Here is a 56,975-nt window from a genome sequence, read left to right as displayed (position 1 = left end):
GGCGGCGAGGCGCAGGCGGTGCTCGAGGCGCAGGCCATGATCGCTCAGGACCCGGAGCTGATGGCCGACGTCGACCGTCGGATTGCTGTGGGCAGCACCGCTGAGCGCGGTATCTACGACGCGTTCTCGCACTACCGCGAGCTGCTCGCGGGTGCCGGTGAGTACATGGCCGGTCGTGTGGCCGACCTGGACGACGTGCGGAACCGTATCGTCGCGCGTCTGCTCGGTGTGCCGATGCCGGGCGTGCCGGACAGCGACAAGCCGTACGTACTGATCGCCCGTGACCTGGCGCCGGCGGACACCGCGCTGCTCGACCCGGCGCTCGTGCTCGGCTTCGTGACCGAGGAGGGCGGGCCGACCAGCCACAGCGCCATCCTCGCGCGTGCGCTCGGTGTGCCGGCCGTCGTCGCCCTGCCGGGCGCCGGTGAGCTGCCCGAGGGCACGGTCGTCGCGGTGGACGGCAGCACCGGTGAGATCTTCGTCGACCCGACCGCCGAGAAGCGTGCGGAGCTGGAGGCCGCTGCCGAGGAGCGCAAGGCCGCTCTGGCCGCTTCTTCCGGTCCTGGTGCCACCTCCGACGGGCACAAGGTCCCGCTGCTCGCCAACGTCGGCGGTCCCGCCGATGTGCCGGCGGCCGTCGAGGCGGGTGCCGAGGGTGTGGGTCTGTTCCGCACCGAGTTCCTGTTCCTCGACGACAGCAAGAAGGCGCCGTCCGAGGAGAAGCAGGTCGAGGCGTACCGCAAGGTGCTCGAGGCCTTCCCCGAGGGCCGTGTGGTCGTGCGTGTGCTCGACGCCGGTGCCGACAAGCCGCTGGACTTCCTGACGCCGACCGACGAGCCCAACCCGGCGCTCGGTGTCCGTGGTCTGCGCACGCTGCTCGAGAACCCCGAGATCATGCGGACGCAGCTGACGGCGCTCGCCAAGGCGGTCGAGGGTCTGCCGGTGTACCTCGAGGTCATGGCGCCGATGGTGGCCGACCGCCAGGACGCCAAGGCGTTCGCCGACGCGTGCCGTGAGGCCGGGCTGCAGGCGAAGTTCGGTGCGATGGTCGAGATTCCGTCGGCCGCGCTGCGGGCGCGTTCGGTGCTTCAGGAGGTCGAGTTCCTCTCGATCGGTACGAACGACCTCGCGCAGTACACCTTCGCCGCCGACCGTCAGGTCGGTGCCGTGTCGCGTCTGCAGGACCCGTGGCAGCCCGCGCTGCTCGACCTGGTGGCGCTGTCGGCCGAGGCCGCCAAGGCCGAGGGCAAGAGCTGTGGCGTCTGTGGCGAGGCCGCTTCGGACCCGCTGCTCGCCTGTGTGCTGACCGGTCTCGGTGTGACCTCCCTGTCCATGGGTGCCGCGTCGATTCCTTACGTGCGCGCGACGCTTGCCAAGTACACGCTCGCCCAGTGCGAGCGCGCCGCTGCCGCCGCGCGTGCCGCGGAGTCCGCGGAGGAGGCCCGCGCTGCCGCGCAGGCCGTGCTGTCCGGCGAGTGAGCTTGAGCTGATCGCTGTCGAAGGGGCGTCCCACCGCAAGGTGGGGCGCCCCTTCGGCGTTCCTCAGTGCGGATGCCCCTCGAATGGCCCCAGGTCGGGTGCCGTGCAGTAGTCGACGCCGGATTCCGGGGGCAGGGGTTCGCCGGAGAGGGTGTCGGTGCAGTAGGCGTCGAACACCTCCGCGGCGGTCAGCGCCTGGAGCAACTCTCCCTGGAGGCGCCAGCCTTGGACCCGGTCGCGGTGATCGGGGCTGCTGGTGCGCATCACCAGGCCTCCGGGGCTCGTGGTCGCGATCGCGACGGCCAGGACCGAGGCGAATTCCATGGCGGCCTGCTCGTCCAGCTCGATACGGCCGTCCGGGTCCGTGGCGGTGTGCAGGGCCGCGGTGAGGTCATGGGTGGGCAGCGAGGCGCTGCACACCAAGTGGTGGGCTCCCGGCCCCACCGTGTCGAGGACCCGGGTCAGGAGTCGGGCGGCGGCGGCGAAGGCCGCGCGGCCGATGTCCTCGCCGCAGTCGGCGCACTCTCCGATGCCGGCCAGGACGGAGCCCGTGTACTCCCAGGTGGACTGACGGAGCGACTCCTCGATGAGGTCGGGGACGAGGGCGTCCAGTGGGCGGCCGTCGTAGGCGATGGTGGCGCCGGTGGCCGCGAGGTCGGCGGCGAAGCGGCTCCGGCTGGCGGAGCGGTCCGGGTCCAGGCCCGTGTCGGCGCAGAACTCCTCGTACTCCTCGGGGTCGAAGAGTGCGAGGGTGGTGTGTCTGCCCTGGCCGTCCCGTGCTTTGAGCAGGCCCTCGACCTGCTGCAGATAGACGGCGTGGTCGTCGAAGGCGAAGCTGCGGTAGTGCCGCATCTCCGCGAAGTCGGCCTCGTCGGCGAGCAGGCCGATCGTGCCGGCGACCTCACGGCGCAGTGCGCGCCGCATCGTGTCCTGCTTGGTGTGCGCCATGCTTCCCCCTGAACACATTCCGACCACGGATGGTCATTGCGCACTCACCGTAAGTGGTGGCACTGACATCGGCGTTCAGGGGGAAGCGGGGCAGGTCAGCGGCGGTTGCGGGCCAAGTCGGCGTAGAACTCGAGCAGTTCCAGGTTGTCGACCGAGCCGGGGTTGACCGCCTTGTCGAGCGGGGCGCCCTGGAACAGGCGCTTGACCGGGACCTCGATGCGCTTGCCGGTGAGGGTGTGCGGGACGCCGGGGGCCTCGATGATCTCGTCCGGGACGTGGCGCGGGGAGAGCTGTTCGCGGATGGTCTGCTTGATGCGCGTACGGAGGTCGTCGTCCAGGACCGCGCCGGGGGCGAGGTGGACGAAGAGGGGCATCCAGTAGCCGCCGTCGGGCTGTTCGATGCCGATGACGAGGGATTCGCGGATCTCCGGGAGGCGTTCGACGGCCTCGTAGATGTCGGCGGAGCCCATGCGGACGCCGCCGCGGTTGAGGGTGGAGTCGGAGCGGCCGTGGATGACGACCGAGCCGCGGTCGGTGATCGTGATCCAGTCGCCGTGGCGCCAGACGCCGGGATAGGTGTCGAAGTAGCTGTCGTGGTAGCGGCTGCCGTCGGGGTCGTTCCAGAAGTGGATCGGCATGGACGGCATGGGGTTGGTGACGACGAGTTCGCCGACCTCGCCGGTCAGGGGCTTGCCCTGGGGGTCCCAGGACTGGAGGTCCGTGCCGAGGCAGGGGGCCTGGAGTTCGCCGATGTGGACGGGCAGGGTCGGGACGGCGCCAGCGAAGCAGGAGCAGACGTCGGTGCCGCCGCTGACGGAGGCGATCCACAGGTCCGCGCCGTCGACGGCGACCTCGTCGTGCAGCCAGCGGAAGCCGTCGGGCGGGAGCGGGGAGCCGGTGGTGGCGACGCACTGGATACGGGAGAGGTCGTGGTCGCGGCCCGGGTGGACGCCGGCCTTGCGGCAGGCCATCACGTAGGCGGCGGAGGTGCCGAAGAGGGTGGCGCCGGTCTGTTCGGCGATGGACCACTGGGCACCCGTGTCCGGGTAGCCGGGGCTGCCGTCGTACAGGATCACCGTGGTGCCGGTGAGGAGGCCGGAGACGAGGAAGTTCCACATCATCCAGCCGGTGGAGGTGTACCAGAAGAAGCGGTCCTCGGGGCCGAGGTCGCAGTGCAGGCCGAGCTGCTTGACGTGCTCGACGAGGATGCCGCCCTGGGACTGGACGATCGCCTTCGGCAGGCCCGTGGTGCCGGAGGAGTACAGGACCCACAGGGGGTGGTCGAAGGGGACCTGCTCGAAGACCGGCTCGGTGTCGGAGGAGGTCAGGGCCGACCATGCGAGGGCGCCTTCGGGGGGCTCGCTGCCCAGGAGCGGGATGTGGACGACCGCGCGCAGGGAAGGCAGTTCGCGGCGGAGTTCGGCGACGGTGTCGCGGCGGTCGTGCTCCTTGCCGCCGTAGCGGTAGCCGTCGACGGTGAACAGGACGACGGGTTCGACCTGTTGGAAGCGGTCGAGGACGCTGCGGGCGCCGAAGTCGGGGGCGCAGGAGGTCCACACCGCGCCGACGGCGGCGCTGGCGAGGAGGGCGACGACGGCCTGCGGGATGTTGGGCAGGTAGCCGCTGACGCGGTCGCCCGGCCGGACGCCGAGGGCACGGAGTTCCGCGGCGAGGGAGCCGACCTGGCGGCGGAGTTCGGACCAGGAGACGGGGCTCTGCTCGTGGGTCTCGTCCACATAGAGGAGAGCGGGTTCGTCGGGGCGGTCCGCGGCCGCGCGCAGGGCGTGCTCCGCGTAGTTGAGGGTGGCGCCCGGGAACCACTGGGCGCCGGGCATCGAACGGTCGCCGAGCACGCGCTCGTACGGCGTGGAGAAGCGGATGTCGAACCACTCGACGACGGCCTGCCAGAAGGTCTCGAGGTCGGTGACCGACCACCGGTGCAGGGCCTCGTAGCCGCCTTCCGCGGGCGCGCCGTGGTGTGCGGCGGCCCAGTTCTGGAAGCGGGTGATCCGGGCGGCGGCGATCCGGGCCTCGTCGGGCTGCCACAGGGGGTGCGGTGCGGCGGTGGACATCGTGCGGCTCCCAAGCGGTACGCGGTGTGGACGCGGTGGGCGTGGGCCGCACCCGTACCGGGTCCTGCGGAACGATGTGCGGCTCACAGGGACGATGCCACGTGATCGACTTCCGCACCATAGTGGTCTCCCACACGTCCGGGGATCGCGGGGCGTGCGGGGGTGGTGATGCACCACAGCACCGGCCGCGGCGGACGCCGCGTGAAGATGTGGGCCCGCGCCGGGTGAACGGCAGTTGAACGCCCCTTGTGCGCCCCTTGTGTGGTGGCAGGGTGAGCCGCATGAACGGTCATGATCTGGTGCGATCCGTACGAGCGGTCGGCATGGTGGGGGCGGCACAGGGGCTGCGGACGGTGCGCGCGGCGTGGCGCAGGCAGCGGGCGGACGCGGCCGGGCTGCCGCGGCGCGGCGCCGAGCGGGCGCGGGTGCCGGGTCCGGTGACCGGGGTCGAGCCGGGCCCCGGTGGAGGGGTCGTGCGGTTCGCGCGGTCGGAGCTGCGGGTGTGCGTGACCGGGGGCGGCGCCGTGTTCTGGGGGTGGGACGGTGCGGGTCCCGAGCCCTCGTACGCGCTGACGGGTCCCCGGCCCGAGCCGGATCCGCGGGCGTTCCTGGAGCCGGACAAGGACGGCGGCTGGCGGGTGGTGTCGGAACGGGTCATGGTCGTGGTGTCCCGGCACGGCACGGTGGAGGTGCGCACTCCGGGCGGGGTGGTGCTGCGGCGGGATCTGCCGCCGCGCTGGTGGGAGCCGGCCGGCGGGGGCGGTGCGCGGTGGGTGCAGCGCTCCGAAGTGGGCGCCGACGCACGGTTCTTCGGGCTCGGTGGGCGGGCGGCGGGGCCGCGGCTGCCGGACGGTACGTACCGGCTGTGGAACACCGATCCGGGCGGGTCCTTCGCGCCGGGTGACGATCCGTTGTATCTGACGATGCCGGTGCAGATGGTGGTGGCGGACGCCGGGACGCACCTGGTTTTCCACGACAACAGCTGGGACGGGACGGTCTCGCTGCGCGAGGGCGAGGAGGGCGAGGGTTCGGGGCACGACCGGCCGGGGACGGTGGAACTGCGCATGGACGGCGGGCCGTTGCGGTGCTGGGTGGTGGTGGGGACGCCGGCCCGTGTGCTGCATGCCTGGGCGGGGCTGACCGGGTCTCCTGCCGTACCGCCGGCGTGGGCGCTCGGGTATCAGCATGCGCGGTGGGGGTTCGGGTCCGCCGCGGAGGTGCGCAGGGTCGTCGACGGGTACCGGGAGCGGGGGCTGCCGCTGGCCGCCGTACATCTGGACATCGATCACTATGACGCGCATCAGGTGTTCACGGTCGATCGCGAGAACTTCCCCGAACTACCCGCCCTGGCGCAGGAGTTGCGCGAGCAGGGGACGCGGCTCGTGTCCATCGTGGATCCGGCGGTGAAGGCCGAGCCCGGGAATGCGCTGTTCGATGCGGGCAGGGCCGAGGACGCCTTCGTACGGGATGCGAAGCGGCGGCTCGTACGAGGAGTGGTGTGGCCCGGTGAGTCCGTGTATCCCGACTTCACGGCGCCGCATGTGCGGGACTGGTGGGGGCGGCAGTACGCCGAGCGTCTCGGGCAGGGGTTCTCCGGGTTCTGGCATGACATGAACGAGCCGGTGTCGTTCGCCGCGTTCGGCGACCCCTCGCTGCCGCGGTCGGCGCGGCACGCCCTGGACGGGCAGGGGGGCGATCATCGCGAGGCGCACAACGTGTACGGGCTGTGCATGGCGCGTGCCGCGTACGAGGGGCTGTGTGAACTGCGGCCCAAGGAGCGGCCGTTCCTGTTCTCGCGCTCGGGGTGGGCGGGGTTGCAGCGCTATGGCGGCACCTGGTCCGGGGATGTGGAGACCAGCTGGGCGGGGCTGCGGGCCTCGTTGTCGCTGGTGCTTGGTCTGGGGCTGTGCGGGGTGCCGTATTCGGGGCCGGATGTGGGCGGGTTCGACGGGCGGCCGTCCGCCGAGCTGTATCTGCGGTGGTTCCAGCTGGGGGCCTGGCTGCCGTTGTTCCGTACGCACTCGGCGATGAACGCGGGGCGGCGTGAGCCCTGGCAGTTCGGGGCGGAGGTGCTCGGACACGCACGGGCGGCGTTGGCGGAGCGGCAGCGGCTGCATCCGTATTTCGTGACGCTCTCGCAGCTCGCGGCGCTCACCGGGGCGCCCTATGTGCGTCCGCTGTGGTGGTCGGCGCCGGAGGACCGGGCGCTGCGGGACTGCGACGACGCGTTTCTGCTGGGTGATGCGCTGCTCGTGGCGCCGGTATTCGAGCCCGGCGCGGACCGGCGCGCTGTGCGGCTGCCGCGGGGGCGGTGGTACGACACGGTCGGTGAGCAGGCCTATGACGGGCCGGGGCAGGTGCTGCTCGACGCTCCCTCATCCCGTATTCCGGTGCTTGCACGGGCGGGGACCGTCGTGCCGGTACGCGGGGACGACGGCGAGTTGGAGCTGGAGGTGTGGGCGCCGCTGCGCGGGCGTACCGGCGGCGGCCTGGTCGTACGGGATCCCGGGGACGGGTGGGGGCGGGCCGAGGTCGAGCGCTATGTGACGCGGTGGAAGAACGACCGGGTGGTGGTTGTGCGGGAGACGGACTCGGGGGTGGAGGAGGTCAGGGAGAGGGTGCGGGTGCGGGGGGTGTGAGGGTGGGGTCCGGTGTGGTGGTCGGTGGCATGTCGAGCGTGGTCGCCGGTGGCATGTCGCATGTGGTGGTCGGCGGCACGTCGCCAGCACGAGGGTGGTGAGGGCCGGTGCGTCGGCCGGTACGGCTCGGCGGATGGTCAGCGGATCCATACGGATGAGTACAGGGGTGGGTGCAGGTATTGCCCCTTACACCCCTTACCCCTTACGTCCCTTACCGCTTAGGCCCCTTGCCGCTTACACCCCTGCTCTGGTCACGCGTACCGGCCTTCGAACCACGCTGCTGCCGCGACCGTATGGAGGGGGAAGCCGAGAGCGGCCGGGGCGCGCAGGAGTGAGCGGGCGGTGGTTTCGGCGGTCGGCTTGAAGGGCGGGAGCTCCGCGGCGGGGCGCGGTGGCAGGACGCCGAAGAGAAGGAGATGGCCGTCCGGGGAGCTCAGGGCGTCCGCCAGACGGACGTCGCGGTCGTCGGCCTCGATGCCGGTCTCCTCGCGCAACTCCCGTACCAGCGCGTGCCGCCAGTCCTCGGTGTGGTCCACGAAGCCACCGGGCAGGGCGAGTTGGCCGTGGGCGGGCTCGATGCCGCGGGTGATCACGAGCAGGCCCATGCCCTCCGTGTCGTGCACGGGCTGCAGGGCGACCGCAACCGGAATCGGGTTGCGGTACGCGACGGTGCCGCAGGCAGGACAGGTTCGAGGCCAGCCGGAGACGCTCCCGTACGGGGCGCCGCAGCTCGAACAGTGGGAGTCCTGGGCGGACTTGGCGGGGAAGGATACAGGGTCGGACACGGGCGGGACTGTAGCGGAACGCCGACACGCCCGTGCAGGCGCCTCCCCCGTCGGCTGAGGTACTCGCCTCATCGGGCCGTCCCGATCGGCAGGGCGGCGGCCCGCTTCGGGCTCCGTTCGCTCAACTCGCCCGCGGGGCCCCACCCTTCCCATGCGCCCCGTCCGGCTGATAGATGGATGGGGCATGACTCGCCTTTCGCGTACGCGCACCATGTGGCGCACCCTCGCCGTCGCCGCTGCCGCCCTGCTCGGTGTGACGGCGGTGCCGGCCACGGCCGGCGCCGAGCCGGAGCCCAAAGCGCCCTCGGAGTTCGTGGCGCTGGACCGGGTGGATCCGACGATCCTGCAGGAGATGCGCTACACGACGCCGCACAACTTCGTGGGCGAGCGCATCGACGGATACCGCCAGCCCGTCTGCATCCTGACGAAGCCGGCCGCGATGGCCCTGCGCAAAGCACAGCGCTCGCTCCTGAAGCAGGGCTACTCGCTGAAGGTGTACGACTGCTACCGGCCGCAGCGGGCCGTGGATCACTTCGTGCGGTGGGCGGAGGATCTGGCGGACGAGCGGATGAAGACGGAGTTCTATCCGAACGTCGACAAGTCCCGCCTGTTCGCGGACGGTTACATCGCCGAGAAGTCGGGGCACAGCAGGGGCTCGACCGTCGACCTCACGCTCGTGAAGCTGCCTGCGCAGCCGACGCGGCCGTACGTGCCGGGCGAGCCGCTTGTGCCGTGCTTCGCGCCGGCGGATGAGCGCTTCCCGGACAGTTCGGTGGACATGGGCACGGGATACGACTGCTTCGACACGCTGTCGCACACGGATGATCCTCGGATCACGGGGGTGCAGCGGGCGAACCGGGATCTGCTGCGCGGGACGCTGGCCGAGGCGGGGTTCGTCAATCTGCCGGAGGAGTGGTGGCACTTCACGTACAAGCCGGAGTTGTTCCCCTCCACGTACTTCGACTTTCCGGTGAGCCGTAGGTCGGTGGCCGGGAATCGGTGAGGGCGGACCCCAGGCCCCTGCCCGGTGCCGGGCAGGGGCCTTGTGCTGTCAGAAGCCCAGGGGTTCGCGGAGCAGCAGGACCGTGGCGCGGCCCGGGTGGGGTTCGGCGTTGAGGATGAGGAGTTTGTTCGGGGCGCTGGGGACTCCGTAGGCCTCCAGGGCGCGTTCGTTCTCCAGGGGCAGGCAGTGGTCCACGATGCGGCGCAACGCGGTGGGGAGGTCGGGGACCACCTTCTGGGCGCCGATGACCAAGATCATGTGTGGTGCCGCACCCGCATAGCCCGCGAGTTGGCTGCCGCTGGCCGAGGCGGCCACCAGGGAGCCGGTCTCGGTGACGGCGGCGACGCTGCCGAGGATGACGTCGGGTGTGGCGATCATCTGCCACATCTCGGTGAGCTGGGTGGCGCGGTCCATGGTCCTGCTGCGCGCCTTGACGGAGTCGTAGCGTCCGCTGTCGTTGATGTCCTCGTCGATGCCGGTGAGGCGGAGGGTTTCGCTGGCGCCGGTGAAGACCGTGGCGCCCTCCGGGATGAGGTCGGCCACGCGGGTGCGTGCGGCGGGGGCGTCGTCGAGGATCTCGGCGGCGAAGTGGTGTTCCCTGAGTGCCGCGGCCGCGCGTTCCAGGCTATCGGACGAGGCCGGTGCGGTGTACGGGGTGGCCGGGACGATTGTGGGCATCGTGCCTCCTGAGCAGGGGCGGGGGTGTGGCGGGCGCTGTTCCCCGCGCTTCGTCCGTACGACCACGCAGCGCGCCGGAATGTGAGGCGCGGTGCTGTCGACGGTGGCGGCGATGGCGGGCGATGGCGGCTGCGCCGGCGCCAATGACAACGTCACATTTGTGGCCGCCGTCTCGTCGTAGGGGGGACAGCGGCTACGGCGGAGGGACGGGTGGCGGGATGGGTATCACGGAGACGGGGAACGGGCAGCACGAGAGTGGAGTGGGCGAAGTCGTCGCCGAGCGGCGGCAGTTGACCAACATTGCTTATCGGCTGCTCGGCTCGCTGGCCGACGCCGAGGACGCCGTACAGGAGGCCTACGCGCGGTGGTACGCGATGACGCCGGGCGAGCGGGCCGCCATCGCCTCCCCTGGCGCCTGGCTGACGACGGTGACCAGCCGGGTCTGCCTCAATGTGCTCGGCTCGGCGCGGGCGCGCCGCGAGAGGTACGTGGGCGACTGGATCCCCGAGCCGGTGCCCGACGGTGCGGAGTGGGGCGCCGGGCGCGGCGGGGCGGTGGATCCGGCCGAGCGGGTCACGCTCGACGAATCGGTCGGCATGGCCTTCCTCGTCGTGCTCGACGCGATGACTCCGGCCGAGCGGGTGGCCTTCGTGCTGCACGACGTCTTCCGGTACCCGTTCGGCGAGGTGGCCCGGATCGTCGGCCGCACACCGGCGGCCTGCCGGCAGCTGGCCTCGTCGGCACGGCGCCGTATCCACGCCGCCGCTCCCCCGGTGCCGCCCCGGGACGAACAGGCCGCCGTGCTACGGGAGTTCAAGCAGGCGTGGGAGGCCAAGGACATCGCCGGGCTCGTCGGCCTGCTCGATCCCGAGGCGACGGCGATCACCGACGGCGGCGGTCTCGTCCAGGCCGTGGGTGAGCCCGTCGTGGGCGGCGCGCAGATCGCGAACGCGTGCGTGCGGCTCGCCGAACAGGTGGAGCTGACACTTCTCGAACGCACCGTCAACGGCCAGCCCGGCCTGGTCAGCGTGCAGGACGGGGTCACGGTGGCGGTGCTCGCGTTCGAGATCGCCGACGGCCGGATCCGGCGTATCTGGTCGGTGCGCAATCCCGAGAAGCTGCGGGCCTGGGCACGATGACCGGCCGTGACGCGGGACTGCGGAGCGGCCTCGGGCGGAGCAGCCGCGAGCGGAGCAACCGGCAGTACGGAAGCAAGTCGGCGCACCCGCCGAGGTGGGGCGCCACGTCCTGCCGACCGCGGACGAGTCGTCGGTGCGCGGCGCCGCCCGTGCGGTGAGCGAGCGGCACACCTGGATGAAGATGCCGGCCGAGCCCGGGGACATCGAGGCCTGGCTGGCGCCGGGCTGGGTGGCGCAGGCGGCCAGGACCACCCCCGTGGATCCTGGCCGCCTGGCGTGGTGAGGGGCTCCGGCTCTGCCTCAAGCGCCTCACCTCATCCGAGACGCAGTCGGACCGTTTCCGGTTCTCGCGGGAGCCGAATCCCTTCTGCCGCGGGTGCCGGATCCCTTCTCACTCGGGCCCCGATTCCCTTCTCGCGCGCATCCCGACTCCCTCCACAGAGGCAGCGCGGAGGACGTCCGAGCGGACGGCCGGGTGACGGGACCCCCCACCCCGTGGCAGACTTCTGACGTTCCGTCAGATCCGGTGCCGGGGAGGGGTCTTGTCTCGTACACGCACACCAGTGGTGGCCGATTGGTTCAGCGGCGAGGGGGAGAACTTCCGGCTGCTCGGTACGCAATGCGGCGACTGCGGTGCGGTGTTCTTCCCGCGCGAGGACGCCTTCTGCCGCAATCCGGGCTGTACGGGCGGTGAGCTCGCCGAGGTGCCGCTGTCCAAGCGCGGACGCATCTGGTCCTACACGGACGGGCGCTATCGCCCGCCCCTCCCCTACGTGTCCGATCCGGACGCCGCCTGGGAGCCGTACACGCTGCTCGCCGTGGAGCTCGAGGCCGAGCGGATGGTGGTGCTCGGGCAGGCGGTCCCCGGTGTGACCACGGCCGATCTGGAGGTAGGCATGGAGGTCGAGGCCGTGCCCGGCGTGCTCAACGAGGATGCCGACACCACCTGGACCACCTGGCACTTCAAGCCGGTGAGCACCCGATGAGCCGCGACGTGGCAGTCCTCGGCGCGGGGATGCACCCCTGGGGCAAATGGGGCCGGAGTTTCATCGAGTACGGAACGATCGCAGCGCGCACGGCACTTGAGGACGCAGGCGTCGACTGGCGTGATGTGCAGTCGATCGTGGGCGCGGACACGGTGCGCGGCGGCTACCCGGGCTATGTCGCCGGCGCCACGTTCGCCAAGGCCCTCGGCTGGCAAGGAGCGCGGGTCACCAGTGTGTACGCGGCCTGTGCCTCGGGTGCGCAGGCCATCAACACCGCCCGTACGCAGATCCTTTCGGGCCTCGCCGACGTGGTGCTCGTGGTCGGTGCGGACGCCGCGCCGAAGGGGTTCTTCCGGCCCGCGGGCGGCGACCGGCAGGACGATCCGGACTGGCTGCGCTTCCGGGTGCTCGGTGCCACGAATCCGGCGTACTTCGGTCTGTACGCGCGTCGGCGGATGGCCGTGCACGGGGACACGCTGGAGGACTTCGCGCAGGTCAAGGTGAAGAACGCGGCCTCGGGCGCGCTCAATCCGTATGCCCGTTACCGCAAGACGGTCACCGCGGACGAGGTCGCGGCCTCCGCGGTGGTGGCCGATCCACTGCGGCTGCTCGACATCTGCGCGACCTCCGACGGTGCGGCGGCGCTCGTCCTGTCCAGCATGGACTTCGCGCGCCGGCACGGGCAGCCGGATCCGGTGCGCATCCGGGCCGTCTCGACGGTCACACCGCAGTTCCCGCAGACCGTCCTCGATCTGCCCGACATCGCCACCGACTCCGCCGCGGCCGTGGAGCCGCCCGGGCGGACCTTCCGCGCCTCGATCGCGCATGCCGCGTACGAGGAAGCGGGGATCGGGCCCGAGGAGCTCTCGCTCGCGGAGGTGTACGACCTGTCCACGGCCCTTGAGCTGCAGTGGTACGAGGACCTCGGTCTGTGCGCCGCAGGCGAGGGGGCCAAGCTGCTGCGGGAGGGCGCGACCTCGCCAGGGGGCCGGGTGCCGGTCAACTCCAGTGGTGGGCTCGCCTCGTTCGGCGAGGCGGTGCCGGCGCAGGCCATCGCGCAGGTCTGCGAGCTGGCCTGGCAGCTGCGCGGGACGGCAGGAGAGCGTCAGGTGGCGGGAGCGCGGGCCGGGATCACCGCGAATCAGGGGCTGTTCGGGCACGGGTCCGCGGTGGTCGCGGTGCGGTGAACACCGCAGCGGCGCGGCGGCGCCAACGGCTTGATACGGCTGCGCGGACGGGACCGGAGCGCGAGGAACCGTTCCCGTCCGCGACCTTGACGCTCCTGCGGGCGCGGTGAACACTTCCGGGTGTCAGTCGGCATCGCCGCACGATGATGTCAAGCCGCCTTCAGGGCATCTGCCTGGTCAATTGGGCCTCCCCCACGGGCGATTCGGCTGCTACGGCACGCTCGTCACGGACGCCGAGCGGGGCGGACTCCCCCTGCCTTCGGCGCAGTAGTGGACACCGCACCCTGCACGGAGGACCGGGGCGTCAGGCTCCGGCTTGGGCCAAGGGAGCCGCCATGTACTCGAATGGGGACGTCTTCGTCGGTGAGATCATCGGCACCGCGATTCTGATTCTTTTCGGCGCCGGTGTGTGCGCCGCCGTCACACTGCACCACTCCAAGGCGAAAGCCGCCGGATGGGTCGTCATCGCCTTCGGCTGGGGTTTCGGTGTGCTCGCGGGTGCGTACACCGCGGCGCCGCTCTCCGGCGGGCACCTCAACCCCGCGGTCACCGTCGGGGCCGCTGTCGACAGCGGAGACTGGGACCAGGTCCACCTCTACATCCTCGGGCAGATGATCGGTGCCATCCTCGGTGCCGTCCTCTGCTGGCTGACGTACTACGCGCAGTTCCAGGCCAACGCCCAGGAGGACAAGGCGCAGCCGACCCTCGGGATCTTCTCCACCGGTCCTGAGATCCGCAATCCGGTGGCCAACATGGTCACCGAGATCATCGCGACCATCGGTCTGGTGCTGCCGCTCCTGGCGTTCGGTATGACCAAGGGCCTCGGGGATTCCGGAACGCTCGTCCTCATCGTCGCGTTCCTCGTCGTCGGCATCGGCCTCTCGCTCGGCGGCCCCACGGGGTACGCCATCAACCCCGCCCGTGACCTGGGTCCGCGCATCGCCCACGCACTGCTCCCGATCCCCAACAAGGGAACGTCCGACTGGGGCTACGCCTGGGTGCCGGTGGCCGGCCCGCTCATCGGCGGTGCGCTCTCGGGGCTCATCTTCAACGTGGCGTTCTGAGCAGCTTCATGAGCCGCTGCTCGCACAGCCTGCTGGGCCGCTGTCCGAGCAGCCATCCGAAAAGGGGAACCCATGCCGGATCGTAAGCACGTAGCGGCGATCGACCAGGGCACCACCTCGAGCCGCTGCATCATCTTCGACCAGGACGGCGCGATCGTCGCCGTCGACCAGCGAGAGCACCGCCAGATCTTCCCGAAGCCCGGCTGGGTGGAGCACGACGCGACCGAGATCTGGTCCAAGGTGCAGGCCGTGGTGGCCGGCGCGCTCGCCAAGGCCGGGCTGCGCGCGAGCGACCTGAGCGCGCTCGGCATCACCAACCAGCGCGAGACGACGGTCCTTTGGGACCGCGCGACGGGCAAGCCGGTGCACAACGCGATCGTGTGGCAGGACACGCGCACCTCGGCACTGTGCAACGAACTCGGCGGCACGGACGGCCAGGACCGCTTCCGTGACGCCACCGGGCTGCCGCTCGCCAGCTATTTCTCCGGGCCCAAGGCGGCCTGGCTGCTCGACAACGTGCCGGGGCTCCGGCAGCGGGCCGAGCGCGGCGAGATCGCCTTCGGCACGATCGACTCGTGGCTGATCTGGAACCTCACCGGCGGCACGGACGGCGGTGTGCACGTCACCGACGTCACCAACGCCGGACGCACCATGCTGATGAACCTCGAGACCCTGCAGTGGGACACGTCGATCCTGTCGGCGATGAACGTCCCGCAGGACGTGCTGCCCGAGATCAAGTCCTCCGCCGAGGTGTACGGCACGGCGGTGGGCCAGCTCGCCGGCGTGCCCGTGGCTTCGGCGCTCGGCGACCAGCAGGCCGCGGTGTTCGGGCAGGCCTGCTACGACACGGGCACCGCGAAGAACACGTATGGCACGGGCAGCTTCCTGCTGCTCAACACCGGTAACCGGCCGGTGCCTTCGAAGAGCGGGCTGCTCACGACCATGGGGTACCAGATCGGCGGCGAGGCGCCGGTCTACTGCCTGGAGGGCTCGATCGCGATCACCGGTGCGCTCGTGCAGTGGTTCCGCGACCAGCTCGGCATCATCCGCAGCGCGGACGAGATCGAGACGCTCGCGGCGAGCGTGGAGGACAACGGAGGCGCGTACATCGTGCCCGCGTTCTCCGGTCTGTTCGCGCCCTATTGGCGCTCGGACGCCCGGGGTGTGATCACGGGTCTGACGAGGTATGTCACCAAGGCGCACCTCGCGCGCGCGGTGCTCGAGGCGACGAGCTGGCAGACGCGTGAGGTCGTGGACGCGATGTACCAGGACTCGGGTGTGCACATCACGACGCTGAAGGTCGACGGCGGCATGACCAAGAACAATCTGCTGATGCAGCACCAGGCGGATGTGCTCGGTGTGCCCGTCGTCCGTCCGAAGGTCTCCGAGACGACCTGTCTCGGCGCGGCCTATGCGGCAGGGCTCGCGACCGGGGTGTGGAACGACCTGGACGAGCTCAAGGCGCACTGGCAGAAGGACGCCGAGTGGACTCCGCAGATGGGGGCCGAGGCACGCGACAAGGAGTACGGCAACTGGCGCAAGGCGGTGGAGCGCAGCTTCGGCTGGCATGAGGACGGCGAGGCCTGAGAGCAGGCGGAGCACGAGGACAGGCGAGGCATGAGGACGGCGAGGCCCGAGGCCTCGTAGCGCCCTGGTCTCGGTGGCTCGCACCCCAGTCGGCGGGGGTGCGGGCCGCCGGTCTGTCTGCGCTGTCAGGTCGCGGCCTGCGCTGTTACGTCGCGGCGGGCTCGCGGGTCTCCGACACCCTCGTCATGGCGTGCTCGACCAGGCTGATCAGTACGTTCTTGGCCGATTCGCGCTTACGGGCGTCGCAGAGCACCACCGGTACCTCTTCGTCGAGGTCGAGAGCCTGGCGGACCATGTCCGCGGGGTAACGGGTGGCGCCCTCGAAGCAGTTGACGGCCATCATGAACGGTATGCCGCGCCGCTCGAAGTAGTCGACGGCCGCGAAGCAGTCCTCCAGGCGCCGGGTGTCCGCGAGGACCACGGCGCCGAGCGCGCCCTGCGCCAGCTCGTCCCAGAGGAACCAGAAGCGGTCCTGGCCAGGGGTGCCGAAGAGATAGAGCACGAGGTCCTCGCGGAGCGTGATGCGCCCGAAGTCCATGGCCACGGTCGTGGTGACCTTGCGCTCCACACCCTGCAGATCGTCGACCGGGCGTCCCGCCTCGCTGAGCAGCTCCTCGGTGCGCAGCGGACGGATCTCGCTGACGGCTCCGACGAGGGTCGTCTTGCCCACTCCGAAGCCGCCGGCCACGAGGATCTTGAGCGTGACCGGTTCGACCGGGGCCTGTCGGTGCCCTGTACGCCCGAGGACCATCTTCTCCACTCCTGATCGCTGCTGTGACGGAACGTCCTTGGTGTGCAAGGCAGTTCAGAGGACAGTTCCGTCCCAGACTCTAGCGGCGTGCGGTCCGTGGTTCACCGGGGGTGGGTGATCCTGTGCACAACGGTTTCGCAGGCGATCGTTTCCCGGGCGCATCCTGGCCGTTCGGCGCCCGCCCACGGTCCCGTTCGGCCCGTATGCGACCTGCACGGATCACGTCGGAGGCACGCCGTACCCACCGCCGCCCGGAGTCTCGACGATCAGCACGTCCCCAGGCGCGAGTTCGGCGGAGTCGCTGCCGCCGAGTGTCTCCACGGTGCCGTCCGCGCGCTCGACCCGGTTGGCGCCCAGCGCACCGGGTGCGCCGCCCGCCATCCCGTACGGGGGCACCCGCCGGTGGCCGGAGAGCGTCGACACCGTCATCGCCTCGCGGAACCGGATCCGCCGCAGCGCCCCGTCGCCTCCGCGCCACCGGCCCGCTCCCCCGCTGTCCTGCCGTACGGAGAACTCTTCGAGCAGCACCGGAAGGCGCCATTCGAGGACTTCGGGGTCGGTGAGCCGCGAGTTGGTCATATGGGTCTGGACGACGGCAGCTCCGTCGAAGCCGTCGCCGGCGCCGGATCCGGAGGCCACGGTCTCGTAGTACTGGAAGCGCTCGTTGCCGAACGTCACGTTGTTCATGGTCCCCGAGCCCTCGGCCTGTACGCCGAGCGCCGCGTACAGGGCGCCGGTGATCGCCTGCGAGGTCTCGACGTTGCCGGCGACGACCGCGGCGGGCGGGTGCGGCGCGAGCATGGAACCCTCGGGGACGACGATCCTGAGCGGGCGCAGACAGCCGTCGTTGAGCGGGATGTCGTCGGCGACGAGAGTGCGGAAGACGTAGAGGACCGCGGCGTTGACGACGGCGTACGGAGCGTTGAAGTTGCCCGCGAGCTGGGGCGAGGTGCCCGTGAAGTCCAGGGTGGCGGTGCGCTGTTGACGGTCCACGTGGACGGCTACACGGATCGTGGCGCCCTGGTCCGTCTCGTAGGCGTACGCGCCGTCGTCGAGCGCGTCGACGACCCTCCGTACCGCCTCCTCGGCGTTGTCCTGGACGTGGCGCATATAGGCCTGGACGACATCGAGCCCGAAGTCCTCGATCATCTGCGTGACTTCCTCGACGCCCTTGGCGTTGGCCGCGATCTGCGCCCGGAAATCGGCCAGGTTCGTGGCCGGATTGCGCGAGGGGTACGGGGCCTTGGTGAGCAGCTCGTACGTCTCCTGCTCGCGGAAGCGGCCGCCCTGGGCGAGCAGCCAGTTGTCGAAGAGGATGCCCTCCTCGTCGATGGTGCGGCTGTGTGCGGGCATGGAGCCGGGGGCGATGCCGCCGATCTCGGCGTGATGGCCGCGCGAGGCCACGTAGAAGAGGATCTCCTCGCTCTCGCCGCCGAAGACCGGGGTGATCACGGTGACGTCGGGCAGGTGGGTGCCGCCGTGGTACGGATCGTTGACCGCGTAGGCGTCGCCGGGGCGCATCTCGGCGCCGCGGCGGCGGATGACCTCCTTGACCGAGGTGCCCATGGAGCCCAAGTGCACCGGGATATGGGGTGCGTTGGCGACCAGATTGCCGTCCGGGTCGAAGAGGGCGCAGGAGAAGTCGAGGCGCTCCTTGATGTTCACCGACTGGGCGGTGGATTCGAGGCGGGCGCCCATCTGCTCGGCGATCGACATGAAGAGGTTGTTGAACACTTCGAGGAGGACGGGGTCCGCCTCGGCGCTCGCCGAAGGGCCGCCGGTGGCCACGGTCCGCTTCATGACCAGATGGCCGTCGTCGTCGAGCGCCGCCTGCCAGCCCGCGTCGACGACGGTGGTGGCGTTGGCCTCGGTGATGACGGCCGGTCCGGTGACCGTCCGACCGGCGGGCAGCTCCTCGCGGCGGTGCAGTGGGACCTCGCGCCAGGTGCCTCCGGTGTGCAGCCGGACCTGTTGCGGCTCGCCCGTACCCGCCGGGGCGAGGCCGACGAGTCCGGGGGCGTCGGTGAGCCCGGTGGCCTCGACGGAGAGCGCCTCCACGACGAGGGGCCGCTGCAGCGTGAAGGAGTACGTGGCGCGGTGGCGCTCCTCGAACTCCTCACGCATGGCCGCCGGTTCACCGAGGGCGACCGTCAGCACGGTGTCCGTGCCGTCGTAGCGCAGCTGGGCACGGCGGGTGACGCGGATACGGTCCTCGGGGACGTCCTCGACGCGCAGCTCGGCGCGGGCCGCGTCTTCGAGTGCGTCGGCGGTCTCCCGTACACGCGCCATTTCCCCCTCGTCGAGCGGCACTTCGAGGGACTGCTCGCGCATCGCCGTCGTATCGGCGAGACCGATGCCGAGTGCGGACAGGACACCGGCCATCGGCGGTACGAGGACGGTACGGATGCCGAGCGAGTCGGCGACCGCGCAGGCGTGCTGGCCACCCGCGCCGCCGAAGGTGGTCAGGGCATAGCGGGTGACGTCGTGGCCCTGCTGTACGGAGATCCGCTTGATCGCTCCGGCGATGTCGTTCACGGCGATCCGCAGATAGCCCTCGGCGACCTGCTCCGGGGTCCGTTCGTCACCGGTCCGCTCGCGGATCTCCTCGGCGAGCGCGGCGAAGCGTTCCCGTACGAGAGCGGCATCGAGGGGCTGGTCGCCGTCAGGGCCGAACACCGCGGGGAAATGGGCGGGTTGGATGCGGCCGAGCATCACGTTGGCGTCGGTGACGGTGAGCGGGCCGCCGCGCCGGTAGCAGGCCGGTCCGGGGTCGGCGCCCGCCGAGTCGGGGCCGACGCGGTAGCGGCTGCCGTCGAAGTGCAGCACCGAACCGCCGCCGGCGGCGACGGTGTGGATGTCCAGCATCGGGGCGCGCAGCCGGACCCCGGCCACCTGGGTGGTGAAGACCCGCTCGTACGCGCCCGCGTAGTGCGAGACATCGGTCGATGTGCCGCCCATGTCGAAACCGATCACGCGGGAGAAGCCGGCGAGTTCGGACATCCGGGCCATGCCCACGATCCCGCCGGCCGGACCGGACAGGATCGCGTCCTTGCCGCGGAACCGGCCCGCTTCGGTGAGTCCGCCGTTGGACTGCATGAACATCAGCCGGACGCCCGGGAGTTGCTCCGCGACCTGTCGCACATAGCGGCGCAGGACGGGCGAGAGATAGGCGTCGACGACGGCGGTGTCCCCGCGGGGTACGAGCTTCATCAGCGGGCTGACCTCGCTGGAGAGCGAAATCTGCGGGAAGCCGATCCGGCGGGCGAGCGCGCCGATCGCCTCCTCGTGCTGCGGGTGGAGATGGCTGTGCATCGTCAGGACGGCGAGCGCGTGGATGCCGTCCGCGTACGCCAGGCGCAGCGGCCCTTCGAGCGCGTCGAGGTCGGGCGGGGTGAGGACCGTGCCGTCGGCGGCGAGGCGTTCGTCCACCTCGATGACGCGCTCGTACAGCAGACTGGGCAGGACAATCTCGCGGGCGAAGATGTGCGGCCGGTTCTGGTACGCGATGCGCAGGGCGTCCCGGAAGCCCTTGGTGACGACGAGGACGGTGCGGGCGCCCTTGCGTTCCAGGAGGGCGTTGGTGGCGACGGTGGTGCCCATCCGCACCGCTTCGATCCGGGTCATGTCCGGTGCGCCGCCGAGGAGTTCGCGGATGCCGGCCACCGCCGGGTCGTCATAGCGGCCCGGGTTCTCCGAGAGGAGTTTGTGGCTGACGAGGGTGCCGTCGGGGCGGCGGGCGACGATGTCCGTGAAGGTGCCGCCGCGGTCGATCCAGAACTGCCAGCCCGGGGCCTGCGCGTCATCTGCCACGTGGGTCTCCTCTGGGATCGCCCGCGCGGTGTCTACAGTGCGCGCAGCCCGGTGATCACGTCGCGCAGAATACTCTCGTCGGGCAGCTCGGCCGGCGGAACGGGCCGGGTGACATGGACCAGTTCGTCCTCCACGAGATCGCCTATGAGCACCCGTACGACGCCCAGCGGCAGATCGAGCGAGGAGGCCAGCTCGGCCACCGACTGGGGGGCCTCCTGGCACAGCTCGATGATGTCGACGTGCTCGGGCGACAGGGTCTGGTCCGCCTCCGCGTCGTCGGCGTGCGGCTCGGGCACCACCAGCGCGATGAGATCGAGGCGGTGGCGCGCCGCGCCGGCGGTACGGCCCCGCGTCATCGCGTAGGGGCGTACCACCGGTCCGGCGTCGTCGTCGTACCAGTGCGGGTTCGCGCTGCCGTCGTCGCTCATGCCCTCCTACTACCCTCCCGTGGGCAGATCGGTACGCGGGGCCGTCGCCAGGTGCACACCCACCCGCTTGACCAGGAGGGTCATCTCGTAGGCGACCTGGCCCACGTCCGAGTCCGCGTCGGAAAGCACCGCGAGCGCGCTGCCGTCGCCCGCGGCGGTCACGAACAGGAACGCGTCGTCCAGCTCCACCACCGTCTGGCGGACCCGGCCCGCCTCGAAGTGCCGGCCGACGCCCTTGGCCAGGCTGTGGAAGCCGGAGGCCACGGCCGCGAGGTGCTCGCTGTCCTCGCGGGTGAGATTCTGCGAGGCGCCGGTCGGCAGACCGTCACTGGAGAGCACGAGTGCCTTGCGGATGCTGGCGACCCGGTCGACCAGATCGTCAAGGAGCCAGTTCAGCTCGCCGGACGAACGCAGGGCTGCGTGCTGTGCTCCGGTCCTCGGTGTGGTCATCGACCGTTCCCCTCGGGTGTGGTGCTTGGTGCGGTGTCTTCGGCCGCGTGCGGTGCGGCTGCCGGGTCGGCTTGCGGTGTGGGGGGCTCCTGGGCGGTGGGCTCATGAGCGGGGGGCTCCTGGGCCGGGGGCCGCTCTTCCTGTACGGGGGCGCCGGCTGTGTCTCGTACGGGAGAGCGTTCTGCCTCTCGCACGGGAGAGCGTTCTGCCTCTCGCACCGGCGCGAGGCCTTCTTCCCGTACGGGCGCGGGCTCGGCCGCCCGTGCCGGTGTGGCGGTCTCGCCCGTCTCCACGCGGCCGCGCTGCCAGCCGCGCTGGAGCGAGGCCATCCTGCTGCGCACCTCGTCGGCGTCCCGGTCCTCGGCCGGCTCCGCGGGCTGTGCCGGGGCCTCCGCGGTCCTCAGCTGGGGCGCCAGGCTGGCCTGGCGGACGCGGCGGGGCAGGATCTGGGTCGGGCTGTCCACGGGCGAGACGGACGGGTCGTCGGCGGCCGACGCGGCATCGGCCGGTTCCGCCCAGGCAGGCTCGGAGCGGGCAGGCTCGGGCCGCGGCGCGTTGGTGCGCGAGGGCGCGGTGCGCGACAGCTCGGTCCGCGGCGGCTCCGACAGCGTGCGGCCATGGGAGCTGACCAGCTTGGGCGCCCGGCGCCGCGGCAGCGCCACCAGGCCGTCCACCCCGCCCGGTGCACCGCGGTCGCGCACGCCCTCACCACCGGTTTCGCGTGCCTGCTGATGCTGTTCGCCCGCAGCCTCGGTGAGATGCCGGCGCGGCCGGAACAGACCGCCGCGCTCGCTGTCCTCGTCCTCGATGTCCACGGCGCCGCCGAGGTTGCCGAGCACGCCGCGACGGGTCGCGTCCGCCTTCGAGGGCGCGCCGTCCAGTTCCTCCAGACCCAGCGGGGCCTCCAGCTCCACCGGTCCGCCCAGGAGCTGCTCGTCCAGCGGCTTGGGCGGCAACGGCAGTTGGGCCAGGCGGGCCTTGCGGTCCGCGTCCCGCTCCAGGGCGTCGAGATCGACCCGCAGACCCGAACCGTCGGTGTCCGACGCGTCGGTGAGCAGCACCTCGGGGATGAAGACGACCGCGGTCGTTCCGCCGTACGGCGAAGGCGTGAGGGAGACCCGGACATTCTGACGCTGGGCGAGCCGGCTCACCACGAACAGGCCGAGCCGGTCGGTGTCCGAGAGCTCGAACTCCGGTGTCTCGGCCAGCCGGAGGTTCGCCTCGAGGAGCTGCTCGGAGGTCATCCCGAGCCCCCGGTCGTGGATCTCCAGCGTGAAGCCGCTGCCGACGCGTTCGCCGACGACGTGGACGGCGGTGTGCGGCGGCGAGAACACCGTGGCGTTCTCCAGGAGTTCCGCGATCAGGTGCGTGAGGTCGGCGATGGCCGAGCCCTTGGCGGCGATCCGCGGCAGCCGGCGCACCTCGATGCGCTCGTAGTCCTCGACCTCCGCGACGGCGGCACGCACCACGTCCATCAGCTGGACGGGCTTGCGCCACTGCCGTGAAGGCGCGGCGCCGGAGAGGATCACCAGGCCCTCGGCGTGGCGGCGCATACGGGTCGTGAGGTGGTCGAGGCGGAAGAGGTCCTCGAGTTCCGTGGTGTCCTCGGTCCTGCGCTCCATGGTGTCCAGCAGGGTGAGCTGCTTGTGCAGCAGGACCTGGCTGCGGCGCGCGAGGTTCACGAACACCTCGGCCACACCGCGCCGCATGGCGGCCTGCTTGACGGCGGCGTCGACGGCCGCGCGCTGCAGGGTGTTGAGCGCCTGGCCGACCTGGCCCATCTCGTCCCTGTCGTGCTCCAGGAGCGGCGCCTCGGTCTCCACGTCGACCATCTCGCCGGCCGCGAGACGGCGCATCACGCCGGGCAGCCGGACGCCGGCCGCGTCATGGGCGTCGTCGCGCAGGTGGGTGAGGTCGCGGACGAGCCCACGGCCGATACGGATGGACATCACCAGCGCGAAGACCAGGGCGAGCAGACCGAAGAAGCCCACGAGCACGGCCTTGACGAGCACGCCGATGGCGATGGGCTCGACGCGTTCCTTGTAGCGGTCGCCCGCGGACTTCGTGAGATCGCCGACGTCGTCAAGGGCGCGGCCGGCCGCGGCGTCCCAGCTCTTGGCGTCCAGGGTGCGGGGCCGTGCGGCGCCCGCGTCGATCAGCGCCTTCTCCGCCTTGAGCAGCGGTGCGGCGAACGGCCCGTTCCAGAACCGCCCGAACAGGGCCTGCTCGTCGTCGGGCAGGGCTTCGAGACCGCTGTCGTAGCGGACCTCGCGCTGGGCGATCAGCGCGGCCGCCTCCGTCCAGTCCGCCCTGGTCGGGCGAGGGGCGCGCAGGGCCGAGGCCACCAACGCGTCCTCGAGGGAGAGGAGTTCGCGTCCGCGGGCCAGCGTGATCAGGGCGCGGGCCTGCCGGTCGGCGTCCAGGTTGTCCATGGCGTACGTGGACATGAGGTAGGCGAAGCAGGGGTCGATGAGGCGGGTGTAGTGATCGAGCGCTTCACCGCGGTCGGTCTGGCCCGCGTCGACGGAACGCCGCAGCGGGTCGAGCGAGTCGAAGGCCTCGACGATCGCGTCGAGGCGGCGGGCCGAGGCCGCGTCCATGAGGTCACGGACGTCCTCGTCCACGGCGGCGGACCGGATCCGCTCCACCAGCTTGTCGGTGAGGACCCGCTGCTCGCCCAGATCGGAGCGGAGTTTGGGGTCGTCGGGGTCGGCCAGATGGATCGCCGTCTGCCGGCGTTCCTCCTGGATCACCCGGATCGTGTCGTCCAGCGGATAACCGATCTTGTCCACGACCGCGGCGACATCGAGGAGTTGCACCGCTTCACGCCCGGTGACGTAGGTGCCGTACCCCCAGACGACGGTCAGTGACAGCAGCGGCACCAGGAGCAACGCCACGATCTTCCGGCGGATGGACTTCCCGCGAAAGCGCATGGCCTCCCCCAGAACGGCGCCCGGAAGGCGGGCGCGACTCAGAAACGGCGCGAGCCTACTACTGACACTCGTACAACTCGAAGGGGTGTCCGAGACCGATTTCGGGCCGACTGGCGGCGGCACGTACCGAGTTGTCCGTCCTTACCGCCACATGGACACCCGCGGTGTGGCAGACACCACCTGTGAACTTCAGGCCATAACTCCCCGGCTCTTGGCCGGAATTACCCGATGACCGATCACCGCGGGTCGCAACCGATGTGAATCTTCCGGGAATCTTCCGGGCTGCTCATTCGTCCTTACGTGAGGGAAGACGGGGCACACGTGCAGGACGACGCTCCACGGGACGACGGAGTGAACCGGGTCAAATCCGGGCAGTCACTGAAGAGTCGGACCCGGCAAGGAGCGGAAGCGTCCGACTGTGGGGAGTGGGAGTGACGTGCTGATGACGACGGCGGATCGGCGGGGGCCGGAGCGCGAGCTGTGGGTCGAGGATCCGGTGGGGCGCCCCAGGCTGCCGGATCCGGTGCGTACGGCCGCGGTACGGGCGGTGATCCTGACGTCGTTGACCTTGATCGCGACGACGGTGGCATTCCTGTGCACCGTCGCCGGATCGTCCCTCGCCTTTCCGATGGTGCTCGCCAGCGTCGGCGGCACCGTGGTCTCGACCTGGGGCGCCCTGGATGTCTGGGTGACGCGCCAGGTGTGGAATCAGCGCCATGGCGTGGTGTCGAGCCCGCGCAGCACCGCACGGCGGCTGCGCAAGGAGCGTCGCCAGGCACGTCGGCAGGCCAAGCGCACCGGCCGGGAGCCGGCCAGGGCGCGGCCAGGGACATCGCAGGGGGATGTGGCGGGCGTGCGGGTTTGAGGTGTGAGCACCCCTGGGGACACGGCAGGCGTACGGGTGCGAACAGCGACCACCCGCGACCCTCAGGCCACGCCCTCCGCCTCGGCCGGCGGCTCCACATGGATCATTCCGTCGAGCACGACCACGCGATGCGTACGGACGGGCACACGCGCGGGCAGACAGGTCGGCTCGCCGGTGCGCAGATCGAACGAGGCCGCGTGCAGCGGGCATTCGACCCGGCAGTCCTCGATCCAGCCCTCGGACAGTGACGCGTCCTGATGCGTACAGGTGTCGTCGAGGGCGAACAGCTCACCGTCGCTGTGGAAGACGGCGATCGGCGGTTCGGTGTCGATCCGGACGGCCTCGCCGTCGGGGAGGTCGTCGACATGGCAGACGGGAATCATGAGCCCCCCTGTGCGGTCGGATAGGGACGATCCGAGCGATGCGGACAGTTACTCTCCGCGCGATGCGGACTGCTGCTCTCCTCGCGATGCGAACGATCCGCGGAAGGTGAACGATCTGAGATCCAGGGCCGGTTCGGCAGTACGCCGCCTCCGCGCGGGTACCGCTGGTAGGACCCTTCGGTAACATCATGTTGCGCAGGGCGCGTCGAGGAGCGCTCTGCGCAACAGAATCCGCGCGGGAAGCGCATCACGTCAAGCACTTCCCGCAGAAGCGGTCGTCACCGGCCGCCTGGGGGTGACCAGCGAGCGATGGGCAGCAGGCGGGAACGAACCCCCGGGGAAGCCGCCGGCGAACGCGCGGGCGAACGCGCGGGCGTGGACAAGTCGCCCAGGTCGCAGCAGAGTTCGGTGCAGTCCGTGGAGCGTGCGGTGAGCGTGCTCGAAATCCTCGCCGAGCAGGGCGAGGCAGGGGTGACCGAGATCGCCGACGAGCTCGACGTCCACCGCTCGACGGCCTTCCGGCTGCTCGGCGTACTGGAGAACCGGGGCCTGGTCTCCCAGACACAGGACCGCGGCAAGTACTTCCTCGGCGCGGGTGTGCTGCGGCTCGCGGGAGCAGCCGCCGTACGCCTCGACATCTCGCAGGAGGGCGCTCCGGTCTGCCGTGAACTCGCCGACGAGCTGGGCGAGACGGTCAATATCGCGGTGCTCGACGACGATGCCGCGGTCAACATCATGCAGGCCCGCGGCTCGGCCTCGGTCACGGCGCAGAACTGGCTGGGCCGCCGCACCCCGCTGCACGCCACGTCGAGCGGAAAGATCCTGCTCGCGCATCAGCCGCCGGCCCTGCGCGAAGGGCTGCTCGCGCGCACGCTGCCGCGGTTCACCGACCGTACGGTGACCGGTTCAGCGGTTCTGCGCGACGAGCTGCGGTCGGTCCAGGAGCGCGGATTCGCCCTGGCGATGGAGGAGTTGGAGATCGGTCTGACTGCAGTGGCGGCTCCGGTCCGCGCCCATGACGGCAAGGTCATCGGGGCGCTGAGCATCTCGGGGCCGGTCTACCGGCTGACCGAGGAGCGGCTGCGGGAGCTGGCCGAACGGGCCGTGGACCGGGCGGACGAGCTGTCCCGGCGGATGGGGTACGCGCTGTAGCCGCCTGCCCCAGGCGAGAACCGGATTCCCTGCCCTCTTGACGGTTTCCGGCCGCCGTTCCCAGTATGTCTCTCATCGCGCAACACCACGTGCAGTGCGCAACAGGTGGGGGTGTGTCATGTCGTACGAGGTCCGTGCCGTCGTCGCCATGAAATCGGGTGCGCCGGTCGAGGTGCAGACGATCAGAGTCCCCGAGCCCGGCCCCGGCGAAGTCCTGGTGTCGGTGCAGGCCTGCGGTGTCTGCCACACGGATCTGCACTACCGCGAGGGCGCGATCAACGACGAGTTCCCCTTCCTGCTCGGCCATGAGGCGGCAGGAACCGTCGACGCGGTCGGCGAGGGCGTCACCGATCTCGCGCCCGGCGACTATGTGGTGCTCGCCTGGCGCGCACCCTGCGGGAACTGCCGCTCCTGTCGCCGCGGCCGCCCCTGGTACTGCTTCGACTCCCGCAATGCCGTCCAGCCGATGACCCTGCTCGACGGCACCCCGCTCAGCCCGGCACTCGGCATCGGCGCCTTCGCCGAGAAGACTCTGGTCGCGGCGGGTCAGGCGGTCAAGGTGGACCCGGCCGCACGCCCCGAGGCCGCCGGTCTCATCGGCTGCGGGGTGATGGCCGGCTACGGCGCCGCGGTCAACACGGGCGGTGTCTCGCGCGGGGACACGGTCGCGGTGATCGGCTGCGGCGGTGTCGGCAACGCGGCCATCGCCGGCGCCTCCCTCTCCGGCGCCCGCCGCGTGATCGCCGTCGACATCGACGACCGCAAGCTGGACGGCGCGACCCGCTTCGGCGCCACGCACACCGTCAACTCCCAGGGCACGGACCCCGTCGAGGCCGTCCGTGCACTCACCGACGGCTTCGGCGTGGACATCGCCATCGACGCCGTCGGCCGACCCGAGACCTTTCTGCAGGCCTTCTACATGCGCGACCACGCGGGCACAGTGGTCCAGGTCGGCGTGCCCGACCCGCAGATGAAGCTGGAACTCCCGCTGATCGACGTCTTCTCACGCGGCGGCGCCGTCAAGTCCTCCTGGTACGGCGACTGTCTGCCCACCCGGGACTTCCCGGTCCTCATCGACCAGTTCCTCAGCGGAAAGCTGGATCTCAACGGCTTCGTCTCGGAGACCATCGCCCTCGAACAGGTCGAGGCGGCGTTCACCAAGATGCACCGCGGCGAGGTGCTGCGTTCGGTGGTGGTCCTCTGATGACGGCGACCGGCCCGGTGCGCGCCGAACGGGTGGTCACCTCGGGGACGTTCAGTCTCGACGGGGAGACCTTCGACGTCGACAACAACGTCTGGCTGATCGGCGACGACGCCGAGGTCCTGATCGTCGACGCCGCCCATGACGCCACGGCCGTCCATGCGGCCGTCGGCGGGCGCCGGGTCACCGCCATCGTCTGCACCCACGGCCACGACGACCACATCGGCGCGGCCGCCGAACTCGCCGACCTCACGGGCGCACCGGTCCTGCTGCACCCGGCCGACCGCGAGCTGTGGTCGGTGGTCCACGCGGACCGCAAGCCGGACGGCGATCTCGCCGACGGCCAGCTGCTCGAAGTCGCGGGAGTCTCGGTCCGGGTGATCCACACACCCGGGCACACCTGGGGCAGCTGCAGCCTCCAAGTGCCCTTCCTGGACGCCGTGTTCACCGGCGACACCCTGTTCCACGGCGGTCCCGGTGCCACCGGCCGCTCGTACTCGGACAAGCCCACCATCGAGCATGCGATACGGGAACGGCTGCTCGTCCTGCCGGCCGGCACCGTCGTCCACACGGGCCACGGCCAGGACACCACGATCGGTGCGGAACGGCCGCACGTACCGCACGCCTGACGGCCTCTGGCAGGTCCCCCACGCGAGGAGGGTCATGTCCGGCACGCCCCCGACTCCCCGTAAGACCGTCATCATCGGTGCCGGCATCGTCGGCTGTTCACTCGCCGACGAGCTGACGGCGCGCGGCTGGAGCGATGTCACGGTCCTCGAACAGGGTCCGCTCCCCGCCGCGGGCGGCTCCACCTCGCACGCGCCCGGTCTCGTCTTCCAAACCAATCCGTCGAAGACGATGACCGAGCTGGCCGCGTACACGGTCGAGAAGTTCACCGAGCTCGGCGCCTTCCAAGCCGTCGGCGGTCTGGAACTTGCCACGACCCCCGAGCGCTGGGCCGATCTGCACCGCCGGGCGGGCCTCGCCGCCGCCTGGGGTGTGCGGGGCGAGCTGATCTCTCCGGCGCGCTGCAAGGAGCTCTGGCCCGCGCTCGACGAGGCCCTGCTGTACGGCGGCCTCCTCACGCCCGACGACGGCCTGGCGGACGCCGTGCGCGCGTGCGCGGTCCAGATCGAACGGGCCACGTCCCGCGGCGCCCGCTTCCTCGACCGGCACACGGTCACCGGTATCGAGCGGGCCGACGGACGCGTCACGGGCGTGATCACCGACCGCGGCACGTTCCCCGCGGAGCTCGTGGTCTCGGCCGCCGGTTTCTGGGGTCCGGTGATCGGACGGATGGCGGGGGTCGCCGTACCGCTGCAGCCGCTCGCCCACCAGTACGCGAAGGCGGGACCGCTGCCGGTGCCCGACGGCGCCCCGATCCTGCGCCACCAGGAGCGCGACCTCTACTTCCGGCCGCACGAAGGCGGTCTGCTCGGCATCGGCTCGTACGCCCATCGCCCGCTGCCCGTCGACCCGACTGAACTGCCCTCGTACGACGACGCGCCCGTCATGCCGTCCTCGCTGGAGTTCACCCCCGAGGACTTCGCCACGAGTTGGCAGGACTGCAGGGAGCTGATGCCCTCGCTGCGGGACACGGAGGTCACCGAGGGCTTCAACGGGATCTTCTCCTTCACGCCCGACGGCTTCCCGGTCCTCGGCGAGTCCCCGGAGCTCGCCGGGTTCTGGCTGGCCGAGGCGGTGTGGGTGACGCATTCGGCCGGTGTGGCCCGCGCGGTCGCCGAGTGGATCACCGGCGGGCACCCCGGAATCGACCTCCACGAGTGCGAGGTCACCCGCTTCGAGGACACCCAGCGCTCCCCCGCGTACGTGGCCGAGCGCGGCGCGCAGCAGTTCGTCGAGGTATATGACGTCCTCCATCCGCTCCAGCCGATGGAGCAGCCGCGGCCGCTGCGGGTCAGCCCCTTCCACGGACGCCAGCAGGAGCTCGGTGCCTTCAGTCTGGAGGGCGGCGGCTGGGAGCGTCCGCACTGGTACGAGGCCAACGCCGCGCTCACCGATGACCTCGACCTGCCCGGGCGGGATGCCTGGTCGGCGCGCTACTGGTCGCCGATCGCGGCCGCCGAGGCGAAGGCCACCCGCGAGCGGGTAGCCCTGTACGACATGACCCCGCTGCGCCGGCTCGAGGTGACCGGGCCCGGTGCGCTGGAGTTCCTGCAGCGGATGACGACCAACAACCTGGCCAAACGGCCGGGTGCGGTGACATACACGCTGCTGCTCGACCACCGGGGCGGCATCCGGTCCGACCTCACAGTCGCCCGGCTCGGGCCGGAGCACTTCCAGATCGGCGCCAACTCCCCTGCGGACCTCGACTGGTTGACCCGGCACGCACCGGACGGAGTGACCCTGCGGGACATCACCTCGGGCACCTGCTGCATCGGCGTCTGGGGCCCGCTCGCCCGCGATCTCGTCCAGCCCCTGACCCGCGACGACTTCTCCCACGGGGCCTTCGGGTACTTCCGAGCCAAGCAGACGTACCTCGGCCATGTCCCGGTGACCGCGCTGCGCCTGAGCTATGTGGGCGAGCTCGGCTGGGAGCTGTACACCTCCGCCGATCTGGGACTGCGCCTGTGGGACACGCTCTGGGAGGCGGGACACGGGCTCGGGGTGATCGCGGCGGGGCGTTCGGCGTTCAACAGTCTGCGTCTGGAGAAGGGCTACCGGGCCTGGGGTACGGATATGACGGCCGAACACGATCCGTTCGAGGCCGGCCTCGCCTTCGCGGTACGCATGGACAAGGAGTTCATGGGCCGGGACGCGCTGGATGAACAGCGGCCTCTCAGACGGAAATTGACGGCCCTCACCCTCGACGACCCCGCCGCCGTGGTCCTCGGCAAGGAGCCGGTGCACGTCGACGGTGCCGTCGCCGGATACGTCACGAGTGCCGCGTACGGCTACACGCTCGGACGTTGTGTCGCGTACGCGTGGCTGCCACCGCTGCCCGCGGGGACCGGGGTGCAGATCGAGTACTTCGGCGAGAAGGTGCCCGCGACCGTACGGGAAGAGCCGCTGTTCGACCCGGAGATGAGCCGAATCCGCCGCTGAGGAGGTCTGGCGTGTCCCCCACCTATGACGTGATCGTGCTCGGACTCGGCGGCATGGGCAGCTCCGCCGCCTGGCATCTCGCCGAGCGCGGGGTGCGGGTGCTCGGCCTGGAGAAGTTCGGCCCGGCGCACAACCGCGGTTCCAGCCACGGAGGTTCGCGGATCACCCGGCAGTCGTACTTCGAGGGAGCCGAGTACGTGCCGCTGCTGCTGCGCGCGTACGAGCTCTACGAGCGCCTCGAACAGGACACGGGCCTCGACGTCGCCACGCTGTGCGGCGGCCTGATGGCCGGCCGGCCCGACAGCCGTACGGTCGCGGGCTCCCTGGCGTCGGCCAGGACGTGGGATCTGCCGCACGAGCTGCTCGACGCGAGCGAGATCCGCCGCCGCTTCCCGACCCTGAACCCGGCGGACGACGAAGTCGGCCTGTACGAGGCGCGGGCGGGACTGCTCCGGCCCGAGACCACGGTGACCGCACAGCTCCGGCTGGCCGAACGGGCGGGCGCGGAGCTGCACTTCGACGAGCCGGTGACGCGCTGGTCCGCGTCCCCGGGCGGCGGCGTCCGCGTCGAGACTGCCCAAGGTACGTACACCGCAGGCCAGCTGGTGATCTGCCCGGGCGCCTGGGCCCCTCAGGTGCTCGCCGGCCTCGGGCTGCCGATCACGATCGAGCGGCAAATCATGTATTGGTTCCAGCCCACGGGCGGCGTCGGGCCGTATCTGCCCGAGCGGCACCCCGTCTACATCTGGGAGGACGCGCACGACATCCAGATCTACGGCTTCCCGGCGATCGACGGCCCCGACGGCGGCGCCAAGGTCGCCTTCTTCCGCAAGAACGGCGCGCCCTGCACACCCGAGACCATCGACCGCACCGTGTACGAGCACGAGATCGACGCCATGGCCGGGCAGGCGGGACGTCATCTGCCCACGCTGCCGGGCAAGTTCCTGCGCGCGGCCACCTGCATGTACTCGACCACGGACGATGAGCACTTCGTGATCGCCCGGCATCCGTCCCACCCGGACGCGGTGACCGTGGCCTGCGGATTCTCCGGGCACGGCTTCAAGTTCGTGCCCGTCGTCGGCGAGATCCTGGCCGATCTCGCACTGCGGGGTGCGACGGAGCACCCCATCTCACTCTTCGACCCGCGCCGGTTCGCACCGCCGCCTGTGTGAGAGGCACGACCGCCCATGACGACCGCACCCGCCTCGGGCTCCACGAGCCTGATGGCCACGCTTCCGGGTTCCTACTACGCCGATCCCCAGATCTTCGCGCGCGAGCAGGAGCTCGTCCTCGAAACCCTGTGGATGTGCGCCGTACGTGCCGCCGATCTGCCCAGGCCCGGTGCGTACCGGACTGTGCAGATCGGCCGCGAATCCGTCCTGGTCACCCGTAACCGGCACGGCGAGCTGCGCGCGTTCCTGAACGTCTGCCGCCATCGCGGCGCACGCCTGTGCACCGAGGAGTCGGGCGAGGTGCGGCGCAATCTCCAATGCCCGTACCACGCCTGGACCTACGACCTCGACGGCCGCCTCGTCGCGGCTCCGAACCTCTCCAAGATGCCCGACGTCGGCCGCGTCGAGTACGGACTGCGGCCGGTCGCCCTGCGCGAGTGGCTCGGCTATGCGTGGGTGTGCCTGGCCGACGAGCCGCCCTCCTTCGAGGGCACGGTGATCGGCGCGGCTACGGAACGGCTCGGCGAGGCCGCGGCGATCGAGCGCTACCGGGTGGAGGAGCTCGCACTCGGCCGCCGCATCACGTACGACGTGCGCGCCAACTGGAAACTGATCGTCGAGAACTTCATGGAGTGCTACCACTGCGCGACCATCCACCCCGAACTCACCGAGGTGCTGCCGGAGTTCGCGGACGGCCTCGCCGCACAGTACTTCGTGGGCCACGGCGCCGCGTTCGGCTCCGACATCAAGGGCTTCACCGTCGACGGCAGCGCGGGCTTCGCCCGCCTCAGCGGCATCGCGGAGGAGCAGGACCGCCGGTACTACGCGGTGACCGTCAAGCCCTCGGTCTTCATCAACCTGGTCCCCGACCATGTGATCCTGCACCGCATGTATCCCTTGGCCGTGGACCGCACGGTCGTCGAGTGCGACTGGCTGTACGCACCGGAGGTCGTGGCGTCAGGGGCCGATGTGGGCCAGTCCGTGGAGCTCTTCCACCGGGTCAACGAACAGGACTTCGCGGCGTGCGAGAGGACGCAGCCGGCGATGAGCTCGAAGGCGTACAAGGACGGCGGCGTGCTCGTTCCGTCGGAGCACCACATCGGAGCGTTCCATACGTGGGTGCGCGAGCTGACCGGCTGAAGAGCAGGCAGCGCCCTCACTTCGGCAGGTCCATGAGGTACGCGAGGCTGCTGGTACCCCTGTCCCTCTTCAGCCAGTGGGTCAGCAGCTCGCGTACCGGCTCCTGCACCACAGCTGCGAGCGGGCCGCCGCCGAACAGCAGAACAGTGAGCGGGGAGACCACCGGGAACACCGTCGTCAGCAGGGCCGGGGCGGCGGTGACGGCGAGCCCGGCCATGGTTCGGTGGAACAGGCTGCGATAGACCTCGCGCAGGGAACGCGCATGGTCGAGGACCTCCTGCCGGGCCGCCGTGATGCGTGCCTCGATCTGCGGCACGATCTCGGGTGACCAGGGCTCGGCGTACGTGGTGAGCACGACGTCGTGCAGAAAGCCGCGGAACTCCTGGAGTGCCTCGTGCGTGCGCTCGCGATAGCGCAGACAGTCCTCGAGGGACGTCTCCGCCAAAGTCTCGTGGGACAGGACGGCATCGACGACCCGCTGCTGCACCAGGGCGGCCGTCTGCGCGCGCACCGGGTCGGGTTCCGCGTGCAGGCCCGGAATCCGGTCGACCTGACTCGAGGCGGAAGCCGCTCGTGCCATCCGCAGGGACAGCAGCCGGAAGTGCGCAGTGCTGTCGGTGAGCGGGACAGCGTTCTGCTCCATCGCCAGGGCCAGGGCGCAAGGGAGGAACCGGCGACGTAGGGCACCAGCGCGGCATAGTCACGCCCGTCGTCGGGCAGGACGGTACCCGGCGCGCCCATCGGCCGGGCCTGCGGATGGCCGTCGAGGTAGAAGGCCACCTGGCCGCTGACGTTCCCGGTACCGAGGACGCGGGCCGGAATCTGATGCGCCAGGTAGGTGAACGCCTGCTGGGGGATCCTGGTGCGCAGCATGCTCCAGGTCGTGGGAAAGCCGTTCCGGAACAGCCCGAGCGCCCGCGGATCTCCGAGGTCCGCGCGCAGGGCGCCGGCGATGAGCCGACCGTGCGCCGGGTCCGTGACCACGTCCGCCGGGTCCACGAGACGCAGCACACCTTCCCGTTGCAGCAGCTCGTACCGGCTGCTGATCCCCGTCCACTCCTGCTCCATCGAGGTCGCCACGTTCGCGGGCAAATACGGCAGGTGCTCTTCGGCCTTGTACAGGCCGGCCCGTACGCGAGGGCTCATCGGATCGACGAAGAGGATCTCGTCGTAGAGGAGTACGGCACGCTTGAGCGTGGCTTCGTCAATGGTCCGCGAGAAGGGGTAGTACAGGGCGCGGAACGTGTCCGGTCCGGTGGTGGTCACTCCCATACCTCCGACGCGTCGCCCAGGTCCGTGTCCGTGGCGATGGAATCGTCCAGGGCGGCCCAATCCGCGCGGCCGGTCCTCCGGGCAGGAATGTTGCCCTGGCTGTGGACGTGTGGACCGGCCGCGGGTTCCGGGCCCACCTTTGCCGACTCGGCCAGGAACAGAAGCACCTTGAACACCGGCATCAAGGCCACTGCGGCAAGACCGAAGAGGCCGAGTCCCCCCGAGGCGGCCACGACCACGCTGGTCCACAGAGCCAGTTCAGCGCCTGCGTGCACTCCCCAAGCGGCCAGTACCGAACCGCCGACGACGATCATTCCGAACAGGGCAGAGGTGAAGGGCAGGACACAGCGACCCTCACCGCGTAAGCAGCCGTCATGGGAGCGCCATCCAACTGGGGACGAAGGCGGCGCCCCTTCAGCGGCCGATACCGTCTGAACTCCAACGACTCGAACTGAGGGAAATGGATCACTGCCCGCACCGTCGCATCGAGAACAGCTGCCGCCAGGCCAAGGACAGCGAGTCCCCCGACAACCGCCACGACCGCACTCGTAGCCATGGCGAGCCCCGCGCCCACGTGCAGTCCCCATCCGGTCAGCACTGAAGCGCCCGCGATCGACACGGCGACCAGAGCGGTCCTGCAAGGCCAGTACATGACCCCGACCCACACCGCACTGGCTGTGCTCAGACCGGGCTCGCCCATGGCCCACCCCTCGAACGGCGCCCCCGCTTTCCACCAGGCTATCCACCGACACCGCCTACCCGCAGCGGTGTTGGCCGGACAGGAGGCCCGCGGTCCTACCGGGGCTGCGGCGTCAGCCCACCGTCTCCGCCGGCCTCTTGTACATCCGCGTAGCCGTGATCTCGCTGTGCACCGTCTCCCCCTCCGGGTGCTGCTGCGGCAGTCCCGGGCGCAGGTGCTCCTCGACGCTGATGTACTTCAGGCCCGCCCTGAGGTCCGCGTCGTTGCGCAGGCGGATCACCAGCGGGAACTCGGCCAGCGCCGTCGTGTCGAACAGGCCCGTGGTGTACAGGAGTTGAACCCCGAGCGCGTCGGAGACGGCGCGCTGCAGTTCGAGCAGATACGTGGCGTTGGCGCGGCCGATCGGGTTGTCCAGGAACAGGGTGCCCGCATGGCGGTGCTTGTCGCGGCCGCGGTCGTTGCTGCGCAGGGCGGCCATCGTGCAGTACAGGGCGATGGCCGCGGTGAGCAGCTGGCCGCCGGAGAAGACGTCGCCCATCTGGCCGACGGGCACGCGCTCGGCGCGCAGGACCGCGTCCGGCTTGAGGATCTCCACCGAGACGCCGCGCGGTTCGAGCGCGGCCTGAACTCCCCGCAGGAGCAGGGACATTCCGTCGCGCCGCATGTCCGAGTTCTTCTTGACCGCGGCCCGGGTCGCCTCGTCCACGACCTCGCCGAGCCGCTCGGTGAGCGTGGCCTGGTCGGGCTCCTCGAAGCGGATGCGCAGGAATTCCTGGCCCGACCATTCGCCGAGCCCCTCGGGCAGCTGCGACAGACGCTGGGCCGAGCGCAGGGTCGCGAGCGCGGACTCGACCAGGCCGCGCAGGCGGTCGACGATGCTGTCGCGGTTGCGCTCCAGCTGCGCCAACTCATCGGTCAGGACCCGCAGTCGGGGCGCGAAGGCCTCCGCCCACTTCTTGGCGTGCTCGGGCAGCGCGGCCGCGGGCAGTTCGCGGATCTGCTGGCGGGCGGGCGTGCGCACCTGCTCGTAGCGGGTGGCGTTGGCATGCCGTACGAGGACATCGCTCGCCTCCCGTACGGCTGCTTCGGCGGCCGAGAGGTCCGTCGCGCAGCCGCGCAGCGAACGGCGGGTCTCGCCGGCTGCCTGCCGGGCCTCCTCCAGGTTGCCCGGGAACGGCTCGGGCTCCCCCTCTTCCTCCTCCGTGTGGTGGTCGCGCAGCAGATCCCGCAGCAGCGCGGCCGTCTCGTCGAAGCCGCCCGCGCCGTCCTCGGCGGCCCGGTGGGCGGCGAGGAGCTCGGCGTGCTGCTCGCGTGCGGTGGCCAACGCGTCGGTGCACGCGGCCAGTTCACTCGTCGCGGTGCGCAGGAGCGCCTGTGCCTGCTCGGCGTCCTCGGGGGTGCGGTCCGCGGGCAGCTCGGTGTGGGCCTCGCCGTCCTCGGGCGCGTGCCGTTCGGCCTCGCCGCGCAGACGGCCGAGCTGCTCGCTCGCCGTGGACGCGCGGGTCTCCAGCATCTGCACCAGGGACTCGGCGCGGGCGGCCGCGGCCTGCCGGGACGGGCCGTCGGCGCCGTCGGTGCTCTCCAGGAGCTGGGCGGCGCGGGTACGGACCTTGTTGCTGAGCCGGTCGAGCTCGGCGACGGCCGCGGACTCGTCGGACTCGGCCCGGGCCTGCTCGGCCCGGAGGTCGGCGCCGACGCCGACCTTCTCGTACAGCTGCGATGCCGCACGGTAGGCCTCGCGGAGCGCGGCGAGCGGCGCCTTGGGGGCGTCCTCCTGCAGCGGCACGTCATCGGGCGCGCCCGCGATCTCGGCGCGCTCGGCGCGCAGGGTCCGGGCGGTGCGGCGGGCGTCGTCGGCGGCGCGCTGGGCGGCGCGGCGATCCTCGTCGGCGGCGCGGGCGCGCTCCAGGCAGGACTGCGCCTTGGCCTCCGACTCGGCTGCCTCGTCGGCGAGTTCGCGCAGCTTGACCTGCCAGCCGGCCCGCTCGCGCAGGCGGAACGCCAGGCCCGCGAGGGCGTCGGCGGCCCGCCGTGCGCGCTGGGCGGCGTCCTGCTTCTCGTCGCGTACGCGGGCGGCGTCTGCGGCCGCCTCGTCGGCCTCGGCCCGCGCGGTGCGCGCCTCACTCAGCTCGGCCTCGGCCTCTTCGGCGAAGGCACGGGCGGCGGTGGCGGCCTCTTCGAGCTCGGCCAGCCGGCCCGCGGGGCAGCCCGCGCGCCAGGAGGAGAGCCGCGCGGCGAGCTCGCGGTCCTTGCCAAGGCGGGCGGCGAGCGCCCGGATCTCCTCGTCGCGCTGGGTGGCGCGGGCGCGCAGCGTCTGGCGCTCCTCGTCGGCGGCCAGCTCGTCGTGCATGGCCGGGTTCGGCGGTACGAGGAAGACGTCGGCGGGGCCGTCCTGCTCGGCGGGCGTCGGCGCGAGCAGTGCGGCGGCGGTGCCGACGGCCACGGCGGACCGGGGCAACAGGGCGGCGGCGCCCAGGACTTCACGCGCCCGGGCATGCGTGTCGGGATCGGTGATCACCACACCGTCGACCAGTTCGGGTCGCGCGGCGAGCACCCGGGCGTGGTCGGCGGGGTCGACGGCCTGCGCGAGGTAGCGCCAGCCGGGCAGCGCGGGGATGCCGTGCTCACCGAGGTACTCGACCGTGGCCAGGACGTCCGGGCCCGGCGGCAGCAAACCGCCGTCGCCGAGCGCGCCGAGGATCCGGGAGTCGTCGGCCGCGGCGGTGCGCAGATCGAAGAGCTGGCGCTCGGCGGTGGCGACGCCGGTCTCGAGGAGCTCCTTGAGCTCGTCGGCGCTGCGGTCCAACTCCGCGGCCGTGAGCGGCCCTTCGAGCCCTTCGGGCCCCTCGGAGGTCTCGTCGGTGCGCGGCTTGGGCACTCCCCCGCGCCCGGTGGGCAGCCCGAGCAGTTCGACCAGTCGCTGCTCGGCCGCGAGCGCGTCGGCCGTGCGCAGCTCGGCCTCGTACGCGCGTCCGGCGGCGTCGGCGGCATCGGCGGCGCGGGCGGCGGTGAGCTCGGCGCGCGCCTCGACGGAGGCAGCTTCCCTGGCCTGGTCCGCGGTGACGCGGGCGGCCTCGCGGGCGGTGTCCCAGGCGGCGACCGTGGTCTTCTCGGCGTCGCTCGCGGCGAGGGCCGCGCGCGCCGGGTCCGCGTCGGGTGCGGTGTCGTCCAGCCAGCCGGCCCGTACGGCCTCTGCGGTCTCCTGCTCGACCTCGCTGAGGCGCTGCTTGAGGTGACCGATCTCGCTGCGGGCGCGCTGGGCGTCGGTGGCGGCCACGGTGGCATCGCGGTGGGCGGCCTCGCCGGCCTCCTGGAGCGCGGCGGACCGCTCCTCCTCCTCGTTCGCGAGCTGCTCCGCGCCTTCGGCGGCGGTATGCAGCGCCCGTACGAGATCGGCGGCGGCCTTCGCGCGGGCGGCGAGCGCGGGGGCGGCGTCCCGCTCGGCCTCGCGGATCGCGACGGCCACGCGGGCGGAGCGGTCGGCGGCGGCGCGGTGGCGGAGCACGGCCTCGGCGGCCTGCCAGGCGGAGTGCAGGGTGCGGGCGTCGGCCAGCTCGCGCTTCTGCGCGGCGGCGGACTTCTCTGCGGCGGCGAGCGCCAACGAGGCGTGCCGGTACGCGAGTTCGGCGGCGATCAGGGCGCTCGCGCCGCGCGCCTGCTCGGCCCCGGTGACGGTGTTCGCGGCGTCGGTGACCTGCTGCGCGAGCTCGGCGGCCCGCGCCCGCTCCTGTACGGCGCGCGCGGACAGGCGGCGGGCCAGCGTCCGGGTGCGCCGCTCGGCGCCCGCGTGCACCTCCCGGGCCCGCGCGCGGGTCTCGGTGGCCTCGACGATCCGGCCGAGCAGATCGACCGAGCCGGCCGTGAAGTCCCGCTCGGCGATCAGTTCGGCGCGCCGCCCCAGCTTGTTGCCGAACCCGCTGACCAGGTCGGCCAGGCCGTCGGTGTCCCGGGTGTCGGTGACGGCGCGGAGCAGCAGATCGGTGAAGTCGGAGTCCTTCTTGACCGCGAAGAGACCGGCGGCCTCGCCCTCGTCGGCGTTCATCTCGCGCTGGTAGCGGAAGAGTTCGGGGTCGAGACCCAGGTCGCCCAGGTGCTCGTTCCACCGGTCGTGGATCTCCTCCCAGTGCACTTCGAGGTGCGGATACGCCTTGCCCGCCTCGGTCAGCGCGTCACGGAAGCCCTTCATGGTGCGCCGCCGCCCCTGCGCACCGGAGGCGCCCTCGGCAACGGGCCGTACGGCGGTGGACTCGGCGACCGGCAGATTGTCCAGGCTCAGACCGGGGCCCGGGCGGAAGGAGTACCAGGCCTCCGCGAACTTCCGCGGGTCGTTGGAGACTTGGCGCCCCCGCCACTCGCTGGCCTTGCCGACGACCACGCACTCGCCGGTGAGGGTGTGCTGCCACTCCAGGGCCACATGCCCGCAGTCGTCCGCGAGCAGGAACTTGCGCAGCACGCCGGAGCTCGCGCCGCCGAGGGTGTTGCGGTGGCCGGGCAGCATCACCGAGAAGATCAGCTTGAGCAGCACCGACTTGCCGCCGCCGTTCTCCAGGAACAGCACACCGGCCGGCGCCGGGCGGCGCTGCGGCCCGGTCGGCTCCTCGCTGAAGAACTCCGCCTGCTGGGGCGCGGGATCGGGCACGGGTTCGCCCACACCGCGCAGGTCAAGGACCGTGTCGGCATAGCGCGCACCGGCGGGGCCGATGGAGTAGAGGCGGACCCGGGACAGCTCGTACATGGCGGACTCTCGTGAGCGAGGTGGGCAGGGCGGTAAGGAGCAGTTCGGTCAGGAGCCGTCGGCGTGGAACGGGAGTCCCGCCCCCGCCACCAGCTCCATCTCCTTGTCGTCGGTGGGCGGCAGCAGGCTCGCGGAGCCGTCGCTCACGGGGACCACCCCGAGGTCGAGCAGCTCGGCCATGGCGGCGGAGCCTGCCATGTCGCGCACCTGCAGCTGATAACGAGGCGTCGTGCGATACGTGCCTCCGGAGTCGTCGCCGGTGCGCTGCAGGAACCCGGAGTCGGTGAGGAACGCGGCCGCCTTGGAGACGATGCCGGTGGTCGAACCGGCGAGGCGCCGGGCGTCCTTGGTGGCTCCGGTGGAGCTGCGCCGCGCCCAGATCCGCCAGGCGGATTCCAGGCCGGGGGCGTCCGACGCGGGGTCGGTGTTCTCGCCCGCTTCCTCCGCTCGCTCTTCGAGGCGCTGGCAGGCCTGCCGCACGAAGGCGTCCACGCCATTGACCGTGATCCGCCCGATGTACCCGTCGTCGGCCAGGTCCTCGGGACGCGGGAAGGCGAGGGCGGCGATGGCGAGGTGGGCGAGCCCGTGCAGGAAGCGGTCGCCGGCGTCGGAGGAGGCCCGGCGCGCGTAGTCGCCCATGCGCACGGCGAACAGCGAGTCCTCGGCGGCCGTCACCGCCATGCCCGCGCGCGGGGACACCTCGAGGACCACCAGGCCGAGGCCGCTGGCCACGGCGTCGGCGAGCCGCGCGAAGGGCGGGTCCTCGCGGTAGCGGCGAAGCAGCTCGCCGTATTCGGCGTCCCTGGCGGGCAGCAGCTTCGGCTGCAGGCCGAAGGAGACCAGACGGGCGGCATCGGCCGCGTCGGCGGGCGTGACCGGCGCGGGTGCGGCGGGGCGGGCTTCGGGCTCGCCCCAGGCGCCGGTCTCGGCGTCCTTGTCGCTCACGGGCGGGGCTCCTTGTCGCGAGGGGTACTGAAATGCAGTGCGTATACGGGGATCACGCCGCCTCCGTCCTGGCCGCGGCCATCCCGACCGCGTCGAGCAGCGCGGTGCCCACGATGAGGTCGGCGCCGCCGAACTCTGGATCGTCGAGCTCCGTGCCGTCGTCCACGGCGAACAGAAGCTTCTGCTCGCCCTGGCGATAGGCGGTGCCGACCGGCGGGCTCGCCGCGTGCACGGCCAACAGGGCGACCAGATAGGGCAGTTCGGGGTCGATTCGGCGCGCGTCCGCGAGCAGCCCGGACAGCCGGCGCGGCGCTTCGTGCTCCAGGTCGAGCAGCTCCATGGCCTGGGCGAGCTGCTCCTCGCTGAAGCGGCTGTCGTCCGGCGTGGCGATCAGGTCGGGCTCGGGCATCTCGGCGCCCAGGTGCTCCCGCTCCTGGGGCGGGGTCAGCAGTATGTCGACGAGATCCCCGACCCGTACGGAGGTGGGGGTGCGAAGACCTGTGCCGCGGGCGAAGAAGGCGTCGGTCACCCGGATCGCCTGCTCGACGGGCAGCGGCAGCAGGGGCGCCACGAGCTGTCCGTACAGATCGAGCCCGACCCGGCCGGACGGCGGCGCGAAGGCCTGGCGGTCCTGCTCGGCGCGGAACAGCGGTCCCGCTTCGAGGAGCCGCGACTGGAGCTGGGTGTGCCGGCGGATGCAGTCCTTGACGATGTCGACGAGCTCGGCGGCCCGCCGCTTGTGCTCGTGGTCCTCGGCCTCGTCGCGGGCCTTGCGGATGTTGGTCAGGATCGCGTTCTCATGCCGATAGCGGTCCGCGACATGGTCGAGCGCCTCGGCGATCATGTCGGGGACGGCTTCCAGCCAGTCGACCGCGCGCACATTGCGCCGCGTGGCGTCCAGCGCCCGGCGCAGCGTCTCCGAGTACTGCACGGTCCGGTAGCGCGCCTGCTCGGCGGCGAGCTGCGCGTCGGCGAGCCGGCCGCGGCTGATCAGGACCTCCAGCTTCACCTCGGCGGCGATCTGCGCGCTGGTGACGTCGGTGTCGAGGGCGCCGACCAGGACATTGACGGCTTCGTCCGTCGTACGGAGATAGACACCGCCGCCGTACCCGGGGACCTCTTCGAGCAGCTTGAAGTCATAGTCGCGGCGCACATAGCTGCCGTCGGGCGCGAAGGTGCCGTACACCGCGCGGAAGCCGCGGTCCACGCTGCCGACGTTGATCAGGTTCTCCAGGACCCAGCGCGCCACCCGCTCGTGCTCGGCGAGCGGGCGCTGCGGGGCCTGGGCGGCGACGCGCGGGATGAGCCGGGCCACGATCTGCTCGTGGTCGGCTCCGGTGTCGAAGTCCATGTTCAGCGTGACGAGGTCGATCGCCGAGAGCGCGACCTCGGCCATCGCGTACACCGTGTACTCACCGGCGAGATTGGCCTTGCGCACATCGAGGTCGTGCAGCGGTGCCGTGCACGCGAGCGCGCGCAGGCGCCGCGCCAGGCCCTCGTCGGCGGCCGGGCCCGGTGCCGGGGACGGATGGATCTTCGCCGGGGCAGGAGCAGTCACGACGTAGAGGTTAGGCGCTCACACTGACATCGACCGAAACGGCGCAGTTGGGGGTGCTTGTCCTACCGGTTGCGTCACCCGCCGCCCGCCGGGTTGACGCCGCCCGCAGGTGTGCCGTGACTCACACTCCGGGATCGCCCTCGACGCCCGCGAGCCGCCCCGCATACGCGGCCACGACCCGCTTGCGGGAGTCGTCGAGATACCCCGCGAGCATCTTCTCCGCCGCCGCCCGGCCGCCCTCCTCCAGCGTCCCGAGCAGCTCGGCGTTGCGGGAGAGATACGGCTCGTGCAGGCGGTGCGGATCGTCGACGAGGTGGAAGGCCAGGCGCAGTTCGGCGAAGACGCTGCGCATGAGTTCGTCGGTGCGCTCGCTGCCCGCCAGGGCGACGAGTTCGCCGTGGAAACGGATGTTGGCCGTTCCGACGCCCGCCCAGTCCTCGGCCTCGGCCGCCCGCCGCCCCTCCTCGACGGCGCCGCGGAGCCCGTCAAGGGCGTACGGGGGCTTGCCGAGCCCGCGCACGACCGCGCATTCCACGAGCTGGCGGGTGCGGTAGATGTCCTCGACGTCCTCGACGGTCAGGACCCGCACGAAGACGCCGCGGTTGAGTTCGTGGACGAGCAGCCGTTCATGCGTGAGCAGCCGGAACGCCTCGCGCAGCGTGTTGCGCGAGACCTTCAGGGCCGCGCCGATGGCCTCCTCGGAGAGCCGCTCGCCGGGCGGGAAGTAACCGTCCGCGATCCGCCCGCGCAGGATGTCGGCGACCCGCTCCGCGGTGCTGGTGCGGCCCAACAGCGCACGGTCGTCCACGAGTCCGTTCATGGCCTGGATTCAATCGCAGAATCCAGGAACCTTCCACTATGGGTATTGAGGGATTGTTGAACAATCCTCTACGGTGACATGCACCCGCACACCGCAGCACCGGCATCACTCCCCGCACAGGCACGCTCCTTCCCTCCACCGACAGCGAGGTGCCCGGATGACCGTGACCCCACCCTCCCGCGACGTGACCGCCGCCCCGCCGGCCGCCGTCCCCCAACCCATCGATGAACAAGGCCCGTTGGCCTGGTTCAAGGCCCTCGGACCGCGCGGCCGGCGCGCCTTCGGCGGCGCGTTCGGCGGCTATGCCCTGGACAGCTACGACTACTTCACGCTGCCGCTGAGCATGGTCGCCATCGCGGCCTACTTCGGCCTCGACAACGGACAGACCGGACTCTTCACCACCGTCACTCTGGTCGTCTCGGCCGTGGGCGGCGCGCTCGCCGGAGTGCTCGCCGACCGCATAGGCCGCGTGCAGGCACTGATCGTCACGGTCATGACGTACGCCGTCTTCACCGTGGCCTGCGGCTTCGCCCCCAACTACGAGACGCTGCTCGTCTTCCGCGCCCTGCAGGGCCTCGGCTTCGGCGGCGAGTGGGCCGTCGGCGCGATCCTCGTCGCCGAGTACGCGAGCGCCAAGCACCGCGGACGCACCCTCGGCGCCATCCAGAGCGCCTGGGCCGCCGGCTGGGGCCTTGCCGTGATCGTCTACACGCTGGTCTTCCAGTTCCTCGACCACGACACCGCCTGGCGCGTGATGTTCTGGACCGGCGCGCTGCCCGCACTGCTCGTCCTCTACGTACGGCGCAATGTGCAGGACGCCCCCGAGGCCGCCGAAGCGCGCAGGAAGAGCCCCGACAAGGGCAGTTTCACCGCCATTTTCAAGCCGGGCCTGCTGCGCACCACCCTCTTCGCCGGTCTGCTCTCGACGGGCGTGCAGGGCGGCTACTACACCCTGGCCACCTGGGTGCCCACCTTCCTCAAGACCGAGCGCGGTCTGACGGTCGTCGGCACCGGCGGCTATCTCGCGGTCCTCATCTCCGGCGCGTTCATCGGCTATCTGACCGGCGGCTATCTCACCGACGTCCTGGGCCGCAAACGCAACATCGCACTCTTCGCCGTCCTGTCCGCGCTGTGCATCCTCGCCTTCGGCTCCATCCCTGAAGGCTCCAACGGGCTGCTGCTCCTGGTGAGTTTCCCGCTCGGCTTCTGCATGTCGGCGATCTTCAGCGGCTTCGGCTCCTTCCTCGCCGAGCTCTATCCGACGGCCGTACGCGGCACCGGCCAGGGCTTCACGTACAACACCGGACGCGGCGTGGGCGCCGTCTTCCCGACCCTGGTCGGCTTCCTGTCGGACAGTTGGGGCGTCGGCGGCGCGCTGATCTTCGGGGCTCTCGCCTACGGGATCGCGGTCGTCGCGCTGTTCGGGCTGCCCGAGACCCGCGGCAAGGAGCTGACATGACCGGGCCCGTACTGCCGTACGCAGCACCGCAGTTGCCGACCCACCGGCGCAAGCCGCGCGCCGCCCGCGCCCACTTCCGCGCGGGCGGCGACGCACCGACGGCGGGCTGGGCGCCCGGCCACACCCAGGCCAACCTGATCGCCGTGCCCGCCGACTGGGCGTACGACATGCTCCTGTTCTGCCAGCGCAACCCCAAGCCCTGCCCGGTGCTCGACGTCACCGACGCCGGCGACTGGCGCACCCGCCTGGCGCCCGGCGCGGATCTGCGCACCGATCTGCCGCGCTACCGGGTGTGGCAGGACGGCGAGTTGACCGACGAGCCGGCCGAGGTGACCGGCTGGTGGCGCGACGACCTGGTGACGTTCCTCATCGGGTGCAGCTTCACCTTCGAGGCCGCGCTCACCGCCGCGGGCGTCCCGATGCGCCATGTCGAGCAGGGCAGGAACGTGCCGATGTACCTCACCGACCGCCCCTGCCGCAGCGCGGGACGGCTGCACGGGCGGATGGTGGTGTCGATGCGTCCGGTCCCGCCGGAGCGGCTTGCCACCGCCATCCGCGAGTCGGCCCTGTTACCCGCGGTGCACGGCAGTCCGGTGCACTGCGGCGACCCCTCGGTGCTGGGCATCGCGGACCTCGGCCGCCCGGACTTCGGGGATCCCGTGGACATCGGGCCCGACGAGATCCCGGTGTTCTGGGGCTGCGGGGTGACCCCGCAGGCGGCGGTCATGGCGTCACGGCCGCCGTTCGCAATCACCCACGCACCGGGCCGGATGCTCATCACGGATGTCCGTGACGACACCTACCGCGTCATCTGAACACCCGCCTGACCCGCGATGTGCACACCCATCCACCGCGTGATCCGAACACCCGCTCCCTGCAAGGAAAGCCGGAAAGCAAGCACATGACCGAAGTGATCATGACCCCTGTGATCGATCTCAACGCCGATCTCGGCGAAGGGTTCGGGCGCTGGCGGCTGACCGAGGACGAGCACCTGCTCTCGGTCGTCACCAGCGCCAACGTCGCCTGCGGCTTCCACGCGGGCGACGCGGCCACCATGCGGCGGGTCTGCGATCTCGCGGTCGAGCGCGGGGTGCGGATCGGCGCACAGGTCTCGTACCGCGATCTGGCCGGCTTCGGGCGGCGCGCGATGGACGTGCCGGCCGCGGAGCTGGCCGCCGAAGTCGCGTATCAGATCGGCGCGTTGGAGGTGTTCGCCCGCGCGGCCGGCGCGGGCGTGGCCTATGTGAAGCCGCACGGTGCCCTCTACAACCGCATCGTCCACGACGAGGAGCAGGCCGGTGCGGTGGTCGACGGCGTGCTCCTCGCCGGCGGGCTCCCGGTGCTCGGTCTACCGGGTTCGCGCTTCCTGGAGGTCGCCGCGAAGGCCGGACTGCCGGTGGTCGCCGAGGCGTTCGCGGACCGCGCCTACACGGACGAGGGCACGCTGGTGCCCCGTGCCCGCGAGGGCGCGGTCGTCACCGACCCGTCGGCCGTCGTCGAGCGCTCCCTCGGTATCGCCCGGGACGCGGAGGTGACCTCGCTCGACGGCCGGCGGGTCGCGGTGCAGGCGCGCTCGCTGTGCCTGCACGGCGATACGCCGGGGGCGGTGGAGCTCGCGCGGCGGGTCCGCGCGCGCCTGCTCGAGAGCGGCATCAGGGTGGCGGCGTTCGCATGAGCGGCCACTCCACGGCCGGGGCGCACTCCCCGGCCTCGACTCGACGCATCCTCCCCGTCGGACACGACGCCTTGCTCGTCGAACTCGCGGACGGCACCGAAGCCCAGGCCCTGCACGCGGAGTTGGTACGGCTGCGCGCACAGGGCGGTTTCCCGGCGGTACGCGAACTCGTCCCCGCCGCCCGCACCGTGCTCCTGGACGGCCTGAGCGAACCCCGCGCCGAGGTCGCGGCACGCCTCGCCGCACTCGACGTACCGCCCGTGCCTGCAGCCACCCACGAGGTGATCGAACTTCCCGTGCGCTACGACGGACCGGACCTGCCCGAGGTCGCCGCCCTCTGGAGCGTCTCCACCGCGGAGGCTGCCCGTATCCACTCCTCCCTCGAATTCCGCGTCGCCTTCTGCGGGTTCGCCCCCGGCTTCGGCTATCTCACGGGCCTGCCGGAGCGGTACGCGGTACCGCGCCGCGCGACTCCCCGCGCGGCGGTCCCGGCCGGCGCGGTGGCCCTGGCCGGCCCGTACACCGGGGTCTACCCCCGCTCCTCCCCCGGCGGCTGGCAGCTCATCGGCAGCACGGACGCGATCCTGTGGGACGACACCCGGACACCGGCCGCGCTCCTGTCGCCGGGCGCGCGCGTACGGTTCCGCGTCATCGGGGAGGCGGCATGACCGCGGACGCCCCCTCGGCCGCGACCGCGGCGCACGCCCGTCGCCGGCGACGCACGACGACCGACCGCACCCCCGGGAGCGCGCCGTGACCGACCGCGCCCTCGTCGTCGTACGGGCCGGAGCGCTCACCACGGTCCAGGACCGCGGCCGCCCCGGCCACGCCCACCTCGGCGTACCGCCTTCGGGCATGCTCGACGCGCCCGCGGGCCTCCTCGCCAACCGCCTCGTCGGCAACGCACCCGGCTCCGCACTCCTGGAGACCACCCTCAACGGCGTGGCCCTGCGCCCCCGTTGCGCCGTGACGATCGCGGTCACGGGCGCGCCCTGCCCCGTCACGGTGGACGGCCGGCCCGCCGCCTGGGGCGCCCCGGTCCGCGTCCCCGCGGGCGCGCTGCTCGACGTCGGTACGGCCACTTCGGGCGTACGGTCGTACGTCGCGGTCTCCGGCGGCCTGGACGTGGACCCGGTCCTGGGCAGCCGCGCCACGGACCTCCTCTCAGGCCTCGGCCCGCCCCCGCTCACGGACGGCACGGTCCTGCCGCTCGGTCCCGCGCACTCCCTGTACGCCCCGGTGGACATGGGCCCTCAGCCCGCGCCGCCCGGCGAACTGGTGCTGCGGATCACGCTCGGCCCCCGCCACGACTGGTTCACCCCCACCGCCCTGCGCACCCTCACCACGCGCACCTTCCACGTCTCCACCACGAGCAACCGCATCGGCCTGCGCACGGAGGGCCCCCGTCTGGACCGCGCGATCCCGCACGAACTCCCCAGCGAGGGACTGGTCCTGGGCGCCGTCCAGGTCCCCCCGAACGGCCGCCCGGTCATCTTCCTCGCCGACCACCCGACGACGGGCGGTTACCCGGTCGTGGCGGTGGTCCACCCTCGCGACCTCCCGTCAGCGGCTCAGGCCACACCGGGAACTCCGGTGCGGTTCGTTGATTCAGCCCCAACCCAGCCCCGCCGGCGTTTGAGGCGATCCGAACGAAGTTCGGATGAAGGGGGTCCGGGGGCGAAGCCCCCGGTTTCGGGAAGGGGCGGGTAGGGGAACTCAGCCCGCCGCAGGCGCCCCTGCCCCCACCAACGACCCCAACACCCCCGCCACCACCCGCTCGGCCCGCCCATCCAGCACGGCCGAAGCCCCCCGCACCCCGTACCGGACCTCCTCCACCGCCAGCCCCAAGAGCTGCGGCACCAGATCCCCGCACCGCCGCACCACCCACCCCGTCCCTGCCGTCGCGAGCCACCACACACTCGCCGCCCGCGGCACCGGCCCCCGCTCGGGCTCGACCGAAGGAGGCGCCCCCACCGAGACCCCCGCGTCGGACAACAACTCATGGAACCGGGCGGCGAACACCCGATGCCCCCGCTCCCCCGGGTGCAGCCGGTCCGCACTCCACAGCGACCGGTCGCTCACCCACCCGTCGTGCGCCGCATGCAGATGCACCGCCCCGTACCGCTCCGACAGCGCATGCACCAGCGCATTGACCGCCCGCTGCCGCCGGGCCAGCGGCCGGGCGAGCACCGCGGGCAGCCCGAGCATGGCACCGGGATCGGGCAGACACGCGGTGAGGAGCAGCGCACCGCGCGAGGTGAACTCCCCGTACACGGCGTCGAGTCGGGACGCCACACCCCGCACGTCGAAGGTCCGCCGCAGCGTGTCGTTGACCCCCACGACCACCGACACCACATCGGGCGCGAAGGCCACGGCCTGCGGTGTCTGCCGTTCCAGGACGTCCCGCGTCTGGGAGCCGCTGACCGCGAAGTTTCGGAACTCCACGGCCCGTCCGCCGCCACCGAGCGCGGGCGCGAGCAGTGCGGCCCACCCCCGCCATCCGTCCCCGGCGGGGTCCCCCACCCCTTCGGTCAGCGAGTCCCCGAGCGCGGCGAACCTCAGCGCCCCCACCGCGCTCACGACGCCACCTCCCGTACCGGCGCCCGCAGCACCGGCGCCTCATGAGCCGCCAGGAAGGCCCGCACCGCCCGGTCCCACCCGAAGCACTCGGCCCGCGCCCGGGCCGCCGCCCGCCGCAGCCGCTCCGGCCGGTCGAGCAACAGCTGTACGGCATCGGCGAAGGACGCACCGTCGTCGAGCGCCACCGCCCCCGCGGACCCGAGCACCTCCGGCAACGCGGACGACGCACTCGCCACCACGGGCGTCCCGCACGCCAGCGCCTCCAGCGCGGCGAGCCCGAAGGTCTCCGCGGGTCCGGGCGCCAGACACAGATCGGCCGTGGCCTGCAGAGCGGCCAACCGCCCCCGGTCGGCGACATGTCCGAGGAACCGCACCGGAAGGGACCGCGCCCGCCCTTCGAGGCGCGCCCGCAGCGGCCCGTCCCCCGCCACCACCAGCCGTACCGGAACGCCCCGCCCGCGCAGCACCCGTACCGCCTCGATCGCCGTCCCCGGCCGCTTCTCCACCGAGAGCCGCGAGCAGAGCACCAGCAGCACCTCGTCCTCGCGCGCCAGCCGGTTCCGCAGCCCCTGGTCCCGCAGCCCGGGCCGGCAGCGGTCGAGATCCACGCCGAGCGGCGCCCGTACGACATTGCGCGCCCTGATCCGTACGAACTCGCGCTCGGCCCACTCGGTGGTGCACACCACGCGTGAATAGGCGTACGCGGTACGGCGGTTGAGCCGGTCCGCGGCCCGCCGTGCGGCGGGCTCGGGCAGGCCCCAGGTGCGCAGCACCCCGTCCGCCGTCTCGTGCGAGACCATGACGGCGGGCACACGGGCACGCCGTGCCCACTCGCCCGTCCAGCGCAAGGTGGTGCGGTCGGACACCTCGAGCCGGTCGGGCCCGAGCCTCTCCAGGAGCGAGGCGAGCGCCCGGCGGTCGGTCAGCACGCGATAGCCGCCGGTGCCGGGCACCACTGGACCGGGCACGGTGATCACCCGCCCCTGCCCGGTCATCCGGTCCGCGGCGCGCTCCCCGGGCACGATCAGGACGGGCTCATGGCCCGCGGCGAGGTATCCGGCGCCCAACTCCCGTAGCGCCGTACGCAATCCACCGGAGGCGGGCGCCACGAAGTTCGCCATACGGACGATCCGCAGCCCCGCGGACGCCGGGGCGCTCATGCCGCCACCGCCGCTCGCGCGCCGAGCACCTCGGCGTAGTGCCCGAGCAGCTGGTCGCCGACGGCCTCCCAGGTGCGTCCGCGGACCATGGTGCGGCCTGCTCGGCCGTACGCGGCCCGCCGCCCGGGATCCGCCGCGAGCGCCCACACCGCCTCCCGGAACCCGGCCGCATCGCCCGGCGGCACGAGCAGCCCGGTCCTGCCGTGCGCCACCAGGTCGAGCGGGCCGCCCGCCGCGGGGGCGATCACGGGCACCCCGCTGGCCATGGCCTCCTGGACCGTCTGGCAGAAGGTCTCGTACGGCCCGGTGTGTACGAAGAGGTCCAACGAGGCGAAGATCCGGGCGAGTTCATCGCCCGTTCGCCGGCCGAGGAAGTGCGCGCCGGGCAGCGCCGCCCGCAGCGCGGGCTCGCTCGGTCCGTCGCCCGTGACGAGCACGCGGACGCCGTCCATCCGGCAGACCTCGGCGAGGAGGCCGACCTGTTTCTCGGGCGCGAGCCGCCCCACGTAGCCGACGATCAGCTCGCCGTTCGGCGCGTACCTGCGGCGCAGCTCCTCGTCGCGCAGCGCCGGATCGAAGCGCGCGGTGTCGACCCCGCGCGGCCACAGCGCCACCCGCGGCACGCCGTGCGCGACCAGGTCCCGCAGCGCCGTACCGGACGGCGCGAGGGTGCGGTCGGCCGCTTTGTGCACGGCCCGGATGCGCCGCCATGCGGCGGCTTCGCCCGCGCCCACGTACGTACGGGCATAGCCGGCCAGATCGGTCTGGTAGACGGCGACGGCGGGGATGTCGAGCCGGGACGCGGCCGCCATCGCGCGCACCCCGAGCACGAACGGGCTTGCCAGATGGACGAGTTCGGCCCGGTGGGAGACCAGCGCCGCCATGCCGCGCCGGCTCGGCAGCGCCACTCTCACCTGCGGATAGCCGGGCAGCGGCATCGAGGGGACGCGCACCACGGGGCACGGCGCGTCGCTGTCCGCGAGGGGAAGCCGGTGGTCGGGCGCGACGACCAGGGGGTCGTGTCCGCGCCGTACGAGATGGCGGGCGGTCTGCAGGGCGCAGTGCGCCACGCCGTTGACGTCGGGGGGAAAGGATTCGGTGACGATGACGACACGCATACCGCTGTTGTCGTCAGCCGCGGCGTGGCCACGTCAACGTGGATCTTTCGGGCGGGGGAACGTCCCATGAGCGTTCCCACCGCCCCGCCGAGGATCCCGTCCCCGGCGGCCTGCCGTACGTCGCGACTCCTGGCGCCGGGGGCGATCCGGCTCCAGGCGCGGGGGCCGATCGTGCCGCAGGCCTCGCGGCCGATCCGGCTCTAGGCGTCGGGCCCGATCCGGCTCCGCACCACCGTCTCCATCTCGGCCTCCTCCGCCGGATCGGCGGCGAGGCGGCGGAGCTGCTCCACGACCCGGCTGTCCGCGGTCTCGGCCCGCCGTGCGGCGAGCTCCCGCGTGTTCTCCTCGCAGTCCCACAGGCACTCCACCGCGAAGCCGGCGGCGAAGGAGGGATCGGTGGCGGCGAGCGCATTGGCGGCGCGCCCCCGCAGATGGGACGAGGCGGTCTCGCGATAGATGTGCCGCAGCACGGGCGCGGCACACGCGATGCCGAGCCGTCCCGTGCCGTCCACGAGGGTCCACAGGGTCGGCGCGTCGGGCCCCTCGGTCCGCACGGCCTCGCGCAGCGCGCCGAGCACAAGGGCGGCGTCCTGGGCGCCGCCTCTGCAGGCCAGCACCCGTCCGGCCGCGGCCCCCAGCGCATCGGGCCGCTGGGCCCAGCCGCGGGCCCGGTCGAGGGCGTGGTCGCCGGTCATCCGCTCGAAAGCATCGAGCGCTGCCTCGACGACGGCCGGTGAGCCGTCGGCGAGCGCGGCCTCCACCAGATCGAGCACGACGGGATCCTGCGCGTCGGCCAGGTAGCGCAACGCGGTGCAGCGCGCCCCGTCGGACCCTGAGCGCGCCGCGGAGATGATCTCGGGCAGATCCTCGGGTCCGGCCACGGCGGTCAGGCAGCGTGCGGCCGGCACATGCCGTCCGGCGCCGCGCTCCATGGCCTCCTCGGCCCAGGCGAACACGGCGTCGACGCTCCATCCGGGACGCGGCCCCGACGGCCTCATCTGCCGTTGCCACTGGTCGAAGGAGCCGCGCTCGCCTGCGGCGCGCACCCGGGCACCGATGAACTCACGGGGGTCCTCGGCCCACAGCCGCCAGGGCCTGGGCTCGTATGCGTCGCGCACGGCGGCCGACAGCTCGGTGTCCCCTTCCGCGGTCCGCGGGAAGCGGGCGAGCACGGGTTCGGCCAGGGCGCGCAGGCCGGAGTCGTCGTCGCGCAGGGCCAGTTCGTCCAGCGCCCAGGCCCAGTTGGAGCCCTCGGCGGCATAGCGGCGAAGGAGCATGAGCGCGTCGTCACGCCCGTACGACGTGAGATGGCCGAGCACGGAGAGGGCGAGACCGGTACGGGTCTCGTCGCCGTCGAGCACGTCCTCGGCGCAGAACAGATGCTGTGCGATCTGCTCGAGCGAGCCGCCCAGGTCGAGGTAGAGCCGCGCGTAGTAGAGCGAGCGGTTCTCCACCTGCCAGTCGTGGCGTGGATCGCTCAGCACACATTGGTTCAGGGCCGCGAGCGCCTGCTCGCGGGGGGCGGTGAGCGCGTGCAGCGTACCGTCGCCGCGACCTCGCTGGAGAAGGCCGAGCAGCGTACCGCTGGGCGCTATGACCGTGTCGAACATGGAAGGAGCCTCACATCAAGCTGTCGACGCAACAGGGGGTGTTTGTGCACTACCTGCCGGCGCAACAACACGTGCGGCTGGCCGTCGTCATCTGCTTGCTGAAAGCCATCTTCCTCTGCCTCTCGGTCGGCGGCCCGGGGATGGGCCGGTCACGGTGCGCGCGCTGGGGCGTCTGCCCAGCAGTCGTGTCCGTGCATCACGACGTCATGATGACCCAGCCGCTTCGGCTGGGTCGACCAGATTTCCGCTGACCCCCCGCATACCCCCGTGAAGCCCGGAACTACCCGGCGCCGAACAACTCCAAGAGGTCGGTCTTGCCGAACATCCGCGCCGTGTCCACCGCCGACGGCGTCCCCGCGGCCGGATCGGCGCCCCCGCCGAGCAGCACCTTGATCACTTCGTCCTCGCCCTTGAACACGGCGCCCGCGAGCGGCGTCTGCCCCCGGTCGTTGGCCCGGTCCGCGTCCGCGCCGCGCTCGAGCAGCGCACGCACCGCGGCGGCGTGCCCGTGATACGCGGCGAGCATCACCAGGGAGTCGCCGCGGTCGTTCGTGAGGTTCACCGGCACACCGGCGTCCACATAGGCGGCAAGGGTCTCGGTCTCGCCCTGGCGCGCCAGATCGAAGATCTTCGTGGCGAGCTCCACGACCTCCGGATCGGGTGCTTCCGTCATCGGCCAGACCTTTCGCTGAGTGATCAATGAGAACAAAAGCCCTGCGTACGCCCACGTCGGCCGTACGAGTGAATCGACAGCGTACTGCCCGTCACGGCACATGAGCGCCCCCGCCCGAGGCAAAGATCGCCTAGGGCCTCCTTGCGGCCCGACACCCGCCCGGCCGGCTCAGCAGCTTGCGCCCATACGAGGGGAATTAGCCGAATTTCACCCGGTTGCACCTTTTGTCGTATGGATACATGCTGTGAGCCTGGAAGAACTCATGGTGACTGTCCCCTCTACCAGGAGAACTCTCATGATTTTGTCCATCTCGGGTGTAGTGCTGCTGGGAATCATCGTCTTCCTCTTCTTCCGCAAGGACGGCCTCAAGGCCTCCCACGCGCTGGTCTGCGCGCTCTTCGGCTTCTATCTCGCGGGCACCGCCATCGCCCCGAGCATCAAGGCCGGCGGAGCGAGCCTGGCCAGCCTCCTGGGCGGCATCAAGTTCTGACGCTCTCCACCCGACGGATCACAACTCCAGGAGTACGACGTGGCCAGGCGACCACTCCCGCGCATTCTGACCACCGGTTCCGCATCTCTCACGCGAAGCCGGGAAATGGCCAGAACGGCAGCCGACAGCGCCACCGACGTACTCCATCCGTTGATCACCATCACTCGGGGACTGCGCCGCCTCGCCTCCGCAGGGCGGCGCAAATGGACCGAGACCCCCAAGGACCGCCGTGGACCCGTCCTGTTCCTGGTGGCGTCCTGCCTGCTCGTGGTCGTCCTCATCCCGTACGGGCCGCTGCTCGCCCTGATCTCCCTGATGGCGGCAGCGGCATGGACCGGCCGTGACCGCACCCCGGTGCAGACCGGCCCGGACGAGAACCAGCTCCAGCGCCTGCACACGCTCTACGAGGCGCTGGTTCCGTACTTCTCGGTGCCCGACGACCCGAGCCCGCTCTACGCGCACGGCGGCGAGTGGGACAAGACGTTCACGGCGCACGAGTTCGACGACAACGGCCGTATCAGCCGGCTCGTCCTGCGCTATCCCGCGTATTTCACCGACGGCGAGGCCTCGTCCCGGGCCCGTATCGAGCAGGTCCTTCACGCCAAGTCCGGCCGCGGCCGCGAGTACCACTTCGAGTGGGACGAGGAGGGCAACGAGCTCACCGTCCATGTGCTGCCGCCGCTGCCCACCGACATCTCCGCCCAGCGCTTCGTCACCACCCCCGGCGAGACCGTCCTCGGCTTCACGGACGAGACGGCCGTCCAGCGCACGCTCCCCGTCCTCGACGGCGGCGAGCAGCGCGATGTGCCGCCGGTGGTCTGGCGCACCGGACCCCGCTCGACCGAACCGCACCTCCTGATCGTCGGCCAGCCCGGCAGCGGCACCACGACCCTGATGCGCTCGATCGCGCTGCAGGCCCTCCAGTACGGCGACATCCTCGTCGTCGAGGGCAGCGGCACGGGCGAGTACGCCTGCCTGACCGGGCGTCGCGGTGTGCTCGGCGTCGAGTGCGGGCTCGCGGGCGCCGCGGCGTGTCTGGAGTGGGCGGCCCACGAGACCGAGCGCCGCCTGATCGCCGCGAACCGCGCCCGGCAGGCCGGTCAGCCGGCGCCCGAGGACACCCGCCGTCCGCTGTGGATCCTGCTCGACCGCCCCAGCATCCTCGGACACCTGGCCGCCGCGGACGGGCGCGACGACCCGCAGGCGCTGCTCCAGGTGCCGCTGCGGCACGGGCGCGCCGCCAGTGTCACGGTGGTCGTCGCCGACCAGTTCGACACCATGGACGCCCTCATCGATCCGGTGCGCCAGCACACCCGGGCCCGCGTGGTGCTCGGGGCCGCGCCCGCCGAGCAGATCGAGGCGGTCCTCGGCGCATCGCCGCACACCACGCCCACCCCGGACGTCCCGCCCGGGCGCGGCTACGCCCGGATGGGCACGGGTCCGGTCCACCGTCTGCAGGTGCCGGCCACCCCGGACCCGTACGACGACGCGACCAGCGACACCCACCGGCGCGCGGTACTCGACCTGCTGCCGGAGCGCGTCGCCACCGAGGACGACACGCTCAGCCCCTCCAACGCCTAGGCACTCACGGCTCTAAGCCACGAACATGTGCGGCTGCTGCGCGCTGCCCCCGGCTCCTCCTTCGACGAGCCGGGCAGCCGCGGCCAGCCGCACTGCGGCTTCCTCGGCCAGTGCGCCGCCCACGGTGAACGGCAGGCGTACGAACCCTTCGAAGGCACCGTCCACACCGAACCGCGGCCCCGACGGCACCCGCACACCGACCCGCTCGCCGACCTCGGCGAGCCGCGACCCGGACAGACCGCCCGCGCGCACCCACAGGGTCAGACCGCCCTTCGGCACCTCGAACTCCCAGGTGGGCAGCTCGCGGCGGACCGCCGCCACCAGGGCGTCCCGGTTCTCCAAGGCCTGGGTGCGGCGCAGCGCGACGGCCTCCTCCCAACCCCCGGTGCTCATCAGCCAGTTCACGGCCAGCTGTTCCACCACCGGCGTCCCGAGATCCGCGTACGCGCGGGCCGCGACCAGGCTGCGGATGACGTCGGGCGCCGCCCGCACCCACCCGATCCGCATCCCGGCCCAGAACGCCTTGCTGGCCGAACCCACCGTGATCACGGACGAGCCCGCCGGGTCGAACGAGCAGACCGGGCGCGGCATCTCGAAGCCGGGCTCCAGCCACAGTTCGCTCATCGTCTCGTCCACCACGAGCACGGTCCCCGCGGAGCGCGCGGCATCGACCAGGGCGCGCCGCTGATCGTCGTCCGGCAGCGCTCCCGTCGGATTGTGGAAGTCGGCCACCACGTAGGCGAGGCGGGGCGCCGACTCCCGCAGGACCTGACGCCAGCGCTCCACGTCCCAGCCGCTGAGCCCCTCCCCCATGGCGATCGGCACCAGGCGTGCGCCGGCCTCGCGCATCAGCTGCAGGATGTTCGCGTACGAGGGCGACTCGACAGCGATCCGCTCGCCGCGTCCGGCGAAGAGATGGCAGATCGCGTCGATGGCGCCCATGGCGCCGGTGGTGACCATGATCTGTTCGGGCATGGTCGGGATGCCGCGCTCGGTGTACCGGTCGGCGATCATCTGCCGCAGCGCGGGCAGGCCCGCCGGATAGTCGCCGTGCGTGTGGGCGTACGGCGGAAGCTCCTCCAGGGCGCCCTGCACGCTCCGGGTCAGCCACGGCTCGGGGGCCGGCAGCGCCGCGCAGCCGAGGTCGATCATCGAGCCGAGCGCCTCGGGCGGCAGCGGCTCCAGACCGCGTGCGGGCAACGGATTGCCGGCCGGCACGGCGGTCCAACTCCCCGCTCCCCTGCGGGATTCGAGGAACCCCTCGGTGCGCAGCGCCTCGTAGGCGGCGGCCACCGTCGTACGGCTGACGTTCAGCGCCAGGGCCAGTTCGCGCTCGGCGGGCAGCCGCGCCGCGACCGGCACCCGCCCTTCGAGCACGAGGGTGCGCACGCCATCGGCGAGCGCACGGTAGGCGGGCGGGCGGCGGGTACCGGGGCCGGCGGGGCGCGCCTGCTGGGAGGTGATCAGGCGGGCGAGCTGTGTCGAGCCCACCGCCGAAGTCCACTGCGCCATGAAACCAGTCCACCTTCCCCGAATTGGCCCTATCGGGCCTCTCTCGACAAGCCACAGAGTGTCATGTGTCAGCCAGTTGAGGCCACTGTCCCTCGGAGCGGGGGCCACACGACGGCCAGTAGCCACCTGAACACCGAGGGGGACACCTTGCAGCGCGGCACTCATCTGA

The 56,975-nt window shown here is 71.8% G+C and carries 47 protein-coding genes (2 of these 47 only partly in view); 25 read left to right on the top strand and 22 right to left on the bottom strand.

The genetic code is table 11. The annotated features are described in order from the left end of the window. Nucleotides 1–1,479 carry the 3' portion of a phosphoenolpyruvate--protein phosphotransferase gene (gene ptsP / locus H9Y04_RS39135; protein WP_187818986.1) on the top strand. 192 nt of this gene lie to the left of the window's left edge, so 1,479 of the gene's 1,671 nt are visible here — the last part of the coding sequence; the start codon falls outside the window, past its left edge; the stop codon is at nt 1,477–1,479. A 63-nt stretch (nt 1,480–1,542) separates the two neighbouring features. Here the strand turns inward: ptsP and H9Y04_RS39130 are convergent, their stop codons facing one another. Both H9Y04_RS39130 and H9Y04_RS39125 read right to left on the bottom strand, forming a co-directional pair. Then, entirely contained in the window at nt 1,543–2,427 is an 885-nt protein-coding gene (locus H9Y04_RS39130) for a DUF8829 domain-containing protein (RefSeq protein ID WP_187818985.1), read from the bottom strand. Between the two features lie 95 nt (nt 2,428–2,522). Further along, on the bottom strand, nt 2,523–4,499 hold the full coding sequence (locus H9Y04_RS39125) for an acetoacetate--CoA ligase (RefSeq protein ID WP_187818984.1): 1,977 nt from the start codon (nt 4,497–4,499) through the stop codon (nt 2,523–2,525). A 281-nt stretch (nt 4,500–4,780) separates the two neighbouring features. Here H9Y04_RS39125 and H9Y04_RS39120 point away from each other — a divergent pair, with 281 nt between their 5' ends. Further along, nucleotides 4,781–7,138, top strand: coding sequence for a glycoside hydrolase family 31 protein (locus tag H9Y04_RS39120; protein ID WP_187818983.1), 2,358 nt, complete (start codon nt 4,781–4,783; stop codon nt 7,136–7,138). Between the two features lie 251 nt (nt 7,139–7,389). Here H9Y04_RS39120 and H9Y04_RS39115 read toward each other — a convergent pair whose 3' ends face one another. After that, entirely contained in the window at nt 7,390–7,923 is a 534-nt protein-coding gene (locus H9Y04_RS39115; RefSeq protein ID WP_308801771.1) for an NUDIX domain-containing protein, read from the bottom strand. A 184-nt stretch (nt 7,924–8,107) separates the two neighbouring features. Here H9Y04_RS39115 and H9Y04_RS39110 point away from each other — a divergent pair, with 184 nt between their 5' ends. Next, on the top strand, nt 8,108–8,926 hold the full coding sequence (locus tag H9Y04_RS39110; RefSeq protein WP_187818981.1) for a M15 family metallopeptidase: 819 nt from the start codon (nt 8,108–8,110) through the stop codon (nt 8,924–8,926). A 48-nt stretch (nt 8,927–8,974) separates the two neighbouring features. On the opposite strand, the gene H9Y04_RS39105 is transcribed toward H9Y04_RS39110, so the two are convergent. Next, complete coding sequence (locus H9Y04_RS39105) at nt 8,975–9,604, bottom strand: LUD domain-containing protein (RefSeq protein WP_187818980.1); 630 nt, start codon at nt 9,602–9,604, stop codon at nt 8,975–8,977. Nucleotides 9,605–9,822: 218 nt separating this feature from the next. On the opposite strand from H9Y04_RS39105, the gene sigJ reads away from it, so the two are divergent. The 6 genes from sigJ to glpK all read left to right on the top strand — a co-directional run bounded on the left by sigJ (nt 9,823) and on the right by glpK (nt 15,567). Beyond that, nucleotides 9,823–10,743, top strand: coding sequence for an RNA polymerase sigma factor SigJ (gene sigJ / locus H9Y04_RS39100; protein WP_187818979.1), 921 nt, complete (start codon nt 9,823–9,825; stop codon nt 10,741–10,743). A gap of 94 nt (nt 10,744–10,837) precedes the next feature. Next, the gene (locus H9Y04_RS39095; RefSeq protein WP_187818978.1) at nt 10,838–11,026 is read left to right on the top strand and encodes a hypothetical protein; all 189 of its coding nucleotides are present in this window, start codon (nt 10,838–10,840) and stop codon (nt 11,024–11,026) included. Between the two features lie 280 nt (nt 11,027–11,306). Next, on the top strand, nt 11,307–11,729 hold the full coding sequence (locus H9Y04_RS39090) for a Zn-ribbon domain-containing OB-fold protein (RefSeq protein ID WP_187818997.1): 423 nt from the start codon (nt 11,307–11,309) through the stop codon (nt 11,727–11,729). Next, nucleotides 11,726–12,916: a lipid-transfer protein gene (locus H9Y04_RS39085; protein ID WP_187818977.1), complete on the top strand. Its 1,191-nt coding sequence runs from the start codon at nt 11,726–11,728 to the stop codon at nt 12,914–12,916. Before H9Y04_RS39090 ends, H9Y04_RS39085 begins: the two co-directional genes overlap by 4 nt. Nucleotides 12,917–13,251: 335 nt before the next feature. Further along, nucleotides 13,252–13,980, top strand: a complete 729-nt coding sequence (locus H9Y04_RS39080) for an MIP/aquaporin family protein (RefSeq protein WP_187818976.1) — start codon at nt 13,252–13,254, stop codon at nt 13,978–13,980. Nucleotides 13,981–14,052: 72 nt separating this feature from the next. After that, entirely contained in the window at nt 14,053–15,567 is a 1,515-nt protein-coding gene (gene glpK, locus H9Y04_RS39075; protein WP_187818975.1) for a glycerol kinase GlpK, read from the top strand. A gap of 145 nt (nt 15,568–15,712) precedes the next feature. On the opposite strand, the gene H9Y04_RS39070 is transcribed toward glpK, so the two are convergent. The 5 genes from H9Y04_RS39070 to H9Y04_RS39050 all read right to left on the bottom strand — a co-directional run bounded on the left by H9Y04_RS39070 (nt 15,713) and on the right by H9Y04_RS39050 (nt 23,939). Continuing rightward, nucleotides 15,713–16,318 carry a GTP-binding protein gene (locus H9Y04_RS39070; RefSeq protein ID WP_187818974.1) on the bottom strand — a complete coding sequence of 202 codons (606 nt, stop codon included), beginning with the start codon at nt 16,316–16,318 and terminating at the stop codon, nt 15,713–15,715. Between the two features lie 219 nt (nt 16,319–16,537). Continuing rightward, on the bottom strand, nt 16,538–20,128 hold the full coding sequence (locus tag H9Y04_RS39065; RefSeq protein ID WP_187818973.1) for a hydantoinase B/oxoprolinase family protein: 3,591 nt from the start codon (nt 20,126–20,128) through the stop codon (nt 16,538–16,540). A 32-nt stretch (nt 20,129–20,160) separates the two neighbouring features. Further along, nucleotides 20,161–20,556, bottom strand: a complete 396-nt coding sequence (locus tag H9Y04_RS39060; protein ID WP_187818972.1) for a DUF742 domain-containing protein — start codon at nt 20,554–20,556, stop codon at nt 20,161–20,163. Between the two features lie 9 nt (nt 20,557–20,565). Next, nucleotides 20,566–21,006 (bottom strand): roadblock/LC7 domain-containing protein, encoded by a 441-nt coding sequence (locus tag H9Y04_RS39055; RefSeq protein ID WP_187818971.1) that lies wholly within the window; start codon nt 21,004–21,006, stop codon nt 20,566–20,568. Continuing rightward, complete coding sequence (locus H9Y04_RS39050) at nt 21,003–23,939, bottom strand: nitrate- and nitrite sensing domain-containing protein (protein ID WP_187818970.1); 2,937 nt, start codon at nt 23,937–23,939, stop codon at nt 21,003–21,005. Before H9Y04_RS39050 ends, H9Y04_RS39055 begins: the two co-directional genes overlap by 4 nt. Before the next feature lie 442 nt (nt 23,940–24,381). On the opposite strand from H9Y04_RS39050, the gene H9Y04_RS39045 reads away from it, so the two are divergent. Further along, a complete protein-coding gene (locus H9Y04_RS39045; RefSeq protein ID WP_187818969.1) occupies nt 24,382–24,804 on the top strand; it encodes a hypothetical protein in 423 nt (140 codons plus the stop codon). A 62-nt stretch (nt 24,805–24,866) separates the two neighbouring features. Here H9Y04_RS39045 and H9Y04_RS39040 read toward each other — a convergent pair whose 3' ends face one another. Continuing rightward, entirely contained in the window at nt 24,867–25,187 is a 321-nt protein-coding gene (locus tag H9Y04_RS39040) for a bifunctional 3-phenylpropionate/cinnamic acid dioxygenase ferredoxin subunit (RefSeq protein ID WP_187818968.1), read from the bottom strand. Between the two features lie 408 nt (nt 25,188–25,595). Between H9Y04_RS39040 and H9Y04_RS39035 the strand changes: the two genes are divergently transcribed. From H9Y04_RS39035 to H9Y04_RS39010, 6 genes are all read left to right on the top strand, one after another. After that, complete coding sequence (locus H9Y04_RS39035) at nt 25,596–26,339, top strand: IclR family transcriptional regulator (RefSeq protein WP_308801775.1); 744 nt, start codon at nt 25,596–25,598, stop codon at nt 26,337–26,339. 118 nt (nt 26,340–26,457) lie between these two features. Next, entirely contained in the window at nt 26,458–27,543 is a 1,086-nt protein-coding gene (locus H9Y04_RS39030; protein ID WP_187818966.1) for an S-(hydroxymethyl)mycothiol dehydrogenase, read from the top strand. Beyond that, nucleotides 27,543–28,169, top strand: coding sequence for an MBL fold metallo-hydrolase (locus tag H9Y04_RS39025; protein ID WP_187818965.1), 627 nt, complete (start codon nt 27,543–27,545; stop codon nt 28,167–28,169). Before H9Y04_RS39030 ends, H9Y04_RS39025 begins: the two co-directional genes overlap by 1 nt. A gap of 34 nt (nt 28,170–28,203) precedes the next feature. Then, complete coding sequence (locus H9Y04_RS39020) at nt 28,204–30,606, top strand: GcvT family protein (RefSeq protein WP_187818964.1); 2,403 nt, start codon at nt 28,204–28,206, stop codon at nt 30,604–30,606. An 11-nt stretch (nt 30,607–30,617) separates the two neighbouring features. Then, nucleotides 30,618–31,778, top strand: a complete 1,161-nt coding sequence (gene solA / locus H9Y04_RS39015; protein WP_187818963.1) for an N-methyl-L-tryptophan oxidase — start codon at nt 30,618–30,620, stop codon at nt 31,776–31,778. A 15-nt stretch (nt 31,779–31,793) separates the two neighbouring features. Further along, entirely contained in the window at nt 31,794–32,918 is a 1,125-nt protein-coding gene (locus tag H9Y04_RS39010; protein ID WP_187818962.1) for an aromatic ring-hydroxylating oxygenase subunit alpha, read from the top strand. Between the two features lie 16 nt (nt 32,919–32,934). Here the strand turns inward: H9Y04_RS39010 and H9Y04_RS39005 are convergent, their stop codons facing one another. The 6 genes from H9Y04_RS39005 to H9Y04_RS38980 all read right to left on the bottom strand — a co-directional run bounded on the left by H9Y04_RS39005 (nt 32,935) and on the right by H9Y04_RS38980 (nt 42,948). Next, the gene (locus H9Y04_RS39005) at nt 32,935–33,561 is read right to left on the bottom strand and encodes a hypothetical protein (RefSeq protein WP_187818961.1); all 627 of its coding nucleotides are present in this window, start codon (nt 33,559–33,561) and stop codon (nt 32,935–32,937) included. Between the two features lie 619 nt (nt 33,562–34,180). Further along, the gene (locus tag H9Y04_RS39000) at nt 34,181–34,504 is read right to left on the bottom strand and encodes a hypothetical protein (RefSeq protein ID WP_187818960.1); all 324 of its coding nucleotides are present in this window, start codon (nt 34,502–34,504) and stop codon (nt 34,181–34,183) included. Between the two features lie 498 nt (nt 34,505–35,002). After that, nucleotides 35,003–39,625 (bottom strand): coiled-coil domain-containing protein, encoded by a 4,623-nt coding sequence (locus H9Y04_RS38995; RefSeq protein ID WP_187818959.1) that lies wholly within the window; start codon nt 39,623–39,625, stop codon nt 35,003–35,005. A gap of 48 nt (nt 39,626–39,673) precedes the next feature. Next, a complete protein-coding gene (locus H9Y04_RS38990) occupies nt 39,674–40,570 on the bottom strand; it encodes a hypothetical protein (protein ID WP_187818958.1) in 897 nt (298 codons plus the stop codon). 52 nt (nt 40,571–40,622) lie between these two features. Then, a complete protein-coding gene (locus H9Y04_RS38985) occupies nt 40,623–42,128 on the bottom strand; it encodes a hypothetical protein (protein ID WP_187818957.1) in 1,506 nt (501 codons plus the stop codon). Between the two features lie 121 nt (nt 42,129–42,249). Next, nucleotides 42,250–42,948: a GntR family transcriptional regulator gene (locus H9Y04_RS38980; protein WP_187818956.1), complete on the bottom strand. Its 699-nt coding sequence runs from the start codon at nt 42,946–42,948 to the stop codon at nt 42,250–42,252. Nucleotides 42,949–43,105: 157 nt separating this feature from the next. Here H9Y04_RS38980 and H9Y04_RS38975 point away from each other — a divergent pair, with 157 nt between their 5' ends. From H9Y04_RS38975 to H9Y04_RS38955, 5 genes are all read left to right on the top strand, one after another. Next, on the top strand, nt 43,106–44,407 hold the full coding sequence (locus H9Y04_RS38975) for an MFS transporter (protein WP_187818955.1): 1,302 nt from the start codon (nt 43,106–43,108) through the stop codon (nt 44,405–44,407). After that, complete coding sequence (locus H9Y04_RS38970; RefSeq protein ID WP_187818954.1) at nt 44,404–45,222, top strand: putative hydro-lyase; 819 nt, start codon at nt 44,404–44,406, stop codon at nt 45,220–45,222. Before H9Y04_RS38975 ends, H9Y04_RS38970 begins: the two co-directional genes overlap by 4 nt. An 86-nt stretch (nt 45,223–45,308) precedes the next feature. Continuing rightward, a complete protein-coding gene (locus H9Y04_RS38965) occupies nt 45,309–46,082 on the top strand; it encodes a LamB/YcsF family protein (RefSeq protein WP_438818206.1) in 774 nt (257 codons plus the stop codon). Continuing rightward, a complete protein-coding gene (locus H9Y04_RS38960; protein ID WP_187818953.1) occupies nt 46,079–46,750 on the top strand; it encodes a 5-oxoprolinase subunit B family protein in 672 nt (223 codons plus the stop codon). Before H9Y04_RS38965 ends, H9Y04_RS38960 begins: the two co-directional genes overlap by 4 nt. A gap of 85 nt (nt 46,751–46,835) precedes the next feature. Further along, a complete protein-coding gene (locus H9Y04_RS38955; protein ID WP_187818952.1) occupies nt 46,836–47,792 on the top strand; it encodes a 5-oxoprolinase subunit C family protein in 957 nt (318 codons plus the stop codon). Nucleotides 47,793–47,798: 6 nt separating this feature from the next. Here the strand turns inward: H9Y04_RS38955 and H9Y04_RS38950 are convergent, their stop codons facing one another. From H9Y04_RS38950 to H9Y04_RS38940, 3 genes are read right to left on the bottom strand one after another with little or no spacing between them, the layout of a single operon-like run. Then, nucleotides 47,799–48,653, bottom strand: coding sequence for an SGNH/GDSL hydrolase family protein (locus tag H9Y04_RS38950; RefSeq protein ID WP_187818995.1), 855 nt, complete (start codon nt 48,651–48,653; stop codon nt 47,799–47,801). Nucleotides 48,654–48,658: 5 nt separating this feature from the next. Beyond that, nucleotides 48,659–49,822 carry a glycosyltransferase gene (locus H9Y04_RS38945; RefSeq protein ID WP_187818951.1) on the bottom strand — a complete coding sequence of 388 codons (1,164 nt, stop codon included), beginning with the start codon at nt 49,820–49,822 and terminating at the stop codon, nt 48,659–48,661. Beyond that, complete coding sequence (locus H9Y04_RS38940) at nt 49,819–50,940, bottom strand: glycosyltransferase family 4 protein (protein WP_187818950.1); 1,122 nt, start codon at nt 50,938–50,940, stop codon at nt 49,819–49,821. The genes H9Y04_RS38945 and H9Y04_RS38940 overlap by 4 nt, the downstream gene beginning before the upstream one ends. A gap of 66 nt (nt 50,941–51,006) precedes the next feature. Here H9Y04_RS38940 and H9Y04_RS38935 point away from each other — a divergent pair, with 66 nt between their 5' ends. Beyond that, nucleotides 51,007–51,144, top strand: coding sequence for a hypothetical protein (locus H9Y04_RS38935; RefSeq protein WP_187818949.1), 138 nt, complete (start codon nt 51,007–51,009; stop codon nt 51,142–51,144). On the opposite strand, the gene H9Y04_RS38930 is transcribed toward H9Y04_RS38935, so the two are convergent. Together H9Y04_RS38930 and H9Y04_RS38925 are read right to left on the bottom strand one after the other, a co-directional pair. Beyond that, on the bottom strand, nt 51,141–52,550 hold the full coding sequence (locus tag H9Y04_RS38930) for a HEAT repeat domain-containing protein (RefSeq protein WP_187818948.1): 1,410 nt from the start codon (nt 52,548–52,550) through the stop codon (nt 51,141–51,143). The two genes, H9Y04_RS38935 and H9Y04_RS38930, sit on opposite strands and share 4 nt — an antisense overlap. Before the next feature lie 280 nt (nt 52,551–52,830). Continuing rightward, complete coding sequence (locus H9Y04_RS38925; protein WP_187818947.1) at nt 52,831–53,223, bottom strand: ankyrin repeat domain-containing protein; 393 nt, start codon at nt 53,221–53,223, stop codon at nt 52,831–52,833. A 295-nt stretch (nt 53,224–53,518) separates the two neighbouring features. Between H9Y04_RS38925 and H9Y04_RS38920 the strand changes: the two genes are divergently transcribed. Together H9Y04_RS38920 and H9Y04_RS38915 are read left to right on the top strand one after the other, a co-directional pair. Continuing rightward, nucleotides 53,519–53,713, top strand: a complete 195-nt coding sequence (locus H9Y04_RS38920) for a hypothetical protein (protein ID WP_018534760.1) — start codon at nt 53,519–53,521, stop codon at nt 53,711–53,713. A gap of 39 nt (nt 53,714–53,752) precedes the next feature. Next, the gene (locus H9Y04_RS38915) at nt 53,753–55,294 is read left to right on the top strand and encodes an ATP-binding protein (RefSeq protein ID WP_187818946.1); all 1,542 of its coding nucleotides are present in this window, start codon (nt 53,753–53,755) and stop codon (nt 55,292–55,294) included. Nucleotides 55,295–55,306: 12 nt separating this feature from the next. On the opposite strand, the gene H9Y04_RS38910 is transcribed toward H9Y04_RS38915, so the two are convergent. Continuing rightward, nucleotides 55,307–56,806 (bottom strand): SCO1417 family PLP biosynthesis transcription factor, encoded by a 1,500-nt coding sequence (locus H9Y04_RS38910; protein ID WP_187818945.1) that lies wholly within the window; start codon nt 56,804–56,806, stop codon nt 55,307–55,309. A 147-nt stretch (nt 56,807–56,953) separates the two neighbouring features. Here H9Y04_RS38910 and yczE point away from each other — a divergent pair, with 147 nt between their 5' ends. After that, nucleotides 56,954–56,975: the 5' end (the start) of a membrane protein YczE gene (gene yczE, locus H9Y04_RS38905; protein WP_187818944.1), read on the top strand. Its footprint extends 632 nt past the window's final position; only the first 22 of its 654 coding nucleotides appear in the window; its start codon is at nt 56,954–56,956; the stop codon falls past the right edge of the window.

Source organism: Streptomyces polyasparticus (assembly GCF_014493765.1).
In the GTDB taxonomy this organism is placed as follows: domain Bacteria; phylum Actinomycetota; class Actinomycetes; order Streptomycetales; family Streptomycetaceae; genus Streptomyces; species Streptomyces polyasparticus.
Note: the sequence above shows the minus strand (reverse complement) of the source record. Positions and strands in the feature narration are given on the sequence as shown.

Coding starts and splice junctions, on each gene's coding strand:
- H9Y04_RS39130 (WP_187818985.1), bottom strand. CDS start 2,427: ATGGCGCACACCAAGCAGGACACGATGCGGCGCGCACTGCGCCGTGAG.
- H9Y04_RS39125 (WP_187818984.1), bottom strand. CDS start 4,499: ATGTCCACCGCCGCACCGCACCCCCTGTGGCAGCCCGACGAGGCCCGG.
- H9Y04_RS39120 (WP_187818983.1), top strand. CDS start 4,781: ATGAACGGTCATGATCTGGTGCGATCCGTACGAGCGGTCGGCATGGTG.
- H9Y04_RS39110 (WP_187818981.1), top strand. CDS start 8,108: ATGACTCGCCTTTCGCGTACGCGCACCATGTGGCGCACCCTCGCCGTC.
- H9Y04_RS39105 (WP_187818980.1), bottom strand. CDS start 9,604: ATGCCCACAATCGTCCCGGCCACCCCGTACACCGCACCGGCCTCGTCC.
- sigJ (WP_187818979.1), top strand. CDS start 9,823: ATGGGTATCACGGAGACGGGGAACGGGCAGCACGAGAGTGGAGTGGGC.
- H9Y04_RS39085 (WP_187818977.1), top strand. CDS start 11,726: ATGAGCCGCGACGTGGCAGTCCTCGGCGCGGGGATGCACCCCTGGGGC.
- H9Y04_RS39080 (WP_187818976.1), top strand. CDS start 13,252: ATGTACTCGAATGGGGACGTCTTCGTCGGTGAGATCATCGGCACCGCG.
- glpK (WP_187818975.1), top strand. CDS start 14,053: ATGCCGGATCGTAAGCACGTAGCGGCGATCGACCAGGGCACCACCTCG.
- H9Y04_RS39070 (WP_187818974.1), bottom strand. CDS start 16,318: ATGGTCCTCGGGCGTACAGGGCACCGACAGGCCCCGGTCGAACCGGTC.
- H9Y04_RS39060 (WP_187818972.1), bottom strand. CDS start 20,556: ATGAGCGACGACGGCAGCGCGAACCCGCACTGGTACGACGACGACGCC.
- H9Y04_RS39055 (WP_187818971.1), bottom strand. CDS start 21,006: ATGACCACACCGAGGACCGGAGCACAGCACGCAGCCCTGCGTTCGTCC.
- H9Y04_RS39050 (WP_187818970.1), bottom strand. CDS start 23,939: ATGCGCTTTCGCGGGAAGTCCATCCGCCGGAAGATCGTGGCGTTGCTC.
- H9Y04_RS39045 (WP_187818969.1), top strand. CDS start 24,382: ATGACGACGGCGGATCGGCGGGGGCCGGAGCGCGAGCTGTGGGTCGAG.
- H9Y04_RS39040 (WP_187818968.1), bottom strand. CDS start 25,187: ATGATTCCCGTCTGCCATGTCGACGACCTCCCCGACGGCGAGGCCGTC.
- H9Y04_RS39030 (WP_187818966.1), top strand. CDS start 26,458: ATGTCGTACGAGGTCCGTGCCGTCGTCGCCATGAAATCGGGTGCGCCG.
- H9Y04_RS39025 (WP_187818965.1), top strand. CDS start 27,543: ATGACGGCGACCGGCCCGGTGCGCGCCGAACGGGTGGTCACCTCGGGG.
- H9Y04_RS39020 (WP_187818964.1), top strand. CDS start 28,204: ATGTCCGGCACGCCCCCGACTCCCCGTAAGACCGTCATCATCGGTGCC.
- H9Y04_RS39010 (WP_187818962.1), top strand. CDS start 31,794: ATGACGACCGCACCCGCCTCGGGCTCCACGAGCCTGATGGCCACGCTT.
- H9Y04_RS39005 (WP_187818961.1), bottom strand. CDS start 33,561: ATGGAGCAGAACGCTGTCCCGCTCACCGACAGCACTGCGCACTTCCGG.
- H9Y04_RS39000 (WP_187818960.1), bottom strand. CDS start 34,504: ATGATCGTCGTCGGCGGTTCGGTACTGGCCGCTTGGGGAGTGCACGCA.
- H9Y04_RS38995 (WP_187818959.1), bottom strand. CDS start 39,625: ATGTACGAGCTGTCCCGGGTCCGCCTCTACTCCATCGGCCCCGCCGGT.
- H9Y04_RS38980 (WP_187818956.1), bottom strand. CDS start 42,948: ATGAACGGACTCGTGGACGACCGTGCGCTGTTGGGCCGCACCAGCACC.
- H9Y04_RS38975 (WP_187818955.1), top strand. CDS start 43,106: ATGACCGTGACCCCACCCTCCCGCGACGTGACCGCCGCCCCGCCGGCC.
- H9Y04_RS38970 (WP_187818954.1), top strand. CDS start 44,404: ATGACCGGGCCCGTACTGCCGTACGCAGCACCGCAGTTGCCGACCCAC.
- H9Y04_RS38965 (WP_438818206.1), top strand. CDS start 45,309: ATGACCGAAGTGATCATGACCCCTGTGATCGATCTCAACGCCGATCTC.
- H9Y04_RS38960 (WP_187818953.1), top strand. CDS start 46,079: ATGAGCGGCCACTCCACGGCCGGGGCGCACTCCCCGGCCTCGACTCGA.
- H9Y04_RS38945 (WP_187818951.1), bottom strand. CDS start 49,822: ATGAGCGCCCCGGCGTCCGCGGGGCTGCGGATCGTCCGTATGGCGAAC.
- H9Y04_RS38940 (WP_187818950.1), bottom strand. CDS start 50,940: ATGCGTGTCGTCATCGTCACCGAATCCTTTCCCCCCGACGTCAACGGC.
- H9Y04_RS38935 (WP_187818949.1), top strand. CDS start 51,007: ATGAGCGTTCCCACCGCCCCGCCGAGGATCCCGTCCCCGGCGGCCTGC.
- H9Y04_RS38930 (WP_187818948.1), bottom strand. CDS start 52,550: ATGTTCGACACGGTCATAGCGCCCAGCGGTACGCTGCTCGGCCTTCTC.
- H9Y04_RS38925 (WP_187818947.1), bottom strand. CDS start 53,223: ATGACGGAAGCACCCGATCCGGAGGTCGTGGAGCTCGCCACGAAGATC.
- H9Y04_RS38920 (WP_018534760.1), top strand. CDS start 53,519: ATGATTTTGTCCATCTCGGGTGTAGTGCTGCTGGGAATCATCGTCTTC.
- H9Y04_RS38910 (WP_187818945.1), bottom strand. CDS start 56,806: ATGGCGCAGTGGACTTCGGCGGTGGGCTCGACACAGCTCGCCCGCCTG.